The organism is Paenibacillus sp. BIHB 4019 (assembly GCF_002741035.1).
GTDB lineage: Bacteria > Bacillota > Bacilli > Paenibacillales > Paenibacillaceae > Pristimantibacillus.
Map to the genome: position 1 here is coordinate 4,159,217 of NZ_CP016808.1, position 57,671 is coordinate 4,216,887.

The 57,671-nt window shown below is 48.4% G+C and carries 51 protein-coding genes and 3 riboswitches (2 of these 54 running past the window's edge); of the genes, 37 read left to right on the forward strand and 14 right to left on the reverse strand.

Annotated elements, in window-relative coordinates; all coding sequences use genetic code 11:
* Positions 1 to 312, reverse strand: partial view of a transporter substrate-binding domain-containing protein gene (locus BBD42_RS18080; RefSeq protein ID WP_099519294.1) — the 5' portion only. 489 nt of this gene lie to the left of the window's left edge; only the first 312 of its 801 coding nucleotides appear in the window; its start codon is at positions 310 to 312; the stop codon falls past the left edge of the window.
* Between the two features lie 310 nt (positions 313 to 622).
* Between BBD42_RS18080 and BBD42_RS18085 the strand changes: the two genes are divergently transcribed.
* Both BBD42_RS18085 and BBD42_RS18090 read left to right on the forward strand, forming a co-directional pair.
* Positions 623 to 1,009, forward strand: a complete 387-nt coding sequence (locus tag BBD42_RS18085; protein ID WP_099521670.1) for a GntR family transcriptional regulator — start codon at positions 623 to 625, stop codon at positions 1,007 to 1,009.
* Positions 1,006 to 1,314 carry an ATP-binding cassette domain-containing protein gene (locus BBD42_RS18090; protein WP_099519295.1) on the forward strand — a complete coding sequence of 103 codons (309 nt, stop codon included), beginning with the start codon at positions 1,006 to 1,008 and terminating at the stop codon, positions 1,312 to 1,314. The genes BBD42_RS18085 and BBD42_RS18090 overlap by 4 nt, the downstream gene beginning before the upstream one ends.
* A 29-nt stretch (positions 1,315 to 1,343) precedes the next feature.
* On the opposite strand, the gene BBD42_RS18095 is transcribed toward BBD42_RS18090, so the two are convergent.
* Together BBD42_RS18095 and BBD42_RS18100 are read right to left on the reverse strand one after the other, a co-directional pair.
* Positions 1,344 to 2,240: a response regulator gene (locus BBD42_RS18095; RefSeq protein ID WP_099519296.1), complete on the reverse strand. Its 897-nt coding sequence runs from the start codon at positions 2,238 to 2,240 to the stop codon at positions 1,344 to 1,346.
* Positions 2,230 to 3,546, reverse strand: a complete 1,317-nt coding sequence (locus BBD42_RS18100; protein ID WP_172455545.1) for an ATP-binding protein — start codon at positions 3,544 to 3,546, stop codon at positions 2,230 to 2,232. Before BBD42_RS18100 ends, BBD42_RS18095 begins: the two co-directional genes overlap by 11 nt.
* 231 nt (positions 3,547 to 3,777) lie before the next feature.
* Between BBD42_RS18100 and kduI the strand changes: the two genes are divergently transcribed.
* From kduI to kduD, 3 genes are read left to right on the forward strand one after another with little or no spacing between them, the layout of a single operon-like run.
* On the forward strand, positions 3,778 to 4,608 hold the full coding sequence (kduI, locus tag BBD42_RS18105; RefSeq protein ID WP_056043359.1) for a 5-dehydro-4-deoxy-D-glucuronate isomerase: 831 nt from the start codon (positions 3,778 to 3,780) through the stop codon (positions 4,606 to 4,608).
* A 1-nt stretch (position 4,609) separates the two neighbouring features.
* Positions 4,610 to 5,362: a DeoR/GlpR family DNA-binding transcription regulator gene (locus BBD42_RS18110; RefSeq protein WP_056043362.1), complete on the forward strand. Its 753-nt coding sequence runs from the start codon at positions 4,610 to 4,612 to the stop codon at positions 5,360 to 5,362.
* A gap of 30 nt (positions 5,363 to 5,392) precedes the next feature.
* Positions 5,393 to 6,148 carry a 2-dehydro-3-deoxy-D-gluconate 5-dehydrogenase KduD gene (gene kduD / locus BBD42_RS18115; protein WP_056043364.1) on the forward strand — a complete coding sequence of 252 codons (756 nt, stop codon included), beginning with the start codon at positions 5,393 to 5,395 and terminating at the stop codon, positions 6,146 to 6,148.
* A 212-nt stretch (positions 6,149 to 6,360) separates the two neighbouring features.
* Here the strand turns inward: kduD and BBD42_RS18120 are convergent, their stop codons facing one another.
* Both BBD42_RS18120 and BBD42_RS18125 read right to left on the reverse strand, forming a co-directional pair.
* A complete protein-coding gene (locus BBD42_RS18120) occupies positions 6,361 to 7,242 on the reverse strand; it encodes a polysaccharide deacetylase family protein (RefSeq protein ID WP_237163140.1) in 882 nt (293 codons plus the stop codon).
* Positions 7,243 to 7,284: 42 nt separating this feature from the next.
* Positions 7,285 to 8,250 carry a DMT family transporter gene (locus BBD42_RS18125; RefSeq protein WP_237163141.1) on the reverse strand — a complete coding sequence of 322 codons (966 nt, stop codon included), beginning with the start codon at positions 8,248 to 8,250 and terminating at the stop codon, positions 7,285 to 7,287.
* Positions 8,251 to 8,406: 156 nt separating this feature from the next.
* Here BBD42_RS18125 and BBD42_RS18130 point away from each other — a divergent pair, with 156 nt between their 5' ends.
* From BBD42_RS18130 to BBD42_RS18140, 3 genes are all read left to right on the forward strand, one after another.
* The gene (locus BBD42_RS18130; RefSeq protein WP_099519299.1) at positions 8,407 to 9,255 is read left to right on the forward strand and encodes a LysR family transcriptional regulator; all 849 of its coding nucleotides are present in this window, start codon (positions 8,407 to 8,409) and stop codon (positions 9,253 to 9,255) included.
* Positions 9,256 to 9,708: 453 nt separating this feature from the next.
* The gene (locus tag BBD42_RS18135) at positions 9,709 to 11,220 is read left to right on the forward strand and encodes a malate:quinone oxidoreductase (protein WP_099519300.1); all 1,512 of its coding nucleotides are present in this window, start codon (positions 9,709 to 9,711) and stop codon (positions 11,218 to 11,220) included.
* Between the two features lie 299 nt (positions 11,221 to 11,519).
* Entirely contained in the window at positions 11,520 to 12,290 is a 771-nt protein-coding gene (locus BBD42_RS18140; protein ID WP_099519301.1) for an SDR family NAD(P)-dependent oxidoreductase, read from the forward strand.
* A 104-nt stretch (positions 12,291 to 12,394) separates the two neighbouring features.
* Here BBD42_RS18140 and BBD42_RS18145 read toward each other — a convergent pair whose 3' ends face one another.
* Positions 12,395 to 13,006 carry a TetR/AcrR family transcriptional regulator gene (locus BBD42_RS18145; RefSeq protein ID WP_172455546.1) on the reverse strand — a complete coding sequence of 204 codons (612 nt, stop codon included), beginning with the start codon at positions 13,004 to 13,006 and terminating at the stop codon, positions 12,395 to 12,397.
* A gap of 169 nt (positions 13,007 to 13,175) precedes the next feature.
* Between BBD42_RS18145 and BBD42_RS18150 the strand changes: the two genes are divergently transcribed.
* The 10 genes from BBD42_RS18150 to BBD42_RS32575 all read left to right on the forward strand — a co-directional run bounded on the left by BBD42_RS18150 (position 13,176) and on the right by BBD42_RS32575 (position 24,661).
* Positions 13,176 to 13,544, forward strand: a complete 369-nt coding sequence (locus BBD42_RS18150) for a DUF4180 domain-containing protein (RefSeq protein ID WP_099519303.1) — start codon at positions 13,176 to 13,178, stop codon at positions 13,542 to 13,544.
* A gap of 424 nt (positions 13,545 to 13,968) precedes the next feature.
* The gene (locus BBD42_RS18155) at positions 13,969 to 16,203 is read left to right on the forward strand and encodes a helix-turn-helix domain-containing protein (RefSeq protein ID WP_099519304.1); all 2,235 of its coding nucleotides are present in this window, start codon (positions 13,969 to 13,971) and stop codon (positions 16,201 to 16,203) included.
* A 434-nt stretch (positions 16,204 to 16,637) separates the two neighbouring features.
* Positions 16,638 to 18,242, forward strand: coding sequence for an extracellular solute-binding protein (locus BBD42_RS18160; RefSeq protein WP_481855980.1), 1,605 nt, complete (start codon positions 16,638 to 16,640; stop codon positions 18,240 to 18,242).
* A gap of 98 nt (positions 18,243 to 18,340) precedes the next feature.
* Positions 18,341 to 19,237 carry an ABC transporter permease gene (locus BBD42_RS18165; protein ID WP_481855981.1) on the forward strand — a complete coding sequence of 299 codons (897 nt, stop codon included), beginning with the start codon at positions 18,341 to 18,343 and terminating at the stop codon, positions 19,235 to 19,237.
* Between the two features lie 147 nt (positions 19,238 to 19,384).
* Positions 19,385 to 20,260, forward strand: coding sequence for a carbohydrate ABC transporter permease (locus BBD42_RS18170; RefSeq protein ID WP_099519307.1), 876 nt, complete (start codon positions 19,385 to 19,387; stop codon positions 20,258 to 20,260).
* A gap of 26 nt (positions 20,261 to 20,286) precedes the next feature.
* A complete protein-coding gene (locus BBD42_RS18175) occupies positions 20,287 to 21,237 on the forward strand; it encodes a sugar phosphate isomerase/epimerase family protein (RefSeq protein ID WP_099519308.1) in 951 nt (316 codons plus the stop codon).
* 1 nt (position 21,238) lies between these two features.
* Positions 21,239 to 21,937, forward strand: coding sequence for a hypothetical protein (locus BBD42_RS18180; protein WP_348272570.1), 699 nt, complete (start codon positions 21,239 to 21,241; stop codon positions 21,935 to 21,937).
* A gap of 2 nt (positions 21,938 to 21,939) precedes the next feature.
* Complete coding sequence (locus BBD42_RS18185) at positions 21,940 to 23,703, forward strand: hypothetical protein (RefSeq protein ID WP_099521673.1); 1,764 nt, start codon at positions 21,940 to 21,942, stop codon at positions 23,701 to 23,703.
* A gap of 77 nt (positions 23,704 to 23,780) precedes the next feature.
* Positions 23,781 to 24,452, forward strand: coding sequence for an MgtC/SapB family protein (locus BBD42_RS18190; protein WP_099519309.1), 672 nt, complete (start codon positions 23,781 to 23,783; stop codon positions 24,450 to 24,452).
* A 74-nt stretch (positions 24,453 to 24,526) separates the two neighbouring features.
* On the forward strand, positions 24,527 to 24,661 hold the full coding sequence (locus BBD42_RS32575; RefSeq protein ID WP_257790754.1) for a hypothetical protein: 135 nt from the start codon (positions 24,527 to 24,529) through the stop codon (positions 24,659 to 24,661).
* Between the two features lie 1,164 nt (positions 24,662 to 25,825).
* Here the strand turns inward: BBD42_RS32575 and BBD42_RS18195 are convergent.
* From BBD42_RS18195 to BBD42_RS18210, 4 genes are all read right to left on the reverse strand, one after another.
* Complete coding sequence (locus BBD42_RS18195) at positions 25,826 to 26,389, reverse strand: hypothetical protein (RefSeq protein ID WP_099519310.1); 564 nt, start codon at positions 26,387 to 26,389, stop codon at positions 25,826 to 25,828.
* A gap of 351 nt (positions 26,390 to 26,740) precedes the next feature.
* Complete coding sequence (locus BBD42_RS18200) at positions 26,741 to 27,079, reverse strand: hypothetical protein (protein ID WP_099519311.1); 339 nt, start codon at positions 27,077 to 27,079, stop codon at positions 26,741 to 26,743.
* A 129-nt stretch (positions 27,080 to 27,208) separates the two neighbouring features.
* On the reverse strand, positions 27,209 to 27,817 hold the full coding sequence (locus BBD42_RS18205) for a YdcF family protein (RefSeq protein ID WP_099519312.1): 609 nt from the start codon (positions 27,815 to 27,817) through the stop codon (positions 27,209 to 27,211).
* Positions 27,818 to 27,858: 41 nt separating this feature from the next.
* Complete coding sequence (locus tag BBD42_RS18210) at positions 27,859 to 29,187, reverse strand: TrkH family potassium uptake protein (RefSeq protein ID WP_099521674.1); 1,329 nt, start codon at positions 29,185 to 29,187, stop codon at positions 27,859 to 27,861.
* A 481-nt stretch (positions 29,188 to 29,668) separates the two neighbouring features.
* On the opposite strand from BBD42_RS18210, the gene BBD42_RS18215 reads away from it, so the two are divergent.
* The 6 genes from BBD42_RS18215 to metE all read left to right on the forward strand — a co-directional run bounded on the left by BBD42_RS18215 (position 29,669) and on the right by metE (position 36,966).
* Positions 29,669 to 30,904, forward strand: coding sequence for a DUF445 domain-containing protein (locus BBD42_RS18215; protein WP_099519313.1), 1,236 nt, complete (start codon positions 29,669 to 29,671; stop codon positions 30,902 to 30,904).
* A gap of 187 nt (positions 30,905 to 31,091) precedes the next feature.
* Positions 31,092 to 31,296, forward strand: a riboswitch (cobalamin riboswitch).
* A 167-nt stretch (positions 31,297 to 31,463) separates the two neighbouring features.
* Positions 31,464 to 32,237, forward strand: a complete 774-nt coding sequence (locus BBD42_RS18220) for an energy-coupling factor ABC transporter permease (protein WP_099519314.1) — start codon at positions 31,464 to 31,466, stop codon at positions 32,235 to 32,237.
* A complete protein-coding gene (locus BBD42_RS18225; protein WP_099519315.1) occupies positions 32,237 to 32,521 on the forward strand; it encodes an energy-coupling factor ABC transporter substrate-binding protein in 285 nt (94 codons plus the stop codon). The genes BBD42_RS18220 and BBD42_RS18225 overlap by 1 nt, the downstream gene beginning before the upstream one ends.
* The gene (gene cbiQ, locus BBD42_RS18230; protein WP_099519316.1) at positions 32,518 to 33,333 is read left to right on the forward strand and encodes a cobalt ECF transporter T component CbiQ; all 816 of its coding nucleotides are present in this window, start codon (positions 32,518 to 32,520) and stop codon (positions 33,331 to 33,333) included. The genes BBD42_RS18225 and cbiQ overlap by 4 nt, the downstream gene beginning before the upstream one ends.
* Positions 33,320 to 34,189 (forward strand): energy-coupling factor ABC transporter ATP-binding protein, encoded by an 870-nt coding sequence (locus BBD42_RS18235; protein ID WP_099519317.1) that lies wholly within the window; start codon positions 33,320 to 33,322, stop codon positions 34,187 to 34,189. Before cbiQ ends, BBD42_RS18235 begins: the two co-directional genes overlap by 14 nt.
* A 31-nt stretch (positions 34,190 to 34,220) precedes the next feature.
* A riboswitch (cobalamin riboswitch) is annotated at positions 34,221 to 34,413 on the forward strand.
* A 264-nt stretch (positions 34,414 to 34,677) separates the two neighbouring features.
* Positions 34,678 to 36,966, forward strand: a complete 2,289-nt coding sequence (gene metE / locus BBD42_RS18240; protein ID WP_099519318.1) for a 5-methyltetrahydropteroyltriglutamate--homocysteine S-methyltransferase — start codon at positions 34,678 to 34,680, stop codon at positions 36,964 to 36,966.
* A gap of 220 nt (positions 36,967 to 37,186) precedes the next feature.
* Here the strand turns inward: metE and BBD42_RS18245 are convergent, their stop codons facing one another.
* Positions 37,187 to 37,918 carry a response regulator transcription factor gene (locus tag BBD42_RS18245; RefSeq protein WP_099519319.1) on the reverse strand — a complete coding sequence of 244 codons (732 nt, stop codon included), beginning with the start codon at positions 37,916 to 37,918 and terminating at the stop codon, positions 37,187 to 37,189.
* Positions 37,919 to 38,183: 265 nt separating this feature from the next.
* Here BBD42_RS18245 and BBD42_RS18250 point away from each other — a divergent pair, with 265 nt between their 5' ends.
* From BBD42_RS18250 to BBD42_RS18295, 10 genes are all read left to right on the forward strand, one after another.
* Positions 38,184 to 38,936 (forward strand): ABC transporter ATP-binding protein, encoded by a 753-nt coding sequence (locus BBD42_RS18250; RefSeq protein WP_237163142.1) that lies wholly within the window; start codon positions 38,184 to 38,186, stop codon positions 38,934 to 38,936.
* A complete protein-coding gene (locus BBD42_RS18255) occupies positions 38,929 to 39,675 on the forward strand; it encodes an ABC transporter permease (RefSeq protein ID WP_099519321.1) in 747 nt (248 codons plus the stop codon). Before BBD42_RS18250 ends, BBD42_RS18255 begins: the two co-directional genes overlap by 8 nt.
* Before the next feature lie 38 nt (positions 39,676 to 39,713).
* Positions 39,714 to 40,592 carry an AraC family transcriptional regulator gene (locus BBD42_RS18260; RefSeq protein ID WP_099519322.1) on the forward strand — a complete coding sequence of 293 codons (879 nt, stop codon included), beginning with the start codon at positions 39,714 to 39,716 and terminating at the stop codon, positions 40,590 to 40,592.
* Positions 40,593 to 40,752: 160 nt separating this feature from the next.
* Positions 40,753 to 42,261 (forward strand): alpha-glucosidase/alpha-galactosidase, encoded by a 1,509-nt coding sequence (melA, locus tag BBD42_RS18265; RefSeq protein WP_099519323.1) that lies wholly within the window; start codon positions 40,753 to 40,755, stop codon positions 42,259 to 42,261.
* Positions 42,262 to 42,383: 122 nt separating this feature from the next.
* Positions 42,384 to 43,439, forward strand: coding sequence for a substrate-binding domain-containing protein (locus BBD42_RS18270; RefSeq protein ID WP_099519324.1), 1,056 nt, complete (start codon positions 42,384 to 42,386; stop codon positions 43,437 to 43,439).
* Positions 43,440 to 43,730: 291 nt separating this feature from the next.
* Entirely contained in the window at positions 43,731 to 44,648 is a 918-nt protein-coding gene (locus BBD42_RS18275; protein WP_099519325.1) for a carbohydrate ABC transporter permease, read from the forward strand.
* Positions 44,645 to 45,478 carry a carbohydrate ABC transporter permease gene (locus BBD42_RS18280; protein ID WP_099519326.1) on the forward strand — a complete coding sequence of 278 codons (834 nt, stop codon included), beginning with the start codon at positions 44,645 to 44,647 and terminating at the stop codon, positions 45,476 to 45,478. Before BBD42_RS18275 ends, BBD42_RS18280 begins: the two co-directional genes overlap by 4 nt.
* Before the next feature lie 65 nt (positions 45,479 to 45,543).
* On the forward strand, positions 45,544 to 46,872 hold the full coding sequence (locus BBD42_RS18285; protein WP_099519327.1) for an ABC transporter substrate-binding protein: 1,329 nt from the start codon (positions 45,544 to 45,546) through the stop codon (positions 46,870 to 46,872).
* A gap of 157 nt (positions 46,873 to 47,029) precedes the next feature.
* Complete coding sequence (locus BBD42_RS18290) at positions 47,030 to 49,561, forward strand: beta-mannosidase (protein WP_099519328.1); 2,532 nt, start codon at positions 47,030 to 47,032, stop codon at positions 49,559 to 49,561.
* Between the two features lie 27 nt (positions 49,562 to 49,588).
* Positions 49,589 to 52,144, forward strand: a complete 2,556-nt coding sequence (locus tag BBD42_RS18295; RefSeq protein WP_099519329.1) for a beta-mannosidase — start codon at positions 49,589 to 49,591, stop codon at positions 52,142 to 52,144.
* Positions 52,145 to 52,336: 192 nt separating this feature from the next.
* Here BBD42_RS18295 and BBD42_RS18300 read toward each other — a convergent pair whose 3' ends face one another.
* The 3 genes from BBD42_RS18300 to BBD42_RS18310 form a co-directional block, all read right to left on the reverse strand.
* Positions 52,337 to 52,756 (reverse strand): hypothetical protein, encoded by a 420-nt coding sequence (locus BBD42_RS18300; protein WP_099519330.1) that lies wholly within the window; start codon positions 52,754 to 52,756, stop codon positions 52,337 to 52,339.
* A gap of 4 nt (positions 52,757 to 52,760) precedes the next feature.
* Positions 52,761 to 52,926, reverse strand: a riboswitch (cyclic di-AMP (ydaO/yuaA leader).
* Between the two features lie 213 nt (positions 52,927 to 53,139).
* Positions 53,140 to 54,504 (reverse strand): arsenic transporter, encoded by a 1,365-nt coding sequence (locus BBD42_RS18305; RefSeq protein WP_099519331.1) that lies wholly within the window; start codon positions 54,502 to 54,504, stop codon positions 53,140 to 53,142.
* A gap of 430 nt (positions 54,505 to 54,934) precedes the next feature.
* Positions 54,935 to 55,261 carry a winged helix-turn-helix transcriptional regulator gene (locus BBD42_RS18310; RefSeq protein WP_056034330.1) on the reverse strand — a complete coding sequence of 109 codons (327 nt, stop codon included), beginning with the start codon at positions 55,259 to 55,261 and terminating at the stop codon, positions 54,935 to 54,937.
* A 237-nt stretch (positions 55,262 to 55,498) separates the two neighbouring features.
* Between BBD42_RS18310 and BBD42_RS18315 the strand changes: the two genes are divergently transcribed.
* From BBD42_RS18315 to BBD42_RS18325, 3 genes are all read left to right on the forward strand, one after another.
* Complete coding sequence (locus tag BBD42_RS18315) at positions 55,499 to 56,260, forward strand: GTP cyclohydrolase II (RefSeq protein WP_099519332.1); 762 nt, start codon at positions 55,499 to 55,501, stop codon at positions 56,258 to 56,260.
* 164 nt (positions 56,261 to 56,424) lie between these two features.
* Entirely contained in the window at positions 56,425 to 57,444 is a 1,020-nt protein-coding gene (locus BBD42_RS18320) for a hypothetical protein (protein ID WP_150131568.1), read from the forward strand.
* Positions 57,445 to 57,555: 111 nt separating this feature from the next.
* Positions 57,556 to 57,671, forward strand: the beginning of a protein-coding gene (locus BBD42_RS18325; RefSeq protein WP_046233068.1) for an aldolase catalytic domain-containing protein. The gene runs 847 nt beyond the window's last position; only the first 116 of its 963 coding nucleotides appear in the window; its start codon is at positions 57,556 to 57,558; its stop codon lies beyond the right edge, outside the window.

Genomic DNA, 57,671 nt, shown 5'->3' on the forward strand with positions numbered 1-57,671 from the left:
AATGGCAGCATCGAGCTGTTTGGCAGAAATCGCCGGAATAATGCCTTTAAAGTTCATAGGCTTCAAATCAACCTTAAAGCCTTCCAGCTCGCCAATGGCATTGATGATATCGATGTCGATGCCGACATATTTGCCATCCTGCTGGTATTCGAAAGGAGGGAATGTAGCGTCTGTTCCAATGGTGTACGTCACAACCTCATTCGAAGCACCCGTGCCGTCCGTAGCGGATGGCGTTTTTTCATTGCTGCTGCCGCATGCGCTAAGGGTAAGAGCAAGCAGGCCGGTAATTAAAAGTGATCCGATTTTCTTCATAAATGAAAACCCCATTTCCATTAATGTTAGACTTATTGACCTTCTGCCACCTATTTTAAAGATCCGACTATAAAAAATAATAAAATCCGACAGAAAATAATGTCGAAGAAATTTGTAAGCGTTTTACATTTACCGTTTCGCCATAAACTCTGTCAGATAAGGTTACGCAAGTGGGAGCAGCTATTCGCTAAAGCAGAAAAAGACCCAAACTTTGCTCGAAGCTTAGTATAGCCTAGCGTTATTGACATATAGGAATAGTATAGTGTATATATACTATATATACATCAAACAGCTAAGCATGGTGATGGAAATGAACATTATTTTATCCAACGCTTCGAATGATCCGATCTATGTACAAATTACCCGGCAAATTCGCAATCAGATTTTAAGCGGGAAACTTGGCTCAGGACAATCGCTGCCCTCCATTAGGCAGTTAGCTAAGGATTTGCAGATTAGCGTCATTACGACGAAGCGGGCTTATGAGGAATTGGAGAAGGAAGGGCTTATTGACTCTGTCGTTGGCAAAGGCTCATTCGTAACCGGCATAAACGCCGATTTTGTTAGAGAGCAGCGAATGAAACGGCTGGAGCAGCAAATGCTGGCGGTCATTAAGGAGGGGAAGGCGCTCTGCCTGAGCCTGAGTGAAATTCAGCAGCATATGCAGCTGCTATATGAGGAAGGAGATTTGGACATATGAGCGACATCATTAAACTGACCGAAGTATCCAAGCAGTATAAAATGTTCGGCATCGAGTCCCTGTCCAGCACGTTCAAGCAGGGGTACATAACCGGGCTGATTGGCCCGAATGGAGCAGGCAAAACGACATTAATTAAAATGATTATGGGCATTACCCGGCCGGATAAGGGGGAAATCACGATTTTTGGACAGTCTCAAAGCTTGAAGGAGGCGGAAATAAAGCAGCGAATCGGCTTCGTATCGGATGAGTGCCATTATTACGAGCATTTATCGATCCATTCTCTCTATTTCACCGCGAAACGTTAGCTTTGCCGCCAGAGGATGGCGACAGCCGTTTACGCTTGCTTTATTTTTTCCATCGCTTCCATAAAAAACACTTGAAGAAACTTTTTGATATTGACCTTGCCTTTATCGGGCGCAGCTTCCTCGTCCATCATTTTCATTTTGAGGCGGACATCCTTAAAGTCAAAATATAACGGGGCATAATGCTCGAATTTCGGATTGCTGTAATCCGTCAGCCCGATTGAGGCGATATTCGTTAGCGCCGACATGACGGCGCGGCGCATTCGCTGCTCTATGGCTTTGCTTTCCTTGTCAATGTCGCTTTGGCTTTGCTTGCTGATACGCGCCACCGCCTCATATAATCCCTTTAATGAAGGGAAAGCAGCTGGCTGCGGCTGCGCGGCCAAATATTCGACGGCGGCAATCATATCGCGGCTTCCGGCTTCACTAATAATGCCCATGTCCATTAAAATGTGGCGGGCAGCTTCGCGGATGCTGCGCTCCTGCACAGCTGGCGGGCGCTCGATAATATCGAGCTTGGCGAGCGACTGCTTCATTTCGGTTACATAACGCTCATATTTCCAGCTTTCATTCATCTTATGTAGAACAGCTTGCACTTCAACGCGGTTAATGGGCTTATGGATGAAAAATTCAATTCCGCTGCGATAGGCTTTTCCAACCATATCCTTGTTATCGATTTGCGAGATCATAATAAACTTGCCGCTGTAGCGGATAGCCCGGAGCTGGTCGATCGTCGTAATGCCGTCCTGATCGGGCATGAGCAGATCGATCAGCACAACATCGGGCTTTAGCTCATCGATAAGCATTACGGCCTCGACTCCCCCTCCGGCTGTACCCAATACTTCGCCTAAGCCAGATTGTTCTATTATATTGTGCAGCATCCGTCTGCTGACGGCATCATCATCTACGATTACGAAGCTAATGGACATGGAGGGCCTCCTTCAAGTTTGGCGTTGTATCATGATGGTTTAGCGCAGCAAGCGACAACTCGGCGATAAAAGCGGTGCCCGGCCTATCATCCAGCTGTTCTGCGCGAATCGAGCCTTTAAATGAACAAATAATATCTCGCACATGGGATAATCCGATGCCGGTGGCTGCAATTCCCGTTTGATCAAATTTGGTCGTAAAGCCCGGCTCGAACACAAGCTCTAATTCCTCAGGCGGTATGCCTTTGCCGGAATCGGCAACGATCATAATCAGCTTGCCGCTGTGCTGGCTGATTTCAATGTCAATGGAGCCGCTATATTCAATGGCTTCAACGGCATTTGCCACCAAGTTGTTCAGAATCGTGAGCAGCGCAATATAATGAGGCGTAATCAGATCAAGCGCCACCTGCTGCTTGAAAACAATCCTTTTCCCCAGCATTTCGCTATATTCCACATTGCCTTTCCTCACATAATGCACAACCTCTTCAAGGCTCATCTGGGTAAGCGTCTCATTATGGAACAGCTTCAGCAGCCCGGCGAGAATGCGCTGTGTATCTTTTTTAACCTCATGAATTTGCTGGGTGACGACGAGCGCCTGCTTGCCAAGCTCAGGCTGCTCCTGCCGCAGCTTGTCGTACAGCTCGAAGCTGCTCGCTGTAATGCCTTCAATATTATCCATCGATTTCCGCAGGTAGAATGCTTCTCCATACAAGCTGGAACCGACATTCAGCATTTGCTCCATACGTTTCTCCTGCTCGGCATGAAGCATCTTGAACTGCTGGATCGCCATGCTGTTGTATAGCCCGATGACAAAATAGCTGCGTATGACGGCCGTAATGAGCAGCAGAGCCAGTTCATTAAAGTGATAGGGCGCTGTGCCGAGAAACATATTTCGAAACAAGAGCTCCAGCAAATTGGAGGAAAAATCTACAAGCGTAACGAATGCGCCCAGCGCCAGCGGCTGAATTTCCTTGGACCGTTCGAGCAGCTTGCCGATACACCAGGCAAAGAACGTATAGTACAGGGCGGCGGGAGCATTATTTTGCAGGCTCGCCAAAATGGATGTGGAATGCGTGTAGATCAGCCACTCCACGGATTGGAAAATGACAGCGGCAATGCCGGCCAGAAAGCCTGTTTTCACAAACGAAAGATGGCGAAATTGCAGCAGACAAAACAAAAAGATGCTGACGCCAAGTCCAATGCGGTAAAAATCCCCGCTAAATGGTGTAATTCTAAATTCGGCGCCTATAGCTGTTGCAAGCGCGATGCCGACCATTTGTATTTTTTCATTGCGAAATAAAGCATGCATGCAACTCGCTCCGCTCCTATAGGCGATCTTTAATGATATATACCCTAACATAAAAAAGGGCGTTTTTGAATAGTGTGGCTGCGCCCCCGCAAATAGATATAAACGAAAAATACGGTAATTTGTATTGTTTAAGTTTGAAAAAGTGTGTTATTATTAAAACGAACATTTTCAAACCTATTCAGGTGCGCCTGACCCCATTTATTTTATTATCCTTGAGGAGGAACAATTACTATGGAAATTCGCCACACCACTAACCCAACGGATGTTAAGCAATATACGACGGAGCGTCTTCGTCAAGAATTTTTGATCGAGAGCCTGTTTGAGCAGGATCGTCTTACTTCGGTTTACACGCACTATGACCGCATGGTTGTTGGCGGCGCGTTCCCTGTGAACGAGAAGCTGGCACTGGAAGCGGGAGATACGCTGAAAACCGAATATTTTCTGGAGCGCCGCGAAATTGGCTTCCTGAACATTGGCGGCGATGCCGTTATTACGGTTGATGGCGAGTCGTACGAGCTGAGCCGTCTTGATGTTTTATATGTAGGCAAAGGCAAGCGCGATGTGCAGCTGGCAAGCAAGGACAAAGCGAATCCAGCGAAGCTGTATTTCTGTTCGGCACTGGCGCATGCGGAATATCCGACTCGCAAAATGACGATGGAAGAAGCGAATCCGACTCACCTCGGTTCCCTGGAAACATCCAACGAGCGCGTATTGTACAAGTATATCCATGGCGATGGCATTCAAAGCTGTCAATTAATGCTGGGCGTAACAAGCCTCAAAACAGGAAGCGTTTGGAACACGATGCCTTCGCACGTGCATGACCGTCGTATGGAAGCTTACCTCTACTTCGATGTGAACCAAGATGCACGCGTATTCCATATGATGGGCGAGCCTTCGGAGACGAGACATCTGGTCGTTGCCAATGAGCAGGCGATTATTTCGCCGCCATGGTCAATCCACTCGGGCGTGGGCACAAGCAACTATACGTTCTGCTGGTCGATGGCAGGCGAGAACTACACGTTCACGGATATGGATGCTGTGAAAATGGAAGAGCTTAAGTAACATGCTTGCCGCTGAACGTCATCGACAAATTATTATTCAGCTGGAGGAGAAGGGCAGCGTCAAAGTATCCGAGCTGAGCGAGCGTTTCAAGGTGACGGAAAAGACGGTACGCGAGGATTTGGAGCGGCTGGAGGAGAAGGGACTGCTCAAGCGCATGCATGGCGGAGCGGTGCTTCCTCCAGATGATGAGAGCTTGCTGCCTTTGCAATATCCGAACAGCAAGCATCAGCAAGAGAAGGCGGCAATCGCCGAGCAGGCGTTAACCCATATTGCTGAAAATGATATTATTGCGCTGGATGCTGGCAGCACGACGCTGGAAATCGCGCGGCGGCTCAAAAACATGCCGCTGACTGTACTGACCAACGACTTGCTTATTATTCGCGAGCTGACGGCGAAGGAACAGATCCGCCTCGTTATTCCGGGCGGATACCGTTTTCAAAATTTGCTCATCGGTACGGACTGGCAGGAGTGGGTCAAGCGGCTGAATGTCCATAAGCTGTTTTTATCGACGACGGGTATTCATCTGGAGTATGGGCTGACGATTTTCACCGAGGAGCTGGCCAAGCTCAAGCAGGTTTATATGGAATGCTCGCGCGATATTTATTGCGTAGCTGACCACAGCAAGTTCGACAAGGGTGCGCTGCTTACGTTTGCCGAATTGAAGGATGTCCATACGATCATTACCGATTCGCACATAGATCCGGCTGTCGCTGCCAAATACGAGCAGCAGGGCGTGCGAATTGAAAAGGCCTGATTTTGAAGGATAGATAAGGATGGTGTAAAGATGAGCTTTTTCGATTTGACAGGAAAAACTGCAATTGTGACAGGCGCCGGACGTGGTCTGGGCGCGGCAATTGCGATAGGCTTGGCGAGAGCGGGAGCAGATATTGCGCTGGTTACGAACAGCACGCCTCCTGCAGACGTTGAGAAGGAAATTCAGGCGCTTGGCCGCAAAACGGTATCGATTCAAGCGGACGTATCTGACCGCAGCCTGCTGCCGGGCATTATCGATCAGACGCTGGCGGGACTTGGACGCCTCGACATCTTGGTCAATAACGCGGGCATTATCCGCCGCACGCCTGCTGCTGATCACAGCTTTGAGGATTGGCAAGCGGTGCTTGACGTCAATCTGAACTCGGTCTATGTGCTCAGCCAGCTGGCTGGCCGCCATATGATTGAGCAGGGCTCAGGCAAAATCATCAACATCGCTTCGATGCTGTCCTTCCAAGGAGGCATCAATGTGCCGGGCTACACAGCGAGCAAGCACGCGGTTGCTGGTTTGACCAAGGCGCTTGGCAACGAGTGGGCTTCGAAAAACGTGCAGGTGAACGCGATTGCTCCGGGCTACATGAGCACGGACAACACCGAGGCGCTTCGCGAGGACCCGGTGCGCAGCAAGCAAATTCTCGACCGTATCCCTGCCGCTCGTTGGGGCGAATCCGAAGACATGATGGGGCCGGCGATTTTCCTCGCCTCCGCTGCATCAAACTATATGAATGGCCACGTCCTCTGCGTAGATGGCGGTTGGATGAACCGCTAGTCTTTGTATTGTGGATCAAGGTGAAACGGCTCTTTCCGTCCTCTGGCGGCGCGCGGCGTTTCAGTCCGAGAAATATAGAGAAAGTATGGCAAAATCATATACGTTCCTATATTTTAAAAAAGTAACCGCCATGGCGGCTCTCTTATGGAGCTGCTGTTGGCGGTTATTTTTTTAATAGGCCTCTGTTTGTTCAAATAGCATTAACTTATTCATTACAAACGCGAGTCACCGCTAAAATTGGCTATAAAGGGATTGTTGGGATCGTACACATTAAACTCATAGCCCGCCTCTTGGAGGAACTTCAAAATGCGTGGTAAGGCCTCCAAGGTTTGCTTGCGTTCATGCATTAAAATCACTTCCCGATCTCGATGCACGTTATTACGTACCAGCTCTACTATTTTGTCCGGCTCCCCTGCAAAACTCCAGTCCATAGAATCCACGGTCCAATCCCACATTCGAAAACCGGATGCGGATATATCTCCGCGAAACTCCTCATCGATCTGTGGTTCACTCCCATATGGGGCTCGAATCAGATTCGGGGCGAAACCTACAATGTCTTCCACTAGCTGCTGTTCTCTTTGAAATTCCTCAATAAACGGAGTTGAACTACCACTCTTATACAATATGTTGAAGTCATGCGACATACTATGTAGTCCAGGATAGCTGCCTTCGATGACCATTCGCTGAACTTCGTTCTTGTGCCCATCCAACTGTGCTCCAATCATGAAGAAAGTTGCTCTTGCTTGATACTCTTTTAGAATATCCAGAATCTCGTTTGTATATTTGCTTGGCCCATCATCAAACGTGAGGTATACCACCTTATGGGAAACAGGAACTTCATCCGGCGTTCGAGATGAATGGATATTTAGGCTTTGCATGGATGGTTGTTTCTTAGAAATCGGGTATAAATCGCCCCGAATCTCGTCGGTAGCGCAGCTGAATAATAGATAGATGATTCCAAAAATCATGCTTGCGAGTACGATTACAACGATACTAATTCTTCGGTATCGAAGTTTTCTCTTTCGCGATAGACGAGGTTTGTTTCCTGGATTGATTTCTCCAGTCGATTTTTCTAGTTCGGGTTTGAATTTCAATTTGAGACACTTCCTTACTACTCCATATCTTTTACTCTTTTCTTACACATTATCCTGAGTTGCCCTTAACTCAACCTTCATATGAGATTTTACTATTTTCCGCTGATTGAAATTATTTTGAATCAAGGCGAAGATCACGAGTAAAGCACCATAAAATTCATTAAGGCTTATCGAATATCCCTGAAAACTCATGATAATAAACGTTGTTATAGGGACTAAGCTAATAAACAGGATGCCATTGACGGGAGCCAATGCTTTAAGGCCCGCATTCCAGCTTAGTAAAGCTACAAGCCCAGGCATGAGAGCCATGAACGACATCTCGTATTTAACAGATACGAGTGTGCTCCAGTCTGGAACTGTGATCAGATGGAATAGGGATGCGAATACAACGATGATCATTGATGTTGTCGTTCCCAACAAACAGGTTAGTGTTGAATATCTTAGCGTCGACCAGCTTTTAAACTCGCTGCCGCCTAAAGAATAAAGCACCCAGCCCACGACACCGAAGAAAATGAGCAGTACGGGGAGAAGCTGTTGTGCAGCCGCTGTAAAGAATAAAAGGCTCCCATTCGTTATTACGAGCAACGCGCCGATTAAAGCGATACTAATCGTAATCAACGTAGATTTAGTAGGTTTGTTTTTTGTTCTGTACCAAATAATAAGGATGGAAATCAAGGGCATTAGCACTTCCATAATGGAGGCTGTAATTGTGCCCGATTCTCCCATGAGATGCTGACCCGAGAAAACCAAAAAATTATACACTGTAAATGCCATTGTCCCATAAAAGAGGAGCTTCAGACCTTTTCCTTCAAAACGAAAAGCCGGCCTTCCCTCTTTCAGCAACAAAAAACAGATGAGAATAACGGTAACGATGAAATATCGAATCATTGAAAAATACAGCGGATCCATATGTTGCAGTGCGCTATGCGCTACCGGGAACATGGCTCCCCATGAAACGCTTGCGGTCAGACATAGTGCTGATCCTAAAAAAACGGTCTTTCTAGTCAATTTCTTCATCTCCTATGATGTTTAATCCATGTAACATGTTTAATCATAAGAGATTCATCATCCGAGGTAAAATGATTGATAGTACTATTTACTATCATTTATAATGATATTTACTTTGTATTTGTTTCATACTGGAATGCTCATGGGGGAAGAAAAATGGAACTCAATGACTTGAAAATTTTTAAAACAGTTGCTGATTTAGGCAGTGTTAGTCAAGCCGCAATTGAATTAAATTATGTTCAGTCCAACGTAACCGCAAGAATAAAGCGGCTGGAAAAAGAACTTCAGACAGAATTGTTTTATCGACATAAGCGGGGAATGGTGTTAAATACGGAGGGAAAACGATTAATTGTATACGTGGAAGAAGTATTAGGGAAATTGGAAGAAATACAGCGTGTTTTTCAGGATACAGCTGCCCCATCAGGGGTCCTCAATATTGGTATTGTAGAAACGGTAATGAGACTGCCAGGAATTTTATCCTCGTACCTTGAAAAGCACCCGAATGTAGATTTGTCGCTGACGGTCGGTGTGACCGAGCAATTGCTTCAAGATGTGACGAGCATGAAGTTAGACGGCGCTTTTGTTACGGGGCCTGTGAAGCATCCGTTAATCGATTGCCACGAGGTTTTACGAGAAGAACTTATTCTCGTCTCAAAGAGCGACACTTTTTCCATGCAAGACATCACGGTAAAGCCGCTGTTGCTATTCAACAAAGGATGCGGTTATCGGGAAAGACTGGAAAGCTGGTTGAAAGAAGAGGGGATTATTCCAAGGCAGATCATGCAGTTCGGATCGTTTGAAACCATTATTGGAAGCATTACGGCTGGAATCGGTATTACAGTTGTTCCTAAATCCTCTGTACGACGATTGGTTGATGAAGGAATGATCCATGGTTTCAGTATGCCTCAATCCTATAATGAGATTACGACTGTATTTATTCGTCGAAAAGATTCGTTATTAACGAACACGCTTCGTTCATTTATAGAAGAATTGCAGCTTGTCTAAAATACCTAATTCAGTTCGTTCTGAAACGTCACAGTCATGTTCAAAATCAGTACTAACAGGGAGTGACTTTTGTGATATGATAGTAGTAATGTTCAAATGAAGTTTTGATATTCCTTTCTCCCCTGAGAATGTAAGTTTTCTGCTCTCAGGCTGATTTTTGCTGTTGAAATCGCTTTTTTTTCAAGTTGTTTGAGAGTAAAACTTATTGGGGATGATCGGATATCCAAAACTGACGATATAACAACGAGGCGATAGGATTGTAACCTATTCCCTATTCTTGTGAATGATTTGTAAAGGCTTTATAATAGTAAATATCTTAACACTTTAATAATAAGGTTAGCTTTGATCAGGAAATACGTGAATCAGAAAAGGTGTTTGTTTAGCCCGCATAGCAGTTTAAGCAGGCAGGAAGCCTACATTTTTTCTTCAAATATTAGTGTAAGGACGGTAGAAATGAGCAACAGACAAACCAAAACAGACGTTATCTTAATTGGTGCCGGTATTATGAGTGCGACTTTGGGGTCACTGCTGAAGGAATTAGTACCGGACTGGGAAATCACAGTAATTGAGCGGCTTGCAAGCGCAGGGGAAGAAAGCTCGAATGAATGGAATAATGCAGGAACAGGCCATTCTTCCTTGTGCGAGCTTAACTACACCGTCGAGAAAGCAGACGGCTCCGTAGACATTAGCAAAGCTATAAAAGTAAATGAAGAGTATCAGGTTTCCAAGCAGTTTTGGTCCTATCTTGTGGACAGCAATTTAATCCGCAATCCGCGGGACTTTATTACGCCATTGCCTCATATGAGCTTAGTCCAAGGGGATAAAGATGTAACGTTTTTGAAGAAGCGTTTTGAAGCGTTGTCTAACAATCCTTTGTTTCAAGGAATGGAGTATTCCGAAGATCCGGGCAAGCTGCTGGAATGGATTCCGCTAATTATGAAGGACCGGACCTTGAATGGGCCTATAGCGGCTACAAGAATTGAATCCGGTACGGATGTTAACTTTGGCGCTTTAACGCGCATGTTGTTTACCCACTTGAAGAGCAAAAATGTCGATATCAAATACAAGCATAATGTGGATGATATTAAACGTGCTAGCGACGGCTCGTGGGAATTGAAAGTACGCAATGTAGATAATGGTGCTGTTGAGCGACAGCATGCGAAATTCGTCTTTATCGGCGGCGGGGGCGGAAGCCTGCATTTGCTGCAAAAATCCGGCATTCCTGAAGGAAGAGGCATTGGAGGATTTCCGGTAAGCGGCATATTCATGGTGTGTAAAAAACCGGAAATCGTCGCGCAGCATCATGCAAAAGTTTACGGCCAAGCTCCAGTTGGCGCGCCACCGATGTCGGTTCCGCATCTGGACACTAGGTTTATCGACAAGAAGGAATCGTTGTTTTTTGGTCCCTTTGCCGGTTTCTCGCCAAAGTTTTTGAAAAACGGCTCGATGATGGACTTGCTGGCTTCCGTAAAAACGGATAATTTGGTTACGATGATGGCAGCAGGCGTGAAAAATATGTCATTGACCCAATATTTGATCAAGGAAGTTATGCAATCGAAAGAACAGCGCATGGAAGCTTTACGCCAATTTGTCCCGAACGCCAAAAGCGAAGATTGGGAGCTAGTTATAGCCGGCCAGCGTGTGCAAGTCATTAAAGATACAGCTGCCGGCAAAGGAACGCTGCAGTTTGGTACGGAAGTCATTAATGCCGCTGATGGCTCGATAGCTGCCTTGCTCGGCGCATCTCCGGGTGCTTCAACCGCTGTTTCCGTTATGCTTGAGCTGATGGGGAAATGCTTCCCGCAGCATATGAAAGCATGGGAACCGAAAATTAAAGAAATGATTCCTTCCTATGGCGTGCAGCTGTTGAACAATCCAGAGCTTATAAGCGAAATTCATACTTCAACAGCACGGACGCTTGATCTGGGCAGTGAACGGGACCCAGTCAAGCAGGCTTCTTTCTAAAACCCGCGAGGCTAAAGGCCGTTTCGCATCACAAGCAATAGAATAAGGTAAATTATAAATGAATGGCGTCCGGAAATCCGGGCGCTTTTTATTTTTGTTGCTGGACTCCTTAAGCGGTTATGGACAGGACGATTTTAAAAAAAGATCAACACTTTGGCCCTCATTTGTTCGTTATAAAAGATTAACATACAGAACGGTTTTAATCCGTTGCTAAACGTACAAAAGCGCTTTCATTTGCCGATTGAGAACGCTCTAAATCCTCCTTATACTATAGTTGTCAGATAGAAAGGATGATCAGAATGGGTAGATTGACAGGTAAAGTAGCCATTATTACAGGGGCGGCCAGCGGCATGGGGCTTGCTGGAGCACAATTATTTGCCAAAGAAGGCGCAAAGGTTGTCGTAACGGATGTAGTCGAGGACGTGCTGCAAGCTAAAGTGAGCGAAATGGTGGAAAATGGCGGAGACGCAATTGCATTGAAGCTGGACGTATCCAGTCCTGAATCGTGGAACGCGGTTGTAGAAGCAACGATTGCCAAATACGGAAAAATCGATATTCTCGTTAACAATGCGGGCATTCATATCGCCAAGGGCGTTTTGGAAGCTGAGTTGGCGGATTGGGATAAAGTGATGTCCATTAACACTTCAGGCGTATGGCTTGGCATGAAAGCAGTCATTCCGCATATGCAAAAAAATGGACGAGGGTCGATTGTGAATACGTCGTCCATTGCAGCGATTATCGGCGGAATTGCTGATGCGCAGGGTGCGGCATACAGTGCATCCAAAGGTGCGGTACGCTCACTGACTAAACATACAGCTCAATGGTTTGCCAAAGATAACATTCGTGTCAATTCCGTACATCCGGGAGCGGTATTTACGGGGATGGTCGAGAAAGCCGGCATTAAATCGCAGGTTGAAATGGGCGAGCATTACAAAAACCTGGCGCCTTTGCCTCCACATGCCGGCGAATCGCTGGATATTGCCTATGCTTACTTGTATTTGGCTTCGGACGAATCCAAGTTCGTAACGGGTATTGAACTGCCTGTCGATGGCGGTTGGATCAGCAACTAACAAGGAATAGGATGATAAGAGCTTCTGGCGATAGCCGGGCTCTTTTTTTTATTTTGCCGGATGTTTAGGCGTCTGTTTATTGCCCAAATGCAGGTGGCCAGAGTCTAGGCTTGGGCGAGATTCGAACGGTAAACTTCATGAGCGCGGTTTAAACGCGTAAATTCTAATAACTGCTCTGCCATATAAGAGGAGCTGTATTTAAAATGGCTCTGCACCCATTCGGCAATGAGGCCGAAGACAGCATTAGCCTGATAACAGGCAAGCAGCTCTTTATCAATTTTCGGGTTTGGAGACATTTCAGTAACATCGTCCAAATACAATCTTTTGAGCGTTTCGTAAACGGTGTTGCGGAAGTTCGCCAAAATGCCCGTTGTTACCAATAATGTATAAACAGTAGCATTGGCAAGCACGTGATCAAAAATTTTGATAGCTGAAGCACTTAAGCTCTGTATGTCGAAATTTTGATAATGCAAATATGGAGAACGGTAGGACTGGATAAGATCAGTCATCACATCAGCCAAAATATCATCAAGCAGCTCTTCTTTGATCGCATAATGTTTATAAAACGTGCCACGATTCAAGTCGGCAGCCTTCACGATATCGGTAATCGAAATATCCTCGAACGATTTACGGAGCATGTTTTCGAGCAGGGCCTGTTTTAGAGCTGCCTTCGACTTGTGGACTCTTCGATCTATGGATGGCGATGAATGGCGCATATATATCCTCCCTCTGTAAAAGCATGTATTCTCAGTCATCCGGTTGATTATCATTATACAAGAAAACAATCGATGCCAAAAGACAGAAGCGCTAACCAAGTTAAGCGTGGACGTTTAGCTTTTTTTTGAAGGAAGGTGGTGTTACACTAAATGGGGGAGGCGAAGAAAAATGAACATAACTATCGACCAGCAAGGGAGCTCCAAGGTTGCCGTTATAGAAAGCTCTGACGTGATCATCCGCGATGTTCAGGATGCGCTCGATTTAATGGCTTCTGTTAATTACAATCACGAATGCCATAAAATCATCCTCCAAAAAGCAAACATAACGGAGGATTTCTTCGAGCTCAAAACTAAGCTGGCGGGCGAGATTTTGCAGAAATATGTGAACTACAAGGTGAAGCTGGCCATCGTTGGAGATTTTGATGCTTATGACAGCAAGAGCTTGAAGGATTTTATTTATGAATGCAATAACGGCAAGCAGGTACTATTTTTACGGGACAAACAAGAGGCCGTTAACGCTTTGCACAATATAACTTAACAATACATTCCGAGAAGCCCAGCAGCGCTTATCATGTAGTGACTGACGATTCGTCTGCCGCTGCTCTTATTCTCGATTACTGAAAGCACAGGCAGCTGGCCTGTGTTTTTTATATTTTTAGTAATGGAGGAATTAGACAATGAGTGAACAGCTATAGCATGCTAACGCAAATTATATTGCTTTTGCGGTCAGCAAGTGGAAAGTTTTAACGGTCGCCAAGTATTCATTTGATGAGGATCGCATTTACGAATTGGCTAAACTAGAGGTAGAAAGAAGCAGCAACCACTATTTTGGCTGTCATGAAGTATTTCGATTCTAGAGGGGCTGTGCTACAATAGATTAACAAAGTATACCGCTTAACTTGTTCTAATTGCGTTGAAATGGTAACGCTTACAAAAATTGTTGTCATTGTAGGGGGTTTAACATGCTTAAGCTAAACAACTGGTACTTCCGGTTGCTTGTGTCTTATTTTCCAATTTTGGTGCTTACTGTGTCAATGATTATTTTTTTATCGTTCATTGCACTTAATGAGATATCACGGTCCGAGACTGCAAAGGCAGACAACATCACCACCGGCTATGTGGTGGAAAGCGTCGAACGCGCTATACGTGGAGCGGAGTTTAACGCGATGAACGAAGCCGTCAAAAATAAAAGCTACACTGCGTTTTTGAACGGCTCCTCCGAAACGAGCGACAGATACAGCGTCGTTCATAGTTTGCGTTCGCTTGTAGAAGAAAACGACTTTATCGAATCGGCCTATCTTTATAGGGAATCCGACGATACGGTGCTTACAGCGAGCGGGCAGACCGATCTTCCGGATTTTGGCGATCGTGATTTTATTCAGCTGGCGAAAAAAAATCTTGATTACCAAGGATGGTCGGCAAGCCGGGAGTATCGGGAATATGACCGCCTGAAGCCTGTCAGGGTCATTACGATGCATAAGCGGACGCCGTTCCCGTTCGGAAAGGAAGGCATACTGGTCATCAATGTCGATTTGTACGTAGTTGAACAAATGATCGGCAGTATGACAAGCCATCAGGTTTCGTTCATGCGAATTACCGATGGGGCTAACAAGCCTATTTATCCCGTCAACAATGGCTCAGACGAATCAGGCGGCGGCAGCGTTCTGACAACTGTCACTTCGGATTCTCTAGGCTGGACTTTCGAGAGTGGGATTCAGGACGGCCATTTGCTCGGCTGGGTATCGGTCGTATCCTATGCATGGGTCGTTATGGCTATTCTGACATTCGTGGCGGCTATTATTTATATCATTTGGGTAACGCGCCGAAACTATAAGCCGATCCGGTTAATGATGAATCGTATTCAGGCGCTGCAGCTGCGGAGCGGCGACGGGGGAGCGGTTTTGACAGATGATTTGACGATGATTGACCGTGCGCTTGAAAACTTAATTGTGCAGTCGTTGGATCACGAAAAGAAGCAGCGTGAAAGTATGATGCTTCAGCGCAGGCAGCTTTTTAATGAGCTTATTAGCGGGGAACAAAATGGGCAAACTAACGAGCGGATGCGCAAGCTGGATTTGCTGCCGAGCGCCGGACAGTATGCCGTAATGGTTGTAAAGCTCAACCGTTATGATGATTTTCAGTCCGAAAATACGCTTAACGAGCAAAATGTTCTGAAATTTGCGCTCGGCAATGTTATGCAAGAGCTGGCTCACAACGAAGGCTTGCAGGGCTGGGGAGAATGGCTGGCGCCGGATCTTATCGCCTTTGTGTTTGCGGTTTCGGATGACGAATCTCGAATGCTGGATCAGCTTCGAACTTCTGCAATCGTTGCACAGCAGTGGGTAGGCGAGCATTTGCGTTTTATGCTGTCAATTGGGATTGGTACGATTGTAAACGAATGGAGTCGAATCGGACAATCTTACCGCGATGCCCTCTCTGGTATGGAATATCAGCTCTGTATCGGACGCGAGGCGGTTACGTTCAGCGGCGACATTCCGCAGGGCAAACAGTACGGTACGTTTCATTACATTCAAATGTGTACCGATTGCGTGCAGGAATTTAGGCAGACGAATGAAAGCTGGCGCAATACGTTTGAGCAATTATTCAAGCGGCTCAATACGGATACGCTCAAGGATGAAGATATTCATTCGCTCATGCAAATATTTATGCAAATGCTCAGCCGTGAGCTAAAGGATTTGTCGGAATCACTGAATGAATTTCTGGAAGGCGATCGCTCATCTGCACTGCTTGCCAAGCTAAAGACAGCTTCGACTTTGGCAGAAATGAAGGAACAGCTGCTAGAATATTTGGCTGATCTATTCGATGCATATGTGGCGATGAGCGAGACGAAAAGCTACAAAACGATGATAACGGATATGAGAGCCTACATTCAGGAAAACTTTGCCGATCCAGACCTTTCTCTCAATCATTTGAGCGACCGCTTCCAAATATCGGGCAAGTATGCAAGCTACCTGTTTAAGCTGGAGTACGATATGAAGTTCGTCGATTTTCTTGTGCAGCTTCGAATCCAGCAGGCTGAGCGTCTGCTCGCGAATACCGACGAGACGGTTCAAGGTATTGCTCTTCAGGTTGGGTACGCCAATTCTATCACCTTCGGCCGGGTATTCAAACGGATAACCGGTGTAACGCCAGGCGAATTCCGAAAGCTCAAAATGCGGCCTTCAGTTTTGAACTAACTAAGGGTTACGAAGCAACAGGGTTATCGTTTTTTCAATCGTTCATGCAAATGGATAAGTTGTTTGTTGAAGCGGCAGTTCGAACAAGGAAAGATGTTCGGACTGCTGCTCTATTTGTTTAGCCGGAATATAGTTTACCTGCGGAAATGGCTTTATGACGGGCTTTTTCAGCATTGATGGAAAACGGTTTATGTCGGGAAAATGATCTATTCTAATTGCCAAAAGCCTTGCTGGGCAAGGATTCGGCTTAACGGTTTGCCGCGCCGAAACTGGTTTATTGTCAGCGTATTGCAAATCGTGTCATACTGAGGCCACTTCCTAATCACGGTTTGCAAGCGACGAATGAAAGCGCGTTCAACAATGCTTCATTCTTCGGTTCATAATCGAGTACAGGAAACAAATTAACGAAAAAGAAAGAGGGGTTGAATCAAATGATGAAAGTTGTGAAGGGGAAAAAGAAAACCAGCGTTTTGCTAGCACTTACGCTTGCAGGTACTATGCTTCTTGGTGCATGCGGCAGCAACAATGAAACTGGAAACAAAACGACAGGTGGCGAAGCAGCCTCCGGTAAGCCAGTAACACTTAAGGTGGAAGTATTCGATCGTGGCAATTCTCCTTCTGGTTCGACTATTACAAAAAACTATTTGACGACATATGTACAGGATAACTTCGGCAAGGCAAATAACGTTGATGTGCAATTTGTACCGATTCCACGTTCAGAGGAAGTACAGAAGCTTAACGTTCTAATGGCGAGCGGAAGCGATGTTCCTGATATCGTATTCACTTATGATTCGGGTACGTTTTACCGTTATGCGCAGCAAGGCGGTTTGACTGACCTTGGCGAGCTGCTTGATCAATACGGTCCGAACCTCAAAAAATTTCTAGGCGACGATACGCTAGCTTATGGTAATTATCAAGGCCAGCAATTCGCACTGCCAGCAAAACGTGCGCATTTAGGGAAATATTCATCTTTCGTCCGTCAAGACTGGCTCGACAAGCTAGGCCTGCCTGTGCCGCAAACGACAGATGAGCTTTACACGACTTTGAAAGCGTTTAAAGAAAAAGATCCGGGTCAAACTGGCGGCAAAGTGATTCCGCTCGGAATGGCGCTAGCATCTGCACAATATGAGCCGCTTCTATGGTCCTTCATTCAGCCCGTTACTGAAGAACAGCGCTACACGCTGACACAGCAGCTCGGATCCAATGACTTCCCGATTCTGCTTCCTGGCTTTAAAGACGCTTTGCAATTCATGAACAAGCTCTATAACGAAGGTCTGATGAGCAAAGACTTCAGCCTTGATGAAGACAAGAAGAAGCTGAACGAAGATGCAGCTAAAGGCTTGGTCGGTTTCTTCAGCGAAGACGATATGAACCCGTTCTATCCAGATGGTTTGTACTCGACACTGCAAACGAACATTCCTGACGCTAAGCTTTCCTCTGTTGATGTTTACTCGAACTCCGAGGGCAAACATCCGAAGCCGGAATATGCGCCAGTTGGTCTGTACCTTATGATTCCGAAAAGCAGCAAAAATGCAGTAGAGGCAATTAAGTACCTGGATTGGATGGCTTCTGGAGACAACCTGCTTAACATTCAAAATGGTGTAGCTGGCGAAAACTATGATCTTCAAGACGGTATCCCGGTAGCTAAAGCCGATGCTCCAGATGATATCAAAAATCGCGTATACAACTGGGGTGACATGGCCATTATCTCCAACGGCAAACAGTTGGGTGATACGGAGAAAAACGTAGAGGCTTATGTACTAGGCATGCCTGAGCAATTCCAAGAAGAAACTCGCAAAGCACTGACGATTTCCAGATCTGATACGATCAAGCCGGTCTTGTTCGACCATCCGATCGAAGCCCAAGCCAAATATGGTTCGGCGCTGCGTGACAAGTTCAATGAAATTGTCGTTAAAGCAACGATGGTGAAGCCGGATCAATTCGAAAGCACATTCGAATCGATCATGAAGGATTATATGGCTAACGGCGGTCAAGCGATTTTGGATGAACGCACAAAAGCTTATGAGGCCATGAAATAAAAATAACGCCTGCATTAAGCAGCTCGGAGACGATGGATATTTCTTAAGTCCCGTCTCCGGGCTTAATCGTAAGCAGATAGGAGTGGATAATATTGAACATGCGCGTGTATTTACGCAGATACTGGCAATTATATATGCTGCTTATTTTACCGGTTACCTATTTCTTGGTTTTCAAATATGGACCGATGTACGGCATTATTATTGCGTTTAAGGATTTTAACTTTTTCCAAGGGATTAATGGTTCTGAATGGATCGGACTTGATGCTTTCAAGGAAGTATTCGCCATGTCGGACTTTTACAAGACACTGCGCAATACGCTCATGCTTAATTTTTTGGATCTGCTTTTCTCTTTCCCGGCTCCTTTGTTTATCGCTATTATGCTATATGAGCTCAAATCAGCTTGGTTCAAAAAGATTTCGCAAACGATTTTGTACATTCCGCATTTCATTTCGTGGGTTATTATCGGCGGGATCGTCTACCAAGTGTTTGGTACGCAATCCGGTATGGTTAACAATTTCGTAACTTCGTTAGGCTTTGAAGCGATTCCTTTTCTTACGGACAAAAACGATTGGTTAATTACGTATTTAATCGTCGGAGTTTGGCAAAGTGCCGGCTGGGGGACGATCATTTATTTGGCGGCTCTTACAGGCATCAACAGGGAGTTGTTCGAGGCGGCTGACGTTGACGGAGCAGGCAGACTGAGAAAAATTTGGAGCATTACGCTGCCATCCTTAAAACCAACGATTGTTACGCTTCTCATTATTAACGTGGGCAATATGATTGCCATCGGATTTGAACGTCCTTATATTATCGGAAATACCGCTGTACGTGATTATTCGGACGTGCTCAGCACCTTCGTATACCGTATCGGCATTGAATCTGGACAATATACGCTTGCTACGGTCGTCGGCTTGTTCCAGGCAGTTGTCGGACTTGTGTTCGTCTTAGGCGCCAACTACTTATCCAAGAAACTGGCAGACCAAAGCATTATTTAAAATATAAGAATTTATAAGTTTTACACGTATAAATAGGCTTATATTTCTCTGACTGAAACGCGCCGCACCGCCAAAGGACGGCGACAGCTGTTTCACCTTGATTATAAACTTTTATTTTCTATGAAAATTGGAAAGGAGCGATAAGACATGAGAGATCAACAAGCCAGCCGATCATTTGATATTGTCAATACGATCGCCATTTTATTATTCGTGCTGCTATGTTTGGCTCCGTTTCTTCATATAATCGCTATCTCGCTCAGCTCAACACGTTCCATCATGTCTGGTGAGGTCAGCCTTATTCCTGTCGAAATCAATTGGGATGCCTACAAGAAGGTATTTTCAGATGCGTCGATGATCCGGTCACTCGGTTTTACCGTTCTGCTGACGGTTTTATTTACAATCATGTGCATGATAATGACGATTGCGGCGGCTTACCCGCTTGCTAAAACAAAATTAAAAGGCCGCAAGCTGGTCATGTTCATTATTATCATTACGATGTTTTTCAGCGGCGGACTTATTCCAGAGTATATGCTCGTGCGCAATTTGGGCTTGCTCGACTCGATATGGGCGCTTATGCTACCAGGTCTCGTTAGTCCGTTTTATTTAATTATTTTGATTACGTTTTTTCAAAATATTCCCGATTCGCTGGAGGAGTCAGCGGAGATTGACGGAAGCTCGTACCTCCGCACTTTGGTTAGCATTATTGTGCCGCTGTCGCTGCCCGTTATTGCTACGCTGAGCTTGTTTTATGCAGTAGGCCGCTGGAACGGTTTTACGGATACGCTCATGTATATTACGAGTCCAGAGATGTATCCGCTGCAATTGAAGCTTTATCAGCTGGTTCAAAACAACATGGTCAGCGAGCTGCTGGTAATGGAAGGCGCAAACGGACAGGCGAAGCTGCAGCCGGAAAGCTTGAAGGCGGCGAGCGTTATTTTCGCAACTGTGCCAATTATGATTGTTTATCCGTGGCTTCAACGGTATTTCGTTAGTGGCGTTATGCTCGGTGCGGTCAAAGGTTAACCGAATCTATATTTCAGGAGGAGCTTATGGGAAACGACAAAGGCCAATATTCGTTCTCGACATGCTGGAATATTAAACGCCACAACGTCGGCAGCAGCATGATCGATGAAATTCGGGAGCTCGGCTTTCGCTACGTTGAGCTGAACTATAACGTCACGCAGGAGCTGTTGTCGACGATTGAGCCGATGATTGAACGGGGAGAAATTGGAGTGTCGAGCGTCCACAATACGTTTCCGCATGTTGCGGACCCCGACTATGGTACCGATTCTGTGCTGCTCGGCTTTGAAGACGAGGAAAAGCGGCAGCGTGCAATCGAGCTGCTGATCCGTTCGGCGGAATATGCGAATCGCTATGGTGCGAAGGCGGTTGTCGTGCATCCAGGCGAGGTGCCGTTCGACTATAACATCGATAATGAGCTCAAAAAAATTTATCATGACCATGGGCCAGACTCCCCTGCATACGTAAAGCTGTGGAACGAGATGCTGGAGCGCAGGGAATCATTGTCGGAACATTACCTGCAGCGAATAGGCGATAGTCTGGAAGATATTTGCGACCAGATCGCGGCTAAGGGCTGGGACGTATCGATTGGCATTGAAACGCGTTCGCGCTGTTATCAGATGCCGACGCTGCGCGAGGCGAAGTCGGTTTTTGACCGGCTGAAGGGTGCACCGGTCGGCTTGTGGTATGATTTTGGCCATGGCATGATGATGGAGCGTATGGGCTTGTACGATAACGCGCGGGATATGGAAGCCATCAAGGACAATGTAGTCGGTATACACATCCATGAGACGGTTGGATTGTCGGATCACTGGTGTCCGTATGTACACAGCGGCGACATGAGCTATTTCGATCGTTTCCTGCCTATTATCGCAGCAGCTCCTGTGAAGGTGTATGAGCTAAAAGCGGCATGTACACCGGAGGAAATCGAACAGAGCCACGAGCTGCTGCTCGCCAAGCTGTCCGAGCGCGAGGTGTAGGATGATGGACATTAAGCATCTGGCGTCCTATGCCCCACGGCTTTTTTTTGATCAAAAAGAGCCGTTTTATCCGGTGCGGGTCGGTGTTTCCGTCCTGCGCGAAGGCGAGCAATCGCCGTCGTTTCGGCGCAAATTTGAACGGCTGGATGCTATTGTCGATTATGTGATCGAGTTCGCGATTTATTGGGATTATGACATTCAGCATCTGTACGAGCTGGAGCATGTATGGATTTATGTAGGCAAGGACGGCGCCGTAGTGGATGCGGAAGCGAGCTTTCACGGCAAATACATGAAGGCGCTGCTGCCTGACCGCTCCAATCTGGCGGGGAAAACAGCAAGCCTGTACTCGCAGCCTGGAAAGCACGCCTTCTCGCCGCTGCCGATTATTTTCGAGCTGCTGCCGAATGTGCGCACTGCTACAGACCGCGATGCCGGGCTGGATGGTCTTACATTGCCGGAGTGGTACAAGGCGCTGGGGCAGTATGATGAAGAGACGAATGTGCTAGTTCGAGCCTATCAGCAGGCGTATCATCGGTTCACGCCATCGTTTGAGTTCGTTCCTTACGAGCTTGCGGAGCGTGAGCCGTTGTTCGTTCCATGGGAAACGCTGTATGAAGAAATACCTGAGCGAATTGAGGCGGAGCTGGTTATTATTAGGCATACGCTTAGCGGATCAACGGAGAATGAGGAAGGAAGATGAACATGCATGAGAAGCTGGTTGCCGTCAACGATGGCTGGGTCAAGCAAGGAATCGATAATCAAATAATGGACAGCGGCAGCCGCTTCTACGGCGGTGTAGCCGATCCGGACAATGGGGTTGCTTGGCCAACCCACATGGGAACGCCAACGTTTATGGCGATATGGGCATGCTCACTTGTTGATGAAAGCTCCAACTATTATCATGACGAACAGCTGCTGCGGCGTTTGGAGCTGGCGGCGGCCTTCACGGTCCGCGAACAGCATGAGGACGGCACAATATCGCCGGGTTGGACCAATATGCATTCCCCTCCCGATACCGCGTTTGCGGTCGTTGGACTTGCTCAATTGCATGAGCTGCTGGTGCAGCATGAATGGGCGGAGCTTGAGCGTGTTCGAGCGGACATTAGAAAGTTTCTAGAGCGGTCTGTACCTGCGCTGCTGACCGGTGGCTGCCACACGCCGAACCATCGTTGGGTGCTGACAGCGGCGCTTGCCTTCTTGCACAGGCTGACGGGCAATGCAGAGCTTGTAGCTCGTGCCGACCAATGGCTGGCTGAAGGCATGGATTGCACGGAGGATGGGGAATGGACGGAACGCAGCAACGGCATTTATAACGGCGTCAGCGACATTATGCTGTTTCATGCGGCCGAGCTGCTTGGCCGTCCCGAGCTCTTGGAGCCGGTTCGCCGCAATCTGCGAATGATGGCTTATCTGATCCATCCTGACGGCGAAGTCGTTACGGATTATTCTGGGCGCCAGGACTTTGGTCAAGCGTTCGATATGTCCGGCTATACACTCGCGTCCTGCCTTATGGCACAGCGCGATCAGAATGCTTTATTCGCTGCCTTGGCGGAGCTGGGAATCGCAGCGCTTAACCATCCGGGACCAATCCCAAACAATGTTTTGCTCGGATTTTTGCTTCATCCGGAGCTGAGAGAGCCAGGTGTGAAAAGCGGCAGTCTGCCAGACCATTACCGCGTTGTCATCAACGGGCAATTTAATCGGCAGCATTATTTAAGTCAGATGGAGTCGGCTGGACATGGCGGGCGGATTTATCACAGCCGTCTGCATCCTGATTTCGGCGCTCCGGTTGCCCGGCAGCGGGATGGGGAAACGAGCGTTACGGTCATGACGGAGACGAATTCGTTTTTTGCGCTTCGACATGGGGCGGCGCGGCTGCTTGGTGTGCAGGTCAGCAGCTCGTTTGATCCGGGGTTCATCAAGATGAACCATTTGGAGCAGCTTGAATCCGGTTATGTTCTGACGGGGACGGAATCAAAAGGCTACTACGGGCCGATCGCAACGGATCGTTTGCCTGAAATAGCAAGCCATTCCGTCAGCCCATGGTATTTGCTGCCGCATCAGCTGCGTGAGGTAACACATTTGCAGCAGCATGATGTCCGAATTGAGTTGACGGAAACGTATGATGGCTGGCAGCTGCGTGTTCAATGCGACAAGCCGGATGTGCTGCTAACCCAAATTTCCTTCGTATTTGGGAAGGAAGGGCAATTCGCTGGCGGCGAATTGGCTCCTGCCGAGACAGGTACGCAATTTTGGAAAGCAGGCACTGTTAAATTTACGGCTGGCGGCGACTGGATCGAGATGGACGGCGGTGCACACGAGCATTGGGCCAAATCGATCCGCGGGGCTGCATTCCCGGCAGATTGCCAGACGCTGGTCGTCAACGTGCTGACTCCTTATGATCGGACGTTTCATATCCGTTTGTCTCCCAGCCCAAGCGAGGGGAATGGGGCAGACGGGCAGTAACCGTATATATGGAGTTGCAGCTAACTGATTGACTATCGCGCTTCAGGAAGATGCTCCCCCAGAAGGGGTGATTACAATTGTTTGTACTTAAATTGGGGGCGGCTTTGCTGCTTGGGCTGCTGATCGGTGTAGACCGCCAGCTTCGGCACAAGCCGCTTGGCATCAAGACGAGCATGGTGATCGCGGTCGCAAGCTGCCTAATTACGATGGTGTCGATCGAAGCGTCGACTGAGCTTGCCCACCCGGGCATGACTAACATGGACCCGATGCGGCTGGCGGCACAAATTGTGAGCGGCATCGGCTTTATTGGCGCAGGCGTCATCCTGAGAAGAAATAACGATGTCATCTCCGGCCTGACGACAGCTGCAATGGTCTGGTCGGCGTCGGCGCTTGGGATTGCGGCAGGAGCAGGCTTCTATAAAGAAGCGTTCACTGCCGTAGGCTTCATCATCATGGCGGTCAATCTGGTGCCGTTCGTGGTTCGGGCATTAGGACCGAGAAAGCTGCGCGAGCGCGACCTATCGGTCTGCATGACGTTTGACCGTTCGGCTGAGCTGGACGGCTTGATGACGAAAATTCGATCGGAGCACCAGATCAAGCATACGAAAATCAAAGATATTGGCGACGGCCGCAAAGAAATTCAGCTCGTGCTGTCATCGCGGGAATTGCACCCGACAACATCTGTCTACGAGGATCTTCGGCGCTATAAAAATGTCGTCTCCGTCGAGGTCGAAAACATTAGCTCATAGGAGCATTTTTTCATACTAGGTAAAGCGCTTAACTTGAAATTGAAAAAGGCAGCCGTTTGTCATGAGCAAGGAGAATGACAAACGGCTGCCTTATATTTCACCCGCGAAACGGCAGCTTTGCCGCCAGAGGATGGCGCCAGCCGTTTACGCCTGGTCTAGGCGGACTCAGCAGCAGCTATTTGCCCATTTTAGGCGATTTTGGCGGATAAGCGGACAGGAAAGCCGTTAATGAGGTTTTTCTCGCTATAAATGATCATAATGGGGGCGATTAGCGGCTTCTGAGTCCGCGAACCTGCTCATGCCCCTTTATCTGCAACAAATAGCAGCTGCTGTGTCCGCCAAATTTCTATTTACTTTTCTGTTGTTACTATAGCCTTCATCAGTGCCCGTCCACGCTACACTCGATCCGTTTGAGCTCCTTTATTGAAAGTCAAAAAATACTTCCTCATCTTTAATTTGAAATATCCTCTTGGAAGAGACATTTAAATAAACCTATTTTATCTATCTGATGGAGCTTTATTTAATGACAGTAAAAAAGGATAAAAGTTTAAAAATTATCCTAAGTCATTGAAAGAAGAAACTATGTGCATACACAGTGAAGAAGGCTGGAGTTATAGAATACTCGTATAACATTTAGGCGAACAAAATAAAAATCTGTGTAAAGTATGGATGAGAAAGTATCGTGAAGGCGACCAATAAGTGTTGGAGGAGCGATGAGGAGAATCTTATCGGATGGAAATTGTATATGATCGAGTGATTCGACATCTTTAGTTAGAGGTGGACATTCTATAAGAGTGGTTACAAATTTTGAATGAGGGATTACCCACCACAAGCATATTATCATTTACTTAATGAATAACTAACAAGCCATTAAACGGTTATGCGGATACCTAGGTTTTAGTCTCAGTGGCTATTACAATTACCATAGCCGAAGCATGAAACTCCTACTGCGAATTGGAAGACGAAGATGACAGTGATTTATGAACAGAGGGATATGAAGGTAGTGTATTTTAGTATAAGGTAGGGGATATATCCTCTATTCCATAATTGTGGTTAATCCTAAAATAGTTCTTTATCTGATGCAAGAAATGGGTATTCAATCCTACTGTGCGTCGAAAAAGCCGTGACGTTGCTGTATGGGACGGTAGGATTGCAGGAAAGGCTTTTATAACATAAAAGACGTATCTGGATCCAGTATACGTCTTATGTTAACCAAGACATGCAGCCACAGGCATCTGAATCAGTTTTCTTTATTTTTTGACCTTAATACGTAATTTATTATTTTATTGTAATAAATCAAATCATTATTATTTAATTTCGCAATATGATTGTGTATATTGGCGGAATTAGGGAAACGATTCACTGAAAAACTGTTACTCAAATTTGAAGAATTCTTCTTCTTGGCTAATAACAACCCATTGGTTTTTATTCACCTCGTCACTTTTTTGTAAAGTATATTTAACATGGAAAATATCATTATTCCAATGTTCTTTCACATATACAGTCTTAAGAGTAGTATCATTATTTTCAGATTCTGGTATAGAGAAATCATTTCCAAAATGCTCTGTGATATTTTTAGAACGGAATGATTTATTACTGAGATATTTTAAAATTATTGGATCCGAAGCATCAAAGTTATGTTTGAAGTAAGTATTGGAAAGTAAGCTTTTAAATTCTTCATATTCGTTGCAAACAGTTGTACATTTTGCTATGAGATCTGGTGCGTTGATTTTAAAATAATAATAGCTTTGTAACGTGCTGATAATATTTTTATCCTCATCATTCAAGTTTTCAAAGCTGATTAGCTGCTTTTTGATTCCCTTTGAAGATTGGAAATTTTCTATTTTTATGATTTTGTCCTTGGGAATGACAACAGTCTTATTTGCATTAGTATCATATCCAATATAATAATCATTTGAGATATCTAATTTAACCATGGTTATCGTACTTCCGTTTTCTAATTGCAGCTTACTTAACTCAATTGTACGATTATTTGTTTGATACTGAGCTAAATTTATTGTTTGTGCGTATACACTATGAAAATATAATGATACTGAGAATGTAAGAAAAGAAATTACAAATAAAACTGATTTATTGTATTTTCTAAATTTATTTGAAAGAAGAGTGAATTTATATAGATAAAAAATCAGTAAGAAATAAATACCGTATGAGACGAAAAAAACTATAAATGAGGTGGAATTAGAAAATGAAGCTAATACTTTCAATTGTAAATAAAAAAAACAAAAAATCAGAATAGATGGTAATAAAATATGAAGCAATTTCATTGGTCAGGAATGCCGACGCCTTTCAATTAAATACTTTACACTTCTTATTGATTTACTTAAAAATTTCAGGCTAGACGTTTGCTTTTTTATTCTTTTGTTTGAGGGGAGTGCGATTAAAAATACGATAGGTATTGCTATAAAAATAACAAGAAAAATGCCATTAATTAAATACAGACTTTGTGATACTGGGTAGACTGTCAAAAAATCTTTGGCGATAAACAGATCACCGGTATAGGGAGCAAAATAACCTTGAACATAAATAAAGCCAACATAGTAAACAACAAACGGTAGGTACCACAACTCCTTGAGAATTTCTAACAATTTCTTCAACTTTTCAGACATTCATCTAATCTCCCTTGCAGCATCTTAGTAAAATAGTCCTACCCTTTTTTTATCGGAATTCGCATGCCAAAAATGTATAATACTAGTTTTTCAGCGTAAAAAAATACTCTGAGGGCTGAAGGCATTCAGCTAGCTCAGAGCATATATAATTCGATAGCTTGTATAATAAAACAGCTCGCGGAAGAAAAAGGGCAGCTTTGTGCGCATGCTGCTGTATGCGGAGGTCGTAGTTGGCGAGGAGTATGCCGTCATTCCCAGCTCGCTGGCCATCATGAGTGCGCGCTTCATATGAAGCGGATCGCTGACAATTATGTAGGTTTCTAGCTTATATGGCTTCGCTACAATTAGCGAATATTCGAAATTTTCCTCTGTAATAAGAGATTGGTCTTCGATCAAAATATGCTCAGGCTTCACGCCTTTTTCAATCGCATAGCTCCGTGATACTTCTGACTCTGCCAGCTCATTCGCAGACCTGCGTCCTCCGGTGAAAATAATATATTTTGCGTAACCTTGCTCGTACAGCTTTATAGCATGGTTCAGGCGTTCCCGCAGCACGGGAGATGGCTGATCACCCCAGACCGCCGTGCCGAGAACTAAAATCGCATCAGCTGGCTTCGCTTCATCCTTCATGCTGAACGACCAAATTTCATAGGAAAACCAGCATAGTACCGCTGCGATAAATACTGAAACGCAAAGCAACAGCGTTATGTTTTTTTTCGAAACAAGCCTTTTTTTCATGAACTTCCCTTTCCTTAAAAATGATTTTTCCTCGCCGCATGTTATCCGATCATAATTTTTCCTTCCGGATAGCGATACAGCTCCTTCTTCTCCTGCGCAGGAACGAGTGTGAACGCCAGCGTCAGCGGGCCAAGCCGCCCCGCGAACATCATAATAATAATCAGCACCTTGCCGATCACCGTCAAATGCGGCGTTAAGCCAAGCGACAATCCGGTTGTACCGAATGCGGACGTTACTTCAAACAGCAGAACGAGGAAATCGACATCCTCGGTGGTAGATAAAATCATCGTAAATAAAATAATCGCCGCCAGAGAGGCTATCGTAATCGTCAGCGCTTTGTACACCCGGTCCTTTGCCAGCCTTCTGCGGAAAAAGACGACATCCTCGCGGCCGCGAATCATCGCAAACACCGCACCGATGAGAATCGCAAACGTCGTCACCTTAATGCCGCCACCCGCAGAGCCCGGGGATGCACCGATGAACATGAGCAAAATAATGAGAAACTGCGTCGCATGCCGCAGCGAAGCAATATCCAGCGTATTTGCGCCGCCCGAGCGCGGCGATATGCTTTGGAACAACGAGCTGTACAGCTTGCCGCTTATGCTAAGCGGTTCTAGTGTTTTGGCATTTGTGAACTCGAAAATAAAAATAACGGCTGCACCTGCGACAAACAGAATGCCTGTCGCATACAGCACAACCTTGGAATGAAAAGACAGCTTGCGTGTTTTTGGATAATCCCACATTTCCGCCAATACGATAAAGCCGATTCCGCCGAGAAAAATGAGCGCAATGACGATCACATTAATAATGGGATCGTTGACGTGATTCACAAAGCTGCTGAATGGACCGTTCATCGGTCCCATAATATCAAATCCGGCGTTGGTGAACATCGACACGCTATGGAAAATGCCGAAATACAGCGCTTTGCCAAAAGGCATTTCCGTTGACCAGCGCAGTGCCAGAACAAGGGCGCCTATTCCTTCGATGGCAAAAGCATAAATAAGCACGCGCCGAATGAAGCGGACGATCCCTTCCAGCGAAGATTGATTCATGGATTCCTGCAGCAGCAGCCGCTCGCGCAGCGATATCCGTTTGCGCAGGGCAAGGGCGAACAGCGTAGACATCGTCATAAAGCCGAGTCCGCCAACCTGCATAAGCACGAGAATGACGAGCTCGCCAAAGGTTGAATAGTGGATGCCGGTATCGACGACGACAAGCCCCGTTACGCAAACAGCGGATGTGGCAGTGAATAACGCGTCAATGAGCGGCGTTGCCTGATGGGTTGACGAAGCCAAAGGCAGAGAAAGCAATAGGGTACCCGCCGCAATAATCGCGAGAAAGCCAAGCGTAAGAATTTGCGGCGGAGTCATTTTTAGAAAAATGGTTCGTAGTTTGAGCACACAATTAATCTCCTTTATATGTAACGAAACAATGGTGTAGTTGAAAAACGGGCTTGTGCTGCCAAAGGCAGGCACAGCCGTTTACGCTTGAAATATAAGAAGAATAGGTTTGACTCTTATTAACGCTTATATTTCTACGCGAAACGAGCTTGTGCTGCCGAAGGCAGGCACAGCCGTTTACGCTTGAAATATAAGAAGAATAAGTTTGACTCTTATTAACGCTTATATTTCTACGCGAAACGAGCTTGTGCTGCCGAAGGCAGGCACAGCCGTTTACGCTTGAAATATAAGAAGAATAAGTTTGACTCTTATTAACGCTTATATTTCTACGCGAAACGGGATTGTACTGCCAAAGGCAGGCACAGCCGTTTACGCTTGCCACCTCATTATCTGGTATAATAGGGCAATATGCAACAGGAGGGCGCTGGGGCCCGCGATTAGGAGGACAACGATGAAATCAAGATATATAGCAGGTATTTCGCTTGCCGTTATGGGGGCAGGCTTCATTACTACGAGATGGTGGCTGCCAGACAACACGTGGACGCATCTACTGGAAAGCGGCTTTGAAGCAGGGCTGGTCGGCGGAATTGCCGACTGGTTTGCGGTGACGGCACTGTTCCGCCATCCGATGGGCATTCCCATTCCGCATACGTCCTTGCTGCTCAAAAACCGGGCGAAAATCGTCAACTCGCTCATCAGCGCTATGGAAAATGAACTGCTGAATAAAGAAAGCATTACCCGCAAGCTGTCTGGCTTTCAACTGTTCGCAGGAGCAGCATCGGCGGCGACCCGGCTGATTGGCAAGCGCAAATTCAGGCTGGCAGCGGTTGATTTTGCCCAGTCGGCAGTAGAGCGCGTGCCTTTGGAGCGGGTTAGCGGCGTGCTGCATGGATTTTTGGCGGATTATGTGAAAAAGCAGGATTTTACGCCAATCGTTCGCAAGCTGGCGGATCGTTTCGTCCATGAGCGCTGGGATGAACGGGCGCTGGATTACGGCCTGGAGCATGTAGGCCACTGGATTCGCAAGCGTGAAACCGAGGAAATGCTCGGCAAGCTCGCCTTCAAAAAGCTGGAGGAGCTTAAGGTTGGCGGCTTCATGGGGTTTGCACTGCAAGCTTTCGTCGGCTTTATGAACGAGGAGAAGCTCGGCGGCTTGATCCAGAACATGCTGCTCTCAACGATGCAGGAGCTCTCCCATCCTGGAAGCCCGCATCGGCAAAAGCTGCTGCTTGAGGTGAGAGCCCAGGCGGAGAAGCTTGCCGATAACGAAGAGCTGATGCTCAAGCTGAAGCAGCTCATTGAACAGGGTGTGGACAGCGTAGAAACGGAACGCTTCATCCATTTGCGTCTGGAGGAGCTGAGACAGCTCGTGCTGGACAAGCTGGAGGAGCAGCATCGCAGCGGAGGGCGCGCCATTGTGCAGGGATACCGTTTTGCAACGGATTATTTGAACGGCAAGCAGGAAATGCTCGCCAATTGGGAAGAGGGCATTCGCGGTTATCTCGTTCGTCTTATTGAGAATAATCACTATCGCATTGGTGCGCTCGTTCGGGATAATCTCGACCGGATGGATGACAAGGCGCTCGTCTCCATGCTGGAGGAAAAAGTCGGCAACGATTTGCAGTGGATTCGCGTCAACGGCGCATTATGCGGTTTTGTCGTAGGCGTTATTTTGTCCTTCTTCTAACAGGGAAGTAGCCGTTTACATTTATAGGGGACAGCCTGAATTTTTTGTGATAAGATCAAACTACAAAATGACCCATGAATACAAGGTGAAACGGCTGTCTCCGTCCTTTGGCGGCGCGGCGTGTTTTAAGTCCAAGAAATATAGACAAGGGATTGGAACATCAGATCCTTTCCTATATTTTGAAAAAATGATTCAAATGGAACGAGGTGCCTTTGCGCACGTCAAAGGGTAACAGGGAATCGGGTGCAAATCCCGAGCGGTCCCGCCACTGTAATCGGGGAGTTTTCCTTCACCAGCAGGAGTCACTTGGCCTAAGCTTTAGGGCAGCCAGGGAAGACGAAGGAAAATAATGATCCGCTAGCCAGGAGACCTACCTCGTTCCAGCACCACATTGCCTTCGCGGAAAGGATAGGTGTACGAACGAAAGCGATTGCTACCAGTCTGTTTGCTGGCGCAACCGTCTATTTCTGCGTACACATGGCCGTTTTCCCAGCGAAGGGAAAGCGGTCATTTTTTGTTGTCTTCAGGCATGAACACATTGGGGAGGGTATTGAAACGAATGGTCAAGTTAAAAAGAAAGACAGCAGTTAGCACCGCTTTGCTGGTTATTGGGTTTACGCTTTTTTTACTGGTGAATGAGCCGCAATCCGCTTATGCGATGCACATTATGGAAGGATTTTTGCCTGTGGGGTGGGCGATTTTTTGGTGGGCGGCCTTTATTCCTTTTTTCATTCTGGGTGTACGCGCCATTCGGAAAATTACAAAGGAAGCACCAGAGCTTAAGCTGATGCTGGGCTTGGCGGCTGCCTTCACCTTCGTGCTGTCCGCGCTTAAGATTCCTTCCGTTACAGGCAGCAGCTCGCACCCGACGGGAACGGGGCTTGGCACGGTTATGTTCGGGCCGCTGCCCATGAGCGTATTAGGTTCTATGGTATTGCTGTTTCAAGCGGTGCTGCTTGCACATGGCGGGCTGACGACGCTTGGCGCGAATGCTTTTTCAATGGCGGTTGCAGGTCCCGCGGCGGGCTATGCCGTCTATCGGCTGCTGATGCGTTCAGGCAGCAAGCAAGGCGTGGCGATTTTTTCTGCTGCCGCTGTTGCTGATTTGGCCACTTATATCGTTACTTCGGTTCAGCTGGCTGTTGCTTTTCCGGCTGTTGAGGGCGGCATACTCGCATCCTTTATGAAATTTGGCGGTATTTTTGCGATTACCCAGGTTCCGCTTGCGATTAGCGAAGGCTTGCTGACGGTATTGATCTGGAACTGGCTGCAATCTTTTAATACAGACGAGCTGTCTATTTTGAAGCGGAGAATGAAAGGGGAGCGCGTATAATGAGCCGCAGCGCCAAAAATATTTGGATTTTAGCCATTGTTGTTTTGCTTGCCGTTGCGCCTTTACTATTCATTAACGCCGAATTTGGCGGCGCGGATGGCGCAGCGGAGGAAATGATCCAGACGATTGCGCCGCATTATGAGCCATGGGCGTCCCCGCTGGCTGAGTTGCCGGGAGAAACGGAAAGCATGCTGTTTGCGCTGCAAGCTGCGATTGGCGCCGGAGTAATCGGCTATGTAATTGGCCTTATTAAAGGGAAATCAGGGAAAACGAAGCAGCAATGATGAAATGGATTGATACGATTTCTTATTCCAATAAGCTGCGGGATTTATCCGCCCTTTGGAAATGCGGGCTTGCAGCCCTTCTGCTGCTGCTTGCCTATATCGCTCATCCGCTCGTACAGCTTGCCATTTTCGCATGGCTTGCGCTGTGGACGGTCGGCTATGCGAAAGTGCCTGCCAAGCTTTATGCGGCGCTGCTTTTCTCCTCTTGCCTGCTGTTCATTCTCAGCTTGCCCGCTCTGCTCATTGAATTTACTAATAGCAGCGGCAGTGCAGCAGGAAGCTTGGCGGCAGCGAAAGCAGGCTGGGTGCTCGTTTCATGGGAGCCGCTTAGCCTGTATGTGCCAGAGGCATCGTTAGGGCTGGCCGGACATATTTTTACACGTATTCTTGCTTGTCTGGCATGCATGTTTTTCATCACCTTGACGACCCCCTTCCCGGATCTGCTGCAAGTGCTGAAGCGGTTGAAAATGCCGCAAATTGTACTGGAGCTCATGATCATTATGTATCGCTTCATCTTTCTGCTGCTGGATACGGCGGGGGCTATGCTGCTCGCGCAGCGTGCACGGGGCGGTCAACACGGTTTTAAAGGCAAATTGCGAGATACGGCGGCGATTGCTGTGCGGCTCTTCGTCAAAACGATGCATCGATACAAGGGGCTGTCGAATGGGCTTATGGCAAGAGGATTTACGAATGAAATCCGCCTTGCGCCTGCTGTAAAGCGGAAGGTTCGCCTCCGGCATTGGGCGGAAGCGGGGCTCGGCTTAACGATTTTACTGGCAGCAGAGCTATGGCTTCGGTATGGAGGTGAATAAGCTGGCGGATAACGATCGGGCATCAACCATTATGGAAATGAACCAAGTGAGCTATGCTTATCCCGGAACGGACAAGTCTGCTTTAAACGGGCTAGAGCTGCGCATTCCTGCGAACAAAAAGGTAGCGCTGTGCGGGCATAATGGCTCGGGCAAGTCGACGCTTTTTTTGCAGCTTATTGGCATTAATCGTCCGCAATCCGGTTTCGTAAGCTGGCGCGGCGAGCCGCTCTCTTACAAGCCTAGAGAGCTCGCCAGCTTGAGACGGCGCGTCGGGCTTGTTTTTCAGGACCCGGAGCATCAGCTCATTCTGAATACCGCTTATGAGGATATTTCCTATGGGCTGCGCAATGCAGGGCTTCAAGAAGAGGAAATTGACAGACGTACGGCGCGCATCGTTCAGCAGCTGAACTTGCAGGAACTGGCGCATAAGCCGCTGCATCATCTCAGCCTTGGGCAAAAGAAGCGAGTTGCTCTTGCTGGCGTACTGGCGCTGGAGCCGGAGTTAGTGCTGCTTGATGAGCCGGCTGCTTATCTCGATCCGATATCGGAGCAGCGGCTGATGGCTGAGCTGGACCGCATTCATGCCAGCGGCATAACGCCGGTTATGGCGACGCATGACATGAATATGGCCTATGCTTGGGCGGATTGGATTTTCATCATGAATGAGGGCCGCTGTATATTGGAGGGCACGCCGGAATCGGTATTTCGCGAAGGCGAGCGCCTCAGAAGCCTTGGACTCACGCTGCCAATGGTGCTGGAGGCTTGGGAGGCACTGCCGCCTGAGCTGCGAGGAGAACAGCAGGCGCCGCGTACGCTTGCCCAGTTTAAAGCGGCTGTAAAATCTTTTATTGTTTAAATAAATAAATAAATAAATAAAGAACGACCAACTAAATAGCGAGGAATAGGGTGCTCTTGCGTAACGTCTTGAGCTTAAAAGGGAAGTCCGGTGCAATACCGGCGCGGTCCCGCCACTGTAACAGCGGAGTTTTGCGCAATAAAGCCACTGGCATGATGCCGGGAAGGCGAGCGCAGCGATGATGATGCTGGAGCCAGGAGACCTGCCTTATTCTATACACTGCAGTACCTACGGGAGATAGGGAGGTGTTAAAGATGGCAGCCATCGTTTGTTGAAACGAGGGGCGTCTTTACCCACATTTCTGTACAGGGTAGGACGTCCCTTTTTGCAGTTTCTGGCTGGCAGCAAATTGGATGTATAGGGAAAGGCCGCCGCGAAGAAATTCGCTCGCACTGCCATAAGTATATATCTGAGTTTGTTGATGAAATAACAAAGGATTATAACTTCCATCCACACGGATGAATAATGAAAAACAGGAGGCAACAACAATGAGTCAAGTAAAAAGCAGCAGTTTGGGATATCCGCGTATCGGTGAAAACAGAGAATGGAAAAAAGCGCTGGAGGCGTTCTGGAGCGGCAAGCTTGCGGAAGCGGCTTTCTTGAAGCAGCTGGAGACGATTCGTCTAAACCATCTCCAATTGCAAAAACAGGCTGGCATTGATCTCATTCCGGTAAATGATTTTTCGTATTATGACCATATCCTTGATACAGCTGCGATGTTTGGCGTCGTGCCAGAGCGCTTTGGCTATACAGGCGGTCCGGTATCGGTAACGACTTATTATGCAATGGCGAGAGGCAACAAAACCGCTTCTGCATCCGAGATGACAAAATGGTTCAATACGAACTATCACTACATTGTTCCTGAGCTGAAGGGCATTACGCCGGCGCTGACCGAGAACCGTCCGCTGATCGCTTACCGCGAGGCAAAGGAAAAGCTGGGCATCGAAGGCAAACCAGTCATTGTTGGACCTTATACATTCCTCAAGCTGTCTAAAGGCTATGCCGCTTCTGAGCTTGCTGCGGTTGCTGCCCAGTATGTGCCGCTGTATGCACAGGTGCTGCGCGAGCTGGAGCAAGAAGGCGTACAATGGGTGCAAATGGACGAGCCTTCGCTCGTAACGGACGTATCCGAAGCAGATCTGGCGATTGTGCAAAGCATTTATGCCCAGCTTCATGAAGCGGCACCTAAGCTCAATTTGCTGCTGCAAACGTATTTCGAATCCGTTCAGCATTATGCTGCAATCGCGGCTTTGCCTGTACAGGGCTTAGGTCTGGACTTCACAGCTGGCGCTGAAAAGAACCTGCAGCAGCTGGAGTCAATCGGCTTCCCGCAGGACAAAGTGCTGGGTGCAGGCGTTATTGACGGCCGCAACATTTGGCGGGCCGATCTTCAGGAGCGCAAAGCGCTGCTTGCCCGTATTGCAAAAGTCGTGCCAAACGACCGCCTGATTGTAAGCTCCTCTTGCAGCCTGCTGCATGTGCCTGTATCAGCGGCTCTTGAAACGGCACTGCCGGCAGAGCTTGCAGGCGCACTGGCCTATGCCAATGAGAAGCTGGAGGAAATTGCCGTTCTTGCAACTGCGCTGAATGAAGGAGAAGCAGCCGTAAAAGAGGCATTTGATCGCAATGCAGCAGCTTTGGCTGCACTTGCTGCATCGCCGTCCCGTGGCCGTGCAAGCGTCCATGCCGCTGTAGCGAGCATCGATGCACAGCCGTCGGAACGTAAAGCAGTATTTGCAGAGCGCCAAGTGAGCCAGAAGGAACGCTGGCAGCTGCCATTCTTGCCGACAACGACAATCGGCAGCTTCCCGCAAACGGCGGAAGTACGCCAAGCGAGACAGCAATGGCGTCGTGGTGATTTGGGCGAGGAGCAATACCGCGTATTCATTAAGGAGCAAATTCAGCATTGGATCAAGCTGCAGGAAGAGATCGGCCTTGACGTGCTCGTTCATGGAGAGTTTGAGCGTACGGATATGGTAGAGTTTTTCGGAGAGAAGCTGGAAGGCTTTGCTTTCACGAAAAATGGCTGGGTGCAATCCTATGGCTCGCGCTGCGTAAAACCGCCGGTCATTTACGGCGACGTGCAGTTCAGCAAGCCGATGACTGTTGAAGAAACCGTTTATGCGCAGTCGCTGACTTCTAAACCAGTGAAAGGCATGCTGACGGGCCCGATTACGATTTTGAACTGGTCGTTTGTCCGCAGCGACTTGACTCGTGAGCAGGTTGCTTACCAAATCGCGCTTGCCCTGGCAGAAGAAGTGAAGGCGCTGGAGGAAGCGGGCATTGAAATGATTCAAGTGGATGAGCCTGCCCTTCGTGAAGGCTTGCCGCTAAAACGTGAAGATTGGGAGCACTATTTGAACTGGGCAGTACTTTCGTTCCGCTTGTCCACTTCTGACGTTAAGGATACGACGCAAATTCACACGCATATGTGCTATTGCGAGTTCCATGACATCATTGACTCCATTCGCGCGCTGGATGCCGACGTTATTTCCATCGAAACGTCCCGCAGCCACGGCGAGCTGATTCACAGCTTCGAGGAGCACACGTATGAGCTGGGTATTGGCCTTGGCGTATACGACATTCACAGCCCTCGCGTGCCGGAGGTAGAGGAAATGACATCGATGATCAAGCGCGCCCTGAACGTGCTTGAGCCAGAATTGTTCTGGATTAACCCGGACTGCGGACTTAAGACACGTGGTGTAGACGAGACTGTGGCGTCGCTGCGCAACATGATCCAAGCGACTGAGCAAGTACGGGAACAGTTGGCTAAGTAATCGTAATAAGCAAGACGATTCGTATTGTTATTAAGAAGGTATCGTTATTATGATGGTATGGATATCAAAAAAACTCCGCTTGCGCTGATTGGCGCAAGCGGAGTTTTTGCTTTACTTGGAAGCGGGGAGGGTCAAAGCCGGGGAGCGGCGCGCCACAACAGGCAGGCAAAAGCATGCCATTAGGAGGGGATGTTTTTGCCTGTCTGCTCCAGCCGCCTGCTTAAATGGTCTCTGCCGCAGGATTCATCAGGCAATAGCCAATGCCCCATACCGTCTGAATCAAGGAGGCAGATTCGGGGTGGACGCGGTTCAGCTTCTCTCTGATCCGCTTCACATGCGTATCAATCGTCCGGTAATCGCCGAGCGATTGATAGCCCCAAATTCGCCGCATTAAATCTTCGCGGGAAATGGGCTGATTGATGTTGGCTGCCATAAATCTGAGCAGCTCGTATTCGCGGAACGTCAGCTTCACCTTGCTGTTTCCGGCAATGACTTGCCGCGAATCATAATCGAAGACGAGTCCTGGCAGCGTGAGATCGGGCGTCTGCTTGCGCTGCAAGGCGCGATAAGCAAACTCCGAGGTGCGGCGGATGATCGCCTTAATTCGGTACATCAGCTCGCGCGGGCTGAATGGCTTAACGACATAATCATCGGAGCCGGCTTGGAAGCCGTCGAGCCGGTCATCCTCTTCGCCACAGGCGGAAAGCATAATGACAGGCGTCGATTTTTTCTTCTTAAGCTCGCGGCAAAATTCAAGCCCGTCCATTCCCGGCAAATTACGATCGAGCAAAATCATCGAATAATTGTATTGCATCGCCTTGAACAAGCCGTTGATGCCGTCCGAAGCTTCTTCGACGATCCAGCCTTCTTTTTTCAAAAATAACTTGAGCAGCTTGCGAATATGCTCCTCATCATCAACAATCAAAATGCTATATGGTTGCTGAAATGCCATGGCTCAACACCTCATCTTTATCTTTTAATTCATTACTGATAACAATTATCATTATCATTACATGCGATCCCCATTGTTGTCAACAAAAAAACCGCTGTTTCTTGTCACAATACCCGAAGGATAGTCGCGAAAAAGACACAATTGCCTATGATAGCGGATACAGCGGAGCTGCTGCTCCCAGCTACTATCGGGCTGTCCTCTTTCGAGCTGGCGGGGAGCAGAGTATAATGGTGGAATGCAGGTTACGGATGAAGGAGAGAGACAGGTGGCCCCGTTATTAACATTGGACAACGTATCAAAATATAGAAAAAATCCCGAATGGCTTTTTGAAGGGATTACAGCGCAGGTGCAGGCCGGGGAGCGTATTGCGCTGCTGGGCACATCCGGTCAGGGCAAAAGCACGCTGCTGCGCATCGTATCGCTGCTAGGCGAGCTGGATGCGGGAGAGCTTAGGCTCCAAGGACGGACAAGCAGCGAGTGGAAGCCTGAGGAGTGGCGGCGCAGTGTGTGTTACGTGGCACAGACGCCGATAATGCTGCCGGGAACGGTCGAGTACAATTTACGCACGGTCAGTGAGCTGCAGGGGAAGACGTTTGATGAAGCGCTGGCGAGACGCTGTATGGAAGGCGTTGGCCTAGGGCATATCGAATGGAGCAAGGAGGCGGAAAGCTTGTCCGGCGGCGAGAAGCAGCGTACGGCGCTCGCGCGGGCCTTATTGCTCCGTTCGCCGCTGCTGCTGCTTGATGAGACGACGTCATCGCTTGATCCAAAAAGCAAGCGGCAGGTGGAGCAGTTTCTAAGCGAATGGTGCTCAGAGGAAGGCACGGCGTTCATCTGGATTACCCATGATCTGGAGCAGGCGCGGCAAGAAAGCGAGCGTATCTGGTTTATGGCGGAGGGCAGGCTGCTGGAGCAAAGCGCTACGGAAGCTTTTTTCACAAATCCCGGATCGGAGCAGGCACGCAGCTTTTTAGACAGCCAGCATGCGCCGGAGCAGGGGGATGACCAGCATGAATAATATTGCGCTCGCCTGCACGCTAGTATTCGTCGCCATAACGACATTTATCTCGATGAAGCAGAAGCTTGGCTTAGAGAAGGAAATCATTACTGGCACGATCCGCTCCGCTGTGCAGCTGCTGTTTATCGGTTTTTTGCTTCATTTTATTTTTGAAACGAATCATCCGATTTTTATTGTGCTCATTATTATTTCAATGGTTACGGTGGCGTCGTGGAATGCCGGCTCCCGCGCCATGCCGATTAAGGGGATTCGGCTGCGCATTGCGCTGGCATTGGCAGGCACGGAGGCGGTAACGCTCGCACTCCTGCTCTCGCTCCGCATTATTGAGGCTGAGCCACGGTATATTATTCCGGTCAGCGGGATGATTATCGGCAGCTCCATGATTGTATGCGGCCTCTATTTGAACCATATGAAACGCGAGCTTGAAGCGTCGCGGGGCGAGATTGAGACGCTGCTGGCGCTTGGAGCGACGACGAAGCAGGCGATTCGCCAAGCGGTGCGCCGGGCCGTGCGCTCCAGCCTCATACCGACGCTGGACGGCATGAAGACGGTCGGCCTCGTGCAGCTGCCAGGCATGATGACAGGAATGATCGTCGCCGGGGCCGATCCGATTGAAGCGGTCCGCTATCAAATTTTAATCGTCTTTGCGATGTCGGCTTCCTCGTCGCTGACGTCTATTGTGCTCAGCGTGCTGACGATGCGGCTGTGGTTCGCTAAAGATAACGGCAGGCTGCTGTAGCAGCTTGGAAGGCGTTCAATTAGAGGAGGGACGATGAAGTGGAAAGACGAGGCATTTTTCAGGGGCAATTGATGCAGGCCGAGCAGTATCCGCGAGTGGTAGCCTATTATTTTAAGGAGTGGAATGGCTTTGAAATGGCATACCATCAGCATAGCGCAGTGGAAATTATGTATGTTATATCGGGCGATTGCACGGTAGAGCTGCTCAATAAATCCATCCCGATGGAAAAAGGGCATTTCATCGTCATCGACTCAATGGTCGCTCACCGACTTCACGTCGCTCAGGGCACGGCATGCCGGATGCTTAATGTTGAATTTATTTTTAGCCATACCGGTGTGGGGCTCCCTTCCCTTAAGCGGCTGGCGGAGACTGACCGTGCGCTCGCGGATTTGTTCGCAGTGAAGCATGATTATTTGCTGCTTTACGATCCGAGCGATGTGTATCAAATGCTGAAGGCACTCGTGCTGGAGCTGGACGGCAAGCGGCGCGCGGAGCAGCTTCTCACAGCGCTTCAGCTGACGCAGCTGCTCGTGCAGATCGGCAGGCTGGCACAGGAAGCCTCCAGCCAGTCGCATGATGCGGCGGAGTTTTATGTGGGCGAGAGCATCGCCTATATTCAGCAAAATTATGACCGCGACATTCAGGTCAAGGATATTGCGGCGGCTGTAAGGCTGCACCCGGGGTATTTTCACCGCATATTTAAAGCGGGAACGGGCTGCTCGGTTATGGATTATGTGATGCGCTTTCGGATGGAGAAGGGGCGGATGCTGCTGGAGCAGACCGATATTCCGGTCAGCGATATTTGTCATTATGTCGGCGTAAACAGCAGCCAATATTTCAGTACCCTTTTCAAAAAATATACGAATGAGACGCCGCTCGCCTATCGCCGCGCTGTGCGCAAAGAAGTGGAGCGCTGAGATGGCGTCCTAATCTAGTCGGTCGTTCAACTTATATAGTTAGGATTTTATACAAGAAAGCAAAATAGAAGTTACAATTGTGCAAACGCCTCCACGCTGCTGGTGCTACAATTAGCGTATTGTTCACCACTATATTGCAAGCCATTGGAGGCGTTAATCAATGTCATTTAAAGTTGCGTTTATTGGAGCAGGAAGTATTGGTTTTACTAGGGGATTGCTGCGTGATTTGCTGACCGTCCCAGAATTCAACAACATCAAAGTTGCGTTTCAGGATATTAATCCGCAAAATCTCGATATGGTTACCCAGCTTTGCCAACGGGATATTCATGAAAATGGCCTTGCGATTGAAATCGAGCCTACGACCGATCGCCGGGAAGCATTGAAGGATGCACGTTACATTTTTGTAACGATTCGTGTCGGTGGCCTGGAAGCTTTTCAGACCGATGTCGACATCCCGCTCAAATATGGCATTGACCAATGCGTGGGCGATACGATTTGTGCAGGCGGCATCATGTATGGACAGCGGGGCATCGCCGAAATGATGAATATTTGCAAAGATATTCGCGAGGTAGCGGAGCCGAACTGCCTGCTGATGAACTATGCTAACCCAATGGCGATGCTTACATGGGCATGCAATAAATATGGCGGAGTGCGGACGATTGGCTTATGCCACGGTGTTCAGGGCGGACATGCGCAAATTGCCGAAGTATTTGGCCTTCCGCGTGAAGAAGTAGACATTATTTGTGCAGGAATCAACCATCAGACGTGGTATGTGCAAATTAAACATAATGGCGAGGATATGACGGGCAAGCTGTTGGAGGCATTTGAACAGCATCCGGAATTCAGCAAAACCGAGAAAGTCCGCATTGATATGATGCGCCGCTTCGGCTATTACAGCACCGAATCCAACGGCCACTTGAGCGAATATGTGCCTTGGTACCGCAAGCGTCCGGAGGAAATTCGCGACTGGATTGACCTTGGAACGTGGATCAACGGAGAAACGGGCGGCTACTTGCGCGTATGTACGGAAGGCCGCAATTGGTTCGAGACGGACTTCCCGAATTGGATGAAGGAAGAACCGAAAGTGTATGCCAAGGAGCATCGCGGCCAAGAGCATGGCTCGTACATTATCGAGGGGCTGGAGACGGGACGGGTGTACCGCGGCCATTTCAACGTCGTCAACAATGGCGTAATTTCCAATTTGCCGGATGATGCGATTATCGAAGCGCCGGGCTACGCGGATCGCAACGGCATCAGCATGCCGCATGTAGGCGATTTGCCGCTGGGCTGCGCGGCTGTGTGCAATGTCAGCATTTCCGTTCAGCGTCTGGCTGTTGAAGCAGCGATCCAAGGCGATGACAAGCTGCTGCGCCAAGCGATGATGATGGACCCGCTGGTTGGAGCGGTATGCAATCCGAATGAGATTTGGCAAATGGTCGATGAAATGCTCGTTGCCCAGGAGCAATGGCTTCCACAATACGGTGAGGCGATTGCTGCCGCGAAAAAACGTCTGGAAAACGGCCTTGCCATCCCAGTGCGAAGCTATGAAGGCGCGGCTCGTCTAAAAACGAAATCGGTTGAAGAAATGCAAAGCAATCGCGAGGAAGCTAGCCGCAATGCGGGCGAGTCCGATAAGGCGATCGATCGCCCAGCTGCCGCTGTCGAATAGTAAAATATTCCTATATTTTAGCTTGTGTACAGGGAGGAGTGGATTTGTTATGATAAACAATAAATTGTTTGGTTTACAAAATACGAGTTGACTACAGCTGTTTGGACTTGGAGTGATAGGCCGTGGGGAAGCAAAAAAAGATTACGATGCAGGAAATAGCGGATCGGGTAGGCGTATCTAAATATGCGGTATCCAAAGCTTTATCGGGAAAATCGGGCATTAGCGCCGTTACGCGCAGCAAAATATTTGAAATGGCCTCGCAGCTTGGCTACATGAATCAGAAAAGCGCCAAAAAAACGGTAAGCAGCAAGCAGGCGGATGAGGAAGAGCATCAAATCGTCGGCATTCTCATACCGAATATTCGCAGCCAAAATCAGGAATCGGGCTATTGGGGGAAGGTGCTTGACGGCATTTCCAAAAGCTTGGAGGCGAAGGGGCTTGGCTCCGTCCTCATTTCCGATGATTCGCCGCGAAATTTCAACCTCGTCATGAAGCCTGAAGGCTTAATGGGCATTATTGGTGTTGGATTGATCGCTACGCCGATGCTGGTTGAGCTGCGAAACAAGGCGATTCCGTTTATTTTAGTTGACCATGAGGACGAGCTGCTGGAATGCGACAGCATCTTTATGAACAACTATGATATTATTCGCAAGCTGGTCAAGTTTTTGCTTGGCAAAGGCCATACCCGAATTCAATTTATCGGGGAGCTCGGCTATTCCCGCAGCTTTATTGACCGCTGGAGCGGCTTCCGCTCGGTTATGGACGAGAGCCGGCTTGACTATGTGCCAAGCGAGGGCTTGCTTAAAGTAAAACCGACGCTGGATGCGCATAATCTGAATTTGCTGCAAGCCAGTCTCAAAGAGCTGGAGGCGAGCCGTTTTCCAACTGCATTCGTATGTGCGAATGACCAGATTGCCCTGCTCGCAATGAGCGCATTGCAGCAGCTTGGCAAGCAGGTTCCCGAGCAATGCTCCTTAACGGGCTTTGACAACAATCTTGAAATATTAGGCGAAACGCCAATCATTACGACGGTAAATGCAGAGAAAGAGGCGCTTGGCATAAAGGCCGTTGATCTGCTGCAATGGCGGCTGGAAAATAGTCATATGCCATTTGAGAAAGTTTTGCTGCAAAGCGATCTCATTATTCGGGAGAGTGTAGGCGATCCTGTAAATCAGTAATCGTTTTGTTGTTAGGTTTTTAGTTTTCATTCAGCTATGCAAAAATGGCATGAGCAAGACGGTTATCGAGGGACATTCCTCGCATAACCGTCTTTTTTTGTGCAATAAGCAGGTATTTTTTATTTGTTATTGTTGTAAACGCTTTAAGTAAACTTTTATTATTTATTGTAAACATAACAATTATAAAAATTTAGGTTGACAATGTTTACGCTTTCATACTACTATTGGTTTACGTCATACACGGTTCAACAAAGTTCGACCATTTATCCCGCGCTGAAAAGAGGTCTTGCCATGCTTAATAAAAAACAAAGCCGCTGGAAAATTACGGGGCACGATATTGCTGGCTACGTATTTATCTCCCCTTGGCTGATCGGCTTTCTGCTGCTGACGCTGTGGCCGATTTTACAATCGTTTTACTTGTCTTTCACCGATTATTCGCTGCTGGATTCGCCTACTTGGACCGGGACGGATAATTACGAGAGCATCTTTACGAAAGACCGGCTGTTTGTGAAATCATTGACGGTCACCTTCACCTTCGTTTTGCTGGCTGTGCCGATTAAGCTGTTTTTCTCGCTAATGGTTGCGATGCTGCTTAACAAGAAGGTGAGAGGGCTTAACTGGTACCGGACGGCGATTTATTTTCCTTCGCTAATCGGCGGCAGCATCGCGGTATCCGCGCTGTGGAGAAACATGTTCGGCCTGGATGGCTACGTCAACCACGTGCTTAGCTGGTTTGGCATTGAAGGAATTGGCTGGATATCCAACCCGGATACGGCGCTGGGCACATTGATTTTGCTGAATGCTTGGCAATTCGGATCAACGATGGTTATTTTTCTGGCAGGGCTCAAGCAGATCCCGAAAGATCTTTATGAATCTGCTTCCGTCGATGGAGCGAGCAAGCTGCGCCAGTTTTTCAAAATTACGATTCCGATGCTTTCGCCCGTTATGTTTTTCAACCTTGTATTAGGCATTATTAATGCCTTCCAAATGTTCACCTCGGCATTCGTCATTACGCAGGGCGGACCGGCGAACGGCACCTACATGTACGTGCTATTCCTGTACGAGAAGGCATTCAAGCAGTACGAGATGGGTTATGCATCGGCGCTTGCTTGGATATTGCTCGTCATTATCGCGGCCTTTACGGCCATTAATTTCCTAGTGTCGAAATATTGGGTATTTTATGAATCGGATGGGGGGAAATCGAAATGAGACCAGAAAAGGCAGCTGCACTTCGCAGCCATTTGATTTTGCTCCCGTTCTCGCTGCTCATGCTTTATCCGGTTATTTGGTGGATTGGAGCATCGTTCAAAAGCACGGCTGAGCTGGGGGAGCCGTCGCTATGGCCAACTGTTTTCATGTGGGAAAACTATACGAATGGCTGGAGCTTCTCGCCACAGTTTACCTTTGCCACTTTCTTCGCCAACACCTTAATGATGGAAGTGTTTAACGTCATTGGCGGCGTTGCTACAGCTGCGCTTGTCGGCTATGGCTTTGGGCGTCTGAACTTCAAGCTTCGCAATTTCTGGTTTTCGATTCTGCTGCTCACGATGATGCTCCCGGCTCAGGTAACCGTCGTACCGCAATATATATTGTTCAACAAGCTAGGTTTCACGGACAGCTACGTTCCGCTTGTTCTCCCGCATTTCTTCGGCGGCGGCGCCTTCTTCGTCTTCCTTGTCGTCCAGTTCGTGCGGGGCATTCCGCGAGAGCTTGATGAAGCGGCGCAAATTGATGGCGCATCGGTGTATGGCATTTTCTTCCGCATCATCGCACCGCTCATTAAGCCGGCGCTCGTCACCGTAGGGATTTTCACCTTCCTATGGAGCTGGGACGACTTCTTCTCGCAGCTGCTGTATCTCAGCTCAGTCGAGAAATTTACGGTTGGCCTTGCGCTGCGGATGTTTATTGACCAATTCGAAGTCCAATGGGGACAATTGCTAGCGATGTCACTATTGTCTGTCGTCCCGTCTGCTATTTTGTTCTTCGTCGCCCAAAAGCATTTTGTAGAGGGCATTGCAACAACAGGCATCAAAGGGTAAGGCGCCAAAAGTCTTTTATCTAACGGTTTCACCAACATTTATATAAAAGAGGGAGTGTTTTACGTATGCAAACACAAAGAAAATGGTTGAAATGGCTTCCCGTTACTCTGATTTCGGTTCCCCTCGTTCTTTCCGGCTGCGGCTCTAACAGCGGCGGCTCGGCTACAGCAAGCACTGCGCCAACAGCTTCATCTGCTGGAAATGCGGATGCGGCGGCAAAGCTGAAGGTGATGTGGTGGGGCTCGCAGGCAAGACATGATGCAACGCTTAAGGATTTGGAGCTGTACACGTCCAAGTTTCCGAATGTGACATTTGCACCCGAGTATACCGCTTGGGACGGTTATTGGGAGAAGCTGCCGACGCTCGCGGCATCCAATACGCTGCCAGACGTGCTGCAAATGGATGCGGCCTACATTCAAGGCTATGCGAAGCGCGGCCTGCTGGCCGATCTGTCCGATATTGATCTGACAGGCGTCGTTGATCCACAGGTATTGGAAAATATTAAAATTGGCGGCAAGGTGTACGGAGTTCCTCTGAGCTACAACGGGCAAGGCATCGTCTACAATAAAGAGGCGCTTGAAGCGGCGGGTGTCAAGCTTCCAGCGAACAACTGGTCGTGGGATGATTTCTTCGCTTATGCGAAAGAAGCGCATGAGAAGCTGCCGAAGGGCCAATACGGCATTGACGACATGACGAATATTTGGGAATTTTATCAATATTACCAAACCTCCCAAGGCAAAGGACCGATCTTCAAAGACGGTACAACTTTTAATCTCGATAAAGATACTTGGATGAAGTTCCAGCAAATCTATGCGGACTTCCGCAAGGACGGCATAGTGCCTGCGGCGGACCAGCAGCTTTCCTTTAAGGAAAACGATCCGCAGCTTGATTCGATGGGGTCAGGAAAAGTGATGCTGAGAACCGCATCTGTCGGCTCGGCAAGCGTGATTGAATCCTTGCTCCCTGGCAAGCTTGCGGTGAACAACATTCCGATCGGCGAAGCTGGCGGCGGCTGGGCGCAATCGACGATTTTCCTGTCGGTGAGCGAGGGCTCGGCTAACAAGGAGCAGGCGAAAGCGTTCATTAAATGGTTCGTGGCTGACAAGGAATCCGGCAAGACGCTCGGCTTGACACGAGGCATTCCAATTAATGAAGAGGTATTCAAAGAGCTTGAGCCGACGCTTGCATCCGGCGACTTGTTTGCGAAAGAGCTGCTAGAAGCGGCAAAACCGAAAGCCTTGCCTTTCTATCCAGCTCCAGCAGGTTCGGAGGACTTCGTAAAAACCTACAAATCCGAAATGGAAGCGGTTATGTTTGGACAAGCAACGCTGGAAGAGGCTTATCAAACGCTGCTCGATAAAGGGAAGGACGCAGAAGCGAAGCTGAATAAATAAATATAGCTTAACGAAAAGTTTAAAAGGTGCGGCGAAATCATCATAGCGCGGAGAAGGCCCGGCTGACAAATCGCAAGCGATTGGAGGCGGGCCTTTTCGCGCACCACGTACTCTTTTTCAAAACACTTATAGAGATTAATTGGAGGAGGAGAGCCATATGAAAATAACAGACTTTCGATTGCAGCATTTTGAAGTAGGGGAGAAGCCTCCTCTTCAGGTGGCAGCACCTGGGCTTGACGACCGTTTCTGGATGACGGCGAAGGTTCCCGGAGATGTGCATTCCACGCTCATGGATCGGCGGATTATTGAGCATCCCTATTTTGGGCATAACGACATCAAATGCCGCTGGATCGAGCAGAAGGAATGGTGGTACCGCGCGCAGTTCGACTATGAAGTGGATGAGATCCAAGGGGAGCGGCATGAGCTGATTTTTGAAGGCTTGGATACCTTTGCAACGATATTCGTTAATGGACTTGAAGTGGGTACGGCGGAAAATATGCATCGCACCTATGTTTTTGATGTGACGAGAGTTGTGCGTTCGGGCAAAAATGCCATTGCTGTCCGCTTTGACCCGCTGCATCTGCATCATCAGGATAAGGAGCAATTCCAGTGGTCCTCCTATACGAAGGAACGGCCATGGCTGCGCAAAGCGGCGATGAACTTCGGCTGGGACTGGGGCCCGAGAATGGTCACCGTCGGCATTTGGGGCAGCGTTCGTCTGGAGCGCAGGCGCGTCGCCAAACTGGACAGCGTATTCGTTCAAACATTATCGGCTGGCAAGGAAGAAGCGGTTCTGAAGGTAGCAGTCGATACGGTTGCCTATCACAAGCAAGCGGAGCTGACTGCTGAAATCAGGCTGTTTACGAGAGAGGGAGAGGTTGCGGCATCCGCAGCGCTTTCCGTTAAGGGTGGACGCGAGGCAGCGGCAGAGCTGGCAGTCAAGCAGCCGCAGCTATGGTGGTCGCATGATCTTGGGAAGCCGTATTTGTATGAGCTTGAGGTGCAGCTGTTTGCAGACGGCGAACGGGTTGACAGCTATCGCAAGCGCTGCGGCATTCGGACAATTGAGCTGCAGCTGGAGGATGAGGCTGGAAAGCCCGCTTTTGCCTTCCTGCTGAACGGCGTCAAGCTGTTCGCCAAAGGCTCCAACTGGATACCGGCAGACAGCTTTATTGGAGCGGTGAAGGACAAGCGCTACACCGATTTAATCGAGCTGGCTGTCGATTCCAATATGAATATGCTGCGCATTTGGGCTGGCGGCATCTATGAGAAGGATATTTTTTACGAGGAATGCGATCGTCTTGGTGTGCTCGTCTGGCAGGATTTTGCCTTTGCGAACGCGCTATTCCCGGATTTTAACCGTAATTTCATGGAAAATGTGAAGCAGGAAGCGATTGACAATGTGAAGCGTCTGCGCAATCATCCGTCGCTTGCGCTATGGTGCGGAAACAACGAAATTGACTGGCTGTATGATATGAAGTCGGCTGGCGGGGATATCACTTGTCCCTTTTATGGGGAGAGCATCTACCATGAGCTGCTGCCGGAAGTGCTGGAGCAGTATGACAGCAGCAGGCCGTATTGGCCGTCGTCGCCTTATGGCGGCAATGATGCCAACGATCCTGATGTCGGTGACCGCCACAATTGGCAAGTATGGCATGGCTCGGTGTACCCGCGAAAATTCGGCGAGGCGCCGCTGCTTGATTACAGCATTGAAGGCGTCACATTCAAAAATTACAAAAAAGATTTCACCCTGTTCAGCAGTGAATTCGGCATGCACGCATCTGCGAATCGCTATACGCTGGAGCGCTATATCCCCGAAGGCGAATTTTATTGGGGCAGTGTAGAGATGGCTCATCGCAACAAGGATACGAACCATCAGAAGGGCATTTTGCTCATGGAAGGCTATACGGGCATTCCGCAAAATATCGAAGAATATATGAACTTCTCCATGCTCACGCAGGCGGAAGGCTTAAAATATGGCATTGAGCATTACAGGCGCAATAAGCACCGCACGAGCGGGTCGCTTGTCTGGCAGCACAATGACAGCTGGCCGGGTACGAGCTGGTCGCTGATTGACTATGAGCTGCTGCCGAAGGCTTCTTTTTATTATGCGAAAAAGTTTTATCATCCGCTCCTCCTGTCGCTCGATTATGAGCCAGAACAGCCGCTTCGCGTATGGGCGGTCAATGACCGGCTGGAAGCGTATGAGGGCAAGGTGCTGTTCCAGTGTTATGCGCTAGATGGCAGCCTGATGTATGAGCAGAGCTTTGACGTCAGCCTGCCGCCGAACAAGGCGGTTCAAATTGGCGAGCTGGCAGAGCTTGAAGTGCTAAACGGTGCTGCGCCGGAGCGGGTTATCGTGAAGCTGTCTGCCCCGCAGTGGGACGCGCCGGACAATTATTATTATTTGCGCGACCATCTGGAGCTGAGCTTGCCGAAAAGCACCGTTGCTGCAACGTTTAATAAGCAGAAACAGACGGTTACAGTGGCCGCCTCGGGCGGAGCAGCGCGACTTGTGAAACTCGATGTGAAGCAGGGCAACGTTCGCTTCAGCGATAATTATTTTGACCTGCTGCCGGGTGAAGAGGTCACGGTCGCCATGCAGCAGGCAGACGGACAGCCGCTGCAATACGAGACTCTGGAAGTGTCAGCTCTCAACGCTGACAAGGCTGAGATACATTTTATTTAAACTTATATAACGATAGTGGAGGGCACGATGAACGAAACGAACAGCGTTTTATCCGATTGGAGCTTTAGAGCTTGTGGCGAGAAGGAGTGGCTGCCCGCAATTGTGCCGGGAAACGTGCATATGGATCTTCTGCGGCAGGAGAAAATAGACCACCCTTTTTACGGCACGAATGAGCATGGGCTGCAGTGGATCGATAAGCAGGATTGGGAGTACGAGACCACGTTCGGCGTAAAGCCGGAGTTGCTGGCACAATCGCATCTGGAGTTGGTTTTCACTGGACTTGATACGTATGCGGATGTGTACGTCAACGGCAAGCATATGCTGTCGGCAGATAATATGTTCCGCAGCTGGAAAGTGAATGTGAAGCCGGTTTTGCAGCCGGAAGGCAATGTGATTACAGTCAAATTTCGTTCGCCTGTTAACGAGGATTTGCCGAAGCTTGAGAAGCTGGGCTATCCGCTTCCGGCGGCGAATGACCAGTCAGAGCTTGGTGGACTTGGCGACAAGAAAATTAGCATTTTTGCCCGCAAGGCTCCGTACCATTATGGCTGGGACTGGGGCCCGCGATTTGTGACGAGCGGCATATGGAAGGAAGTGAAGCTCGTTGCCTGGTCAGAGGTGCGACTGACAGATCTGTATATCGAGCAGCAGGAAATCACCGCAGCCCATGCGAGCCTAAGGATTGCAGCAGAAGTGGAATGCGAGCAAGCTTGGCAAGGGATGCTGCGGGTAAATGCCGACGGCAGGGTCTGGGAGCAGCAGGTTCAGCTGGCGGCGGGCTTGCAGACGGTGGAGCTGGCGGCTTCAATTGCGCAGCCGCGGCTTTGGTGGTGCAGAGGCCTCGGCAAGCCGGAGCTGTATCATTTTGAAGCGCTGCTTGTGCAAACAAAGGATGGGGTCGAGCAGTCCGTAAGCAGCCGCAGTGTAACGACGGGTTTGCGGGCAGTGAGGCTGGTAACCGATCAGGACGAGCAGGGCCATGCCTTTTATATCGAGCTAAATGGGGTTCCGGTGTTCGCGAAAGGCGCCAATCATATCCCGAATGACAGTTTCCTGCCTGACGTGACCTATGAGCGTTACCGTCATGAAATTGCGAGTGCTGCGTTAGCGAATATGAATATGCTCCGGGTGTGGGGCGGCGGCATTTATGAGGCGGATGCCTTTTATGAGCTGTGCGATGAGTATGGATTGCTCGTTTGGCAGGACTTCATGTTCGCTTGCAGCATGTATCCGGGAGATAAGGCTTTTCTGGAAAATGTGCGTTTGGAGGCGGAGGAAAACGTACGGCGTCTGCGCAATCACCCCTGCATCGCGATATGGTGCGGCAACAATGAAATCGATACGGCCTGGTCGCATTATGATGAAAATATGGGCTGGGGCTGGAAGCGCGACTATGCGCCTGAGCAGCGCGAGCAGCTGTGGGCTGATTATGAGGCGATTTTCCACCGGATATTGCCGCAAGCGGTCGCGGGGCTTGGCAATGGCATTGCGTATTGGCCTTCTTCACCGATGCGGGGGCTGACGGGAGACGGTGAGCAGCATGCCTTCAACTTGTCGAAGAGCGGCGATATTCACTATTGGGGCGTCTGGCATAATGTCGAGCCTTTTGAAAAATACAACGTCCACGTCGGCCGATTCATGAGCGAATACGGCTTCCAATCGTTCCCTGAGCTGCAAACGGTGCAGCAGTATGCGGAAGATGCGGACATGGCCATTGAATCGGAGGTTATGCTGGCGCATCAGAAAAACGCGCGCGGCAACCAGCTGATCAAGGAATATATGGATATGTATTTGCGCCAGCCGAAGGATTTCCCGGCATTTCTGTATTTGAGCCAGGTTTTGCAGGCGGAGGCGATGAAGACAGCGATTGAGGCCCATCGGCGGAAAAAGCCATTTTGCATGGGGTCCCTGTATTGGCAAATGAACGATTGCTGGCCTGTCGCCTCATGGGCGGGAATGGACTATTACGGGCGCTGGAAAGCACTGCAATATTATGCGGCACGCAGCTTCCGCGACATCATGCTGTCGTTTGACTGCGCGAGCAGCGGCCGTGTCGATTGTTATGTATTGTCAGATCAAAATGAGCCTTTCATCGGCGAGCTTGCGCTTGAGCTGCGTTCATTCGCGGGCAAGGTGCTGAAGCAGTTTGCCGTTCCGGTATCGCTTCAGCCAAACAACGGCCATATCGCCTGCTCCTTAGAGCTGGAAGCGCTGCTTTCCGAGGGCATTCAGCCAGGCGAGGTCGTTCTTGTGGCGAAGCTAAAGCAGGGCGGACTGCTCGTAGAGGAGAAGGAGCATTATTTCAAGCCGATGAATGAGCTTGAGCTTGCGGCTCCGGCCATAAAGATCAGCAAGGTTCAAGGCAGCGGGGGCACCGCTTATGTACTGGAGACGGATACGCTGGCCAAGCAGGTTCGGCTTTCCGCATCGATCGAAGGTATTTTCAGCGACAACTATTTCGATCTGCTGCCGAACGAACCGCGTACGATTACGTTTTATGCGCGAAATCCGCAAGGGGGTCAGGCTTTCAACGCTGCGTCGCCGGGCGAGCTGACTGTCCATTCAATGACCGATTTTATTTAAAATATAGGAAAGGATATGATTTTCCCATCCTTTCTCTATATTTCTCGGACTGAAACGTGCCGCGCCGCCAGAGGACGGCGAAAGCCGTTTCACCTTGAAAGAATAAGCAGCCAATAGAAAAAAAAGAACCTTCCCTGCCAGCTGAAACATGGCGGGGGAAGGTTCTTTTGCATTATGGCGATCCAAAATAGGCTAAAAAATAGAAAGGTAGAATAAGGAGCGGCTAAGTAAAATAGGTTCCTCAGAAGCGTTGTCGTCCGGTTCAATTTCTGCGGTCCAGCTTTTGAGATGATGAATCGCATGATCGAATAGGTTGTACACACTGTGATGATCGGCTTGCTCGCTCCGAAGCGATCGTCCTGTAATAGACAAGGTGCCGATAAAGCTGCTCAGCGCGCTGCACCACAGGCCCCAATCGTTAGGGCGCTCCATCTCGTCGACAAATGTTTCGCCAAAGCCAATGCCTTTGTCCGTCGTTACCCGCAAGCAGGCACGGTTTCCGGCGTCGTCTACATTGAGTGCTGGAATGACAAACAGCTCAATGCGTTTGACCGTAAGCTTCATTGCGTGCTTCGCCTTAGGCGGAGCGTCCGGCGCATGAAGGACAATCATTTTCATCTCTCCTCACGTTCGCTTACGGAGTTAGCTGTCGGATTCGGGCCAGTGAGCTGCCCTACCAGTGCGCAATGCACCGGATTCACCCCTTGCGATTCAAGCTTTCGCTTCAACCACGTTGTTGGTTCCCCCGCTTTTTCAATTGAAAAATTAAGCGATTAATATTAGAGTGCTAGAATTCGGCTAGGGATATATATTAAACCGTTATTCCTCAATTGTAAACCTTTTAGTAGTAAATAAAATAAATAGTGCTGCTGCCTAATAGGCAAACGGGCGCTGCCGTCAATTGGCGGCAGCGCCCGTTTGCCATAAAAATAGCTGCGGGTTTATAAGAAAACACCTATTTGCAGTCTGACCGCTCATGTATAAGTTGTCATAAGCTAGTGCATAGGGAAAATCCAGCCAACCCATAGAGCAAGAAGAGTGAGGGTAAACAGCAGCACTGGCGGAATGATGACAAGCGTTACTTTGACATAATCCATCCAACTGATTTTTACTTTGGATTTCTGCACGAGATTCATCCAAATGAGTGAGGCTAGCGTGCCTATCGGTAAAATGAGTGAGCCAATATCGCTCCCAATGACGCTGGCGAGGTAGGCGATTTTGAGGGTAAGCGGGTCGAGGTTCATTTCAGTGAGCGTGATCGTGCCGATCATGAGCGCGGGATGATTGTTGACGAGTGTCGACATGGCGGAGACGAGCCCTCCGATTAAAATGCTTGCATTCATCAGGCTGCCAGTAACGAGCGGCTCGAACACCTGAACGAGTCCTTGCGTCAAGCCAATGTTGTGCAGGCCATAAATAATGATATACATGGCGAAGGCGAATATGAGTATATGCCAGGGGATTTTACGCAAAATGTCGTTCGGCGGCATTTTCAGGTAAATCCAGCGCCAACAAAGGAGCAGCAAGGAGCCGAAAACAGCGACCCACTCAACGGGGATGTGCAAATAGGATGCAGCAAATAAGCTGAGCCGAACGGAGAAGACGAAAAGCAGAATCGATTTCATAAAGCGGCTGCTGTATTTGGGCTGCGCAGGCTTGCTTCCGGCAGGAGTAAGTAAAGGATGGTAGCCAGAGTGAATAGGGACGATTGAGATCGCACGGGGTACTTCCCGGGGAAGCTGATGGTAAAAGTAGAGGAACAGCAGCAAGGTGAGCAGCAGCAGACCAAGTGTAGCGGGGATAAACATCATGACGGTATGCATGTACAAATCCATGCCGACAATTTTCAGCGCAATCAGATTTACAATATTGCTGACTCCGATGGGAGCGCTGGAGGCGGTAGCGATTAATGCTCCTGAGAGAAGATATGGGATTTTTTGGTGGTTTTTCAGTCCCATGTGATGCAGCATAATGAGCAAAATCGGGGTTGTGATAAGAATGCTGCCGTCATTGTTGAAAAATAGCGTCATCAGAAAACACATCAGGTTTACATACCAGAACAACCTAAGTCCTGAGCCTCGTGCCCGAATAGCAAGCCCTTCGGCTGCCCAGATGAAAAAGCCGAAGCTTTCTAGCACGATAGCCATGACGATCGTCGCCATAATAGTGATGGCGGCTCCGCTTACAGTGGCGCTAATATGCGCTAGGTCGGACAACGAGACGACGCCGCTCAGTAGGACGAGTATGGCGCCAAACGTAGCAGGAATGGCTTCATTCAGCCCTCTGGGACGCCACAAAATGAGCAAGATAGTGAAGAGGAAAGCAAACAGGGACACGATCATGGAAGGTAGCGAGATCAAATGGTAATCACCTCGAATTCTTGATTAAATTCATAGTGAAGCGGGAAAGGGTTATTCGTTTGCGGCAGCGGCAGTATGCTGAGCGTTTTCTATGCTAATGCTGTCATAGCGATTATCTGTTGCCGCAGAGGACAGGGTTAGAATAGTAGGCTGTTTAATCGGTGGAGGAGGCTTAAGAATGAAATAGAGGGACAGGCCTGATGAGCAAATAATGAAGACAGTAAGCAAGGGGGGTTCCTCCTTTCTAGTGATAACGCATATGAGGACAATTATCATGGGGAGATACGAATAATATATTTATATGTGGCCTACTGATAGAGGGTACTAGACGTTAATAGTAGATTGCTATAATTCCGCGAAGCGTCCCCCGCTCCGAATACACAAAACAACCCCGGCCCAATGGAGGGGCCGAGGCTGCTTCGTTTACCTTTTACTTGGATATGGACATAGGCGCTACCCAATTGGATGACCATTGCTGCAATTCGCGAATGACCGGCTCCAGTGCGTGTCCCTTTTCAGTGAGCGAATATTCGATGCGAACTGGAATGTCTGGAAAGACGGCGCGGCTTACAATGCCCTCATTTTCAAGATCCTTAAGCCGCTCAGACAGCAGTCTGCCGCTAATGGGAAGGGCGCCTTGAATGCAGCTGAAGCGCTGCGGCCCGGACAGCAACTGATAAATAATCAAGCCGGTCCATCGTTTGCTTATAATGTCCATCCCTTTGTGCAGGCGCGGACAAAGCCCGGATTTCTCCATGTAGATCACCTCATTATAACTTGCTATTAAGTATAGCTTTAATAGTATTTATATACAAGCAAACTTTTTGAACGCTCATAACTTGACGTAATGGAATTTCGAATATATAATTAGTTACTAATGGTAAGCGAAAATTTGTTCCCCTATGATTGTTAATAAGGCAAGGTGCATGTCTAGCAGATGAAGCTTAGCCTTTCAACCTATTATATCAAATACAGATGAAGAAGGTGCACACTAATGATTAAACCATCCATTCGTTCTATTATAAATGACAAAATAAAAACAATTGAAGGCGATTCGCACGATATCCACGTTGTCGGACCGATCCAGCTTCCGGTTGAGCTTGATGGCGAAACGAAGATTTTCCAGTGGTACAGCTGGCTGAAGCGTGAGAAAAATAGCGCACAGGACGAAGCAGATCTATACAGCGAGCTGGCAAATGGGCATTATGCGGAGCTCCAGCAATCCAGCGTGCTCGTCTATGGCGATTTTGCCGAAGGCGAAGATGCGCTGATTCGCATGCACAGCATTTGCCATACGGGCGATATTTTTGGCAGCCAACGCTGTGATTGCGGCTTTCAGCTTAAGCAGTCGATGCGGATGATTACCGAGCATGGAACGGGTGCCTTATTTTATTTGGCCAATCATGAAGGCCGTGGCATTGGCTTGTTCAGCAAGGCAATGGCTTACCTGCTTCAAGAGGAAGGGCTGGATACGGTTGATGCGAACTTGGAGCTGGGCTTTGCCGAGGACGCTCGCGATTACAGCGAATCCATTGCAGTCTTGAAGCTGCTTCGCTCGCAGCCCGTATCGATTATTACGAACAACCCGCGCAAAGTGGAGGCGCTTCGTGATGCTGGCATGCACATTGCCCGCCGTGTTCCGCTTTGGGGCCAGACCTCGGTCTACAATGAGAAGTATTTGACAACAAAGGTTGTGAAGTCAGGGCATTATTCGGCCGAAGCCCAGCAAGAGGATAATCAGGTCAAAGCGCTGTAAGATCAGGAGATATTTTGAAGATAAGTTAAGGATACGGATGTGTTTTAAAAAAAGTTTGCGCGGAGGCCTGCTTCCGCGCTTTTTTGCCGTAACTTCCGCTCTGTTCATGCGTCTATTGGATATTGACGATAATGTGGCATATACTATTAGGGTGAGAGGGCCAGGTGAACATGACGATTGAGGTGAATAACGGCGTGCGTAGTCGTAACTATAGATGGAATATTTTAGTTCTTATTTTTGCATTATTCATTGCAGGCTGCAGCGGCAACAATAAAAATACAGAGGAAAGACGGGAATCCCATGCTGGGGCTCAGGTTTCGCCAGTTGTTCAAGGTGTCCCTCAAGAGAAAGACAATTTGCTGGAGCAATACCGCCAGACGGTGCAAAATGCGAAGGAGCCGTTCGAAATTGTATCATTCCTGAACGAAAATATGTCGAAAGCGGGACAGGAGCGGGCGGATACGATGATACGCGAGCTGAATGCGTATTATAACAATGATCTGGAACGAACGCAGGACGCTTTTTTTGAAAATAATGTGCAGGAGGTGCTGCTCCAGCAGCAGTGGCCGATTACGGCTTCCAACGCCGCCGAAATTCAGGATGCCGCTGTGAAGCAGCTTGTTATTACGAAGTTGATGGGCGGCTACAAGCTGATTATGGTAGAGGGCACCATTTATCCGATCATTGATTTTGAATTGCAAAAGGTTTACAAAAATTACGTATCGCAGCAGATGAATGATTATATTTTTTTGCGAGCGGTAGAATCCAATGAGGTATCAGCGAAGGATGCCGGACTGATCATAACGTGGGACAAACTGGCGAATCGCGCCGTTTTGTCGGAAAACTACATTAAGACGTACCCAAACTCAGCAGAGCGCCCGGAAATCGAGCAGCTTTATTTAAACAGCTACTTATCGATGTATATTTATGGCCTCAATAATACGCCTGTATTCGATATGGAAACGTATCGGCTGCTCAGCGAGGTGAAGGCGAGCTATCAAAAGCTGGTGAAGGAGCACCCGGAAACGGTAACAGCTCAAATTGTTTCTCAGTTTCTGGACGTGCTGGCGACGACGGATGAGCAAGTTTACAAACGGATCAATGGAAAGCAGATGGATATCCGGGCGGTCAAGCAATTTCATGAACGTTTTCAGGCGAAAGCAGAAGAGCTGCTTGGTGCTTAAAAAGGCCGATTTATGACGTCAGAAACGGGCAAATTTCTTTTGCGTTTCATAGGCATTTCAAGTATGATGGATGTTAAAGATTAGCGACGTACAGTCAGAAGGAGCCTTTACATGAATTCAAAAACAAGTCATTGTAAAATCGTCGATTGCACTATTCGCGATGGCGGATTAGTAAACAACTGGGATTTCAGCGTAGAGTTTGTCCAGCACTTGTACAAGAGCCTGAA

Coding starts and splice junctions, on each gene's coding strand:
- BBD42_RS18085 (WP_099521670.1), top strand. CDS start 623: ATGAACATTATTTTATCCAACGCTTCGAATGATCCGATCTATGTACAA.
- BBD42_RS18090 (WP_099519295.1), top strand. CDS start 1,006: ATGAGCGACATCATTAAACTGACCGAAGTATCCAAGCAGTATAAAATG.
- BBD42_RS18095 (WP_099519296.1), bottom strand. CDS start 2,240: ATGTCCATTAGCTTCGTAATCGTAGATGATGATGCCGTCAGCAGACGG.
- BBD42_RS18100 (WP_172455545.1), bottom strand. CDS start 3,546: ATGCATGCTTTATTTCGCAATGAAAAAATACAAATGGTCGGCATCGCG.
- kduI (WP_056043359.1), top strand. CDS start 3,778: ATGGAAATTCGCCACACCACTAACCCAACGGATGTTAAGCAATATACG.
- BBD42_RS18110 (WP_056043362.1), top strand. CDS start 4,610: ATGCTTGCCGCTGAACGTCATCGACAAATTATTATTCAGCTGGAGGAG.
- kduD (WP_056043364.1), top strand. CDS start 5,393: ATGAGCTTTTTCGATTTGACAGGAAAAACTGCAATTGTGACAGGCGCC.
- BBD42_RS18130 (WP_099519299.1), top strand. CDS start 8,407: ATGGAACTCAATGACTTGAAAATTTTTAAAACAGTTGCTGATTTAGGC.
- BBD42_RS18135 (WP_099519300.1), top strand. CDS start 9,709: ATGAGCAACAGACAAACCAAAACAGACGTTATCTTAATTGGTGCCGGT.
- BBD42_RS18140 (WP_099519301.1), top strand. CDS start 11,520: ATGGGTAGATTGACAGGTAAAGTAGCCATTATTACAGGGGCGGCCAGC.
- BBD42_RS18145 (WP_172455546.1), bottom strand. CDS start 13,006: ATGCGCCATTCATCGCCATCCATAGATCGAAGAGTCCACAAGTCGAAG.
- BBD42_RS18150 (WP_099519303.1), top strand. CDS start 13,176: ATGAACATAACTATCGACCAGCAAGGGAGCTCCAAGGTTGCCGTTATA.
- BBD42_RS18155 (WP_099519304.1), top strand. CDS start 13,969: ATGCTTAAGCTAAACAACTGGTACTTCCGGTTGCTTGTGTCTTATTTT.
- BBD42_RS18160 (WP_481855980.1), top strand. CDS start 16,638: ATGAAAGTTGTGAAGGGGAAAAAGAAAACCAGCGTTTTGCTAGCACTT.
- BBD42_RS18165 (WP_481855981.1), top strand. CDS start 18,341: ATGCGCGTGTATTTACGCAGATACTGGCAATTATATATGCTGCTTATT.
- BBD42_RS18170 (WP_099519307.1), top strand. CDS start 19,385: ATGAGAGATCAACAAGCCAGCCGATCATTTGATATTGTCAATACGATC.
- BBD42_RS18175 (WP_099519308.1), top strand. CDS start 20,287: ATGGGAAACGACAAAGGCCAATATTCGTTCTCGACATGCTGGAATATT.
- BBD42_RS18180 (WP_348272570.1), top strand. CDS start 21,239: ATGATGGACATTAAGCATCTGGCGTCCTATGCCCCACGGCTTTTTTTT.
- BBD42_RS18185 (WP_099521673.1), top strand. CDS start 21,940: ATGCATGAGAAGCTGGTTGCCGTCAACGATGGCTGGGTCAAGCAAGGA.
- BBD42_RS32575 (WP_257790754.1), top strand. CDS start 24,527: ATGACAAACGGCTGCCTTATATTTCACCCGCGAAACGGCAGCTTTGCC.
- BBD42_RS18195 (WP_099519310.1), bottom strand. CDS start 26,389: ATGGTTAAATTAGATATCTCAAATGATTATTATATTGGATATGATACT.
- BBD42_RS18200 (WP_099519311.1), bottom strand. CDS start 27,079: ATGTCTGAAAAGTTGAAGAAATTGTTAGAAATTCTCAAGGAGTTGTGG.
- BBD42_RS18205 (WP_099519312.1), bottom strand. CDS start 27,817: ATGAAAAAAAGGCTTGTTTCGAAAAAAAACATAACGCTGTTGCTTTGC.
- BBD42_RS18210 (WP_099521674.1), bottom strand. CDS start 29,187: ATGACTCCGCCGCAAATTCTTACGCTTGGCTTTCTCGCGATTATTGCG.
- BBD42_RS18215 (WP_099519313.1), top strand. CDS start 29,669: ATGAAATCAAGATATATAGCAGGTATTTCGCTTGCCGTTATGGGGGCA.
- BBD42_RS18220 (WP_099519314.1), top strand. CDS start 31,464: ATGGTCAAGTTAAAAAGAAAGACAGCAGTTAGCACCGCTTTGCTGGTT.
- BBD42_RS18225 (WP_099519315.1), top strand. CDS start 32,237: ATGAGCCGCAGCGCCAAAAATATTTGGATTTTAGCCATTGTTGTTTTG.
- cbiQ (WP_099519316.1), top strand. CDS start 32,518: ATGATGAAATGGATTGATACGATTTCTTATTCCAATAAGCTGCGGGAT.
- BBD42_RS18235 (WP_099519317.1), top strand. CDS start 33,320: ATGGAGGTGAATAAGCTGGCGGATAACGATCGGGCATCAACCATTATG.
- metE (WP_099519318.1), top strand. CDS start 34,678: ATGAGTCAAGTAAAAAGCAGCAGTTTGGGATATCCGCGTATCGGTGAA.
- BBD42_RS18245 (WP_099519319.1), bottom strand. CDS start 37,918: ATGGCATTTCAGCAACCATATAGCATTTTGATTGTTGATGATGAGGAG.
- BBD42_RS18255 (WP_099519321.1), top strand. CDS start 38,929: ATGAATAATATTGCGCTCGCCTGCACGCTAGTATTCGTCGCCATAACG.
- melA (WP_099519323.1), top strand. CDS start 40,753: ATGTCATTTAAAGTTGCGTTTATTGGAGCAGGAAGTATTGGTTTTACT.
- BBD42_RS18275 (WP_099519325.1), top strand. CDS start 43,731: ATGCTTAATAAAAAACAAAGCCGCTGGAAAATTACGGGGCACGATATT.
- BBD42_RS18280 (WP_099519326.1), top strand. CDS start 44,645: ATGAGACCAGAAAAGGCAGCTGCACTTCGCAGCCATTTGATTTTGCTC.
- BBD42_RS18285 (WP_099519327.1), top strand. CDS start 45,544: ATGCAAACACAAAGAAAATGGTTGAAATGGCTTCCCGTTACTCTGATT.
- BBD42_RS18290 (WP_099519328.1), top strand. CDS start 47,030: ATGAAAATAACAGACTTTCGATTGCAGCATTTTGAAGTAGGGGAGAAG.
- BBD42_RS18295 (WP_099519329.1), top strand. CDS start 49,589: ATGAACGAAACGAACAGCGTTTTATCCGATTGGAGCTTTAGAGCTTGT.
- BBD42_RS18300 (WP_099519330.1), bottom strand. CDS start 52,756: ATGATTGTCCTTCATGCGCCGGACGCTCCGCCTAAGGCGAAGCACGCA.
- BBD42_RS18310 (WP_056034330.1), bottom strand. CDS start 55,261: ATGGAGAAATCCGGGCTTTGTCCGCGCCTGCACAAAGGGATGGACATT.
- BBD42_RS18315 (WP_099519332.1), top strand. CDS start 55,499: ATGATTAAACCATCCATTCGTTCTATTATAAATGACAAAATAAAAACA.